This window comes from Pseudomonas sp. URIL14HWK12:I5 (assembly GCF_900176445.1).
Classification (GTDB): Bacteria; Pseudomonadota; Gammaproteobacteria; order Pseudomonadales; family Pseudomonadaceae; genus Aquipseudomonas; species Aquipseudomonas monteilii.
This window is the reverse complement of record NZ_FWXQ01000012.1, coordinates 113,218-170,192: the sequence shown is the minus strand read 5'-3', so window position 1 is coordinate 170,192 and position 56,975 is coordinate 113,218. Positions and strand designations below refer to the sequence as shown.

General features: G+C 63.0%; 50 protein-coding genes (2 of these 50 only partly in view). 25 read left to right on the top strand and 25 right to left on the bottom strand.

Features of this window, described 5'->3' with window-relative positions:
• Positions 1 to 138 carry the 3' portion of an OprD family porin gene (locus B9A31_RS24630; RefSeq protein WP_084297482.1) on the top strand. 1,200 nt of this gene lie to the left of the window's left edge, so only the last 138 of its 1,338 coding nucleotides appear in the window; the start codon falls outside the window, past its left edge; its stop codon occupies positions 136 to 138.
• Between the two features lie 46 nt (positions 139 to 184).
• Here the strand turns inward: B9A31_RS24630 and B9A31_RS24625 are convergent, their stop codons facing one another.
• Together B9A31_RS24625 and B9A31_RS24620 are read right to left on the bottom strand one after the other, a co-directional pair.
• Positions 185 to 508: a hypothetical protein gene (locus tag B9A31_RS24625; protein ID WP_016714665.1), complete on the bottom strand. Its 324-nt coding sequence runs from the start codon at positions 506 to 508 to the stop codon at positions 185 to 187.
• 121 nt (positions 509 to 629) lie between these two features.
• Positions 630 to 1,127, bottom strand: a complete 498-nt coding sequence (locus B9A31_RS24620; protein WP_019098425.1) for a GNAT family N-acetyltransferase — start codon at positions 1,125 to 1,127, stop codon at positions 630 to 632.
• A 135-nt stretch (positions 1,128 to 1,262) separates the two neighbouring features.
• Here B9A31_RS24620 and B9A31_RS24615 point away from each other — a divergent pair, with 135 nt between their 5' ends.
• The 5 genes from B9A31_RS24615 to B9A31_RS24595 all read left to right on the top strand — a co-directional run bounded on the left by B9A31_RS24615 (position 1,263) and on the right by B9A31_RS24595 (position 7,737).
• A complete protein-coding gene (locus B9A31_RS24615; RefSeq protein WP_016714667.1) occupies positions 1,263 to 1,742 on the top strand; it encodes a hypothetical protein in 480 nt (159 codons plus the stop codon).
• A 75-nt stretch (positions 1,743 to 1,817) separates the two neighbouring features.
• Positions 1,818 to 3,389: a sensor domain-containing diguanylate cyclase gene (locus tag B9A31_RS24610; protein ID WP_027609709.1), complete on the top strand. Its 1,572-nt coding sequence runs from the start codon at positions 1,818 to 1,820 to the stop codon at positions 3,387 to 3,389.
• 170 nt (positions 3,390 to 3,559) lie between these two features.
• Complete coding sequence (locus B9A31_RS24605; RefSeq protein ID WP_019098423.1) at positions 3,560 to 3,955, top strand: DUF2946 domain-containing protein; 396 nt, start codon at positions 3,560 to 3,562, stop codon at positions 3,953 to 3,955.
• A gap of 82 nt (positions 3,956 to 4,037) precedes the next feature.
• Complete coding sequence (locus B9A31_RS24600) at positions 4,038 to 6,188, top strand: TonB-dependent receptor (RefSeq protein WP_027615718.1); 2,151 nt, start codon at positions 4,038 to 4,040, stop codon at positions 6,186 to 6,188.
• Between the two features lie 211 nt (positions 6,189 to 6,399).
• Positions 6,400 to 7,737, top strand: coding sequence for an MFS transporter (locus B9A31_RS24595; RefSeq protein WP_084297481.1), 1,338 nt, complete (start codon positions 6,400 to 6,402; stop codon positions 7,735 to 7,737).
• A gap of 32 nt (positions 7,738 to 7,769) precedes the next feature.
• Here the strand turns inward: B9A31_RS24595 and B9A31_RS24590 are convergent, their stop codons facing one another.
• The 3 genes from B9A31_RS24590 to B9A31_RS24580 are packed head-to-tail and all read right to left on the bottom strand — an operon-like array spanning position 7,770 to position 13,393.
• Positions 7,770 to 10,916: an efflux RND transporter permease subunit gene (locus B9A31_RS24590; protein WP_084297480.1), complete on the bottom strand. Its 3,147-nt coding sequence runs from the start codon at positions 10,914 to 10,916 to the stop codon at positions 7,770 to 7,772.
• Between the two features lie 16 nt (positions 10,917 to 10,932).
• Positions 10,933 to 12,147 (bottom strand): efflux RND transporter periplasmic adaptor subunit, encoded by a 1,215-nt coding sequence (locus B9A31_RS24585; protein ID WP_016714673.1) that lies wholly within the window; start codon positions 12,145 to 12,147, stop codon positions 10,933 to 10,935.
• On the bottom strand, positions 12,140 to 13,393 hold the full coding sequence (locus B9A31_RS24580) for a TolC family protein (RefSeq protein ID WP_084297479.1): 1,254 nt from the start codon (positions 13,391 to 13,393) through the stop codon (positions 12,140 to 12,142). Before B9A31_RS24580 ends, B9A31_RS24585 begins: the two co-directional genes overlap by 8 nt.
• Positions 13,394 to 13,598: 205 nt before the next feature.
• Here B9A31_RS24580 and aroQ point away from each other — a divergent pair, with 205 nt between their 5' ends.
• Both aroQ and B9A31_RS24570 read left to right on the top strand, forming a co-directional pair.
• Positions 13,599 to 14,048 (top strand): type II 3-dehydroquinate dehydratase, encoded by a 450-nt coding sequence (gene aroQ / locus B9A31_RS24575; protein ID WP_016714675.1) that lies wholly within the window; start codon positions 13,599 to 13,601, stop codon positions 14,046 to 14,048.
• A complete protein-coding gene (locus tag B9A31_RS24570; protein WP_019098418.1) occupies positions 14,045 to 14,893 on the top strand; it encodes a shikimate dehydrogenase in 849 nt (282 codons plus the stop codon). Before aroQ ends, B9A31_RS24570 begins: the two co-directional genes overlap by 4 nt.
• A gap of 56 nt (positions 14,894 to 14,949) precedes the next feature.
• Here B9A31_RS24570 and B9A31_RS24565 read toward each other — a convergent pair whose 3' ends face one another.
• Positions 14,950 to 15,465, bottom strand: coding sequence for a thioredoxin family protein (locus B9A31_RS24565; RefSeq protein ID WP_025754372.1), 516 nt, complete (start codon positions 15,463 to 15,465; stop codon positions 14,950 to 14,952).
• A gap of 10 nt (positions 15,466 to 15,475) precedes the next feature.
• Positions 15,476 to 15,751 carry a DUF2790 domain-containing protein gene (locus tag B9A31_RS24560; protein ID WP_019098416.1) on the bottom strand — a complete coding sequence of 92 codons (276 nt, stop codon included), beginning with the start codon at positions 15,749 to 15,751 and terminating at the stop codon, positions 15,476 to 15,478.
• A 221-nt stretch (positions 15,752 to 15,972) separates the two neighbouring features.
• Here B9A31_RS24560 and B9A31_RS24555 point away from each other — a divergent pair, with 221 nt between their 5' ends.
• The 4 genes from B9A31_RS24555 to B9A31_RS24540 all read left to right on the top strand — a co-directional run bounded on the left by B9A31_RS24555 (position 15,973) and on the right by B9A31_RS24540 (position 19,264).
• Positions 15,973 to 16,713: a response regulator gene (locus tag B9A31_RS24555; protein ID WP_003250463.1), complete on the top strand. Its 741-nt coding sequence runs from the start codon at positions 15,973 to 15,975 to the stop codon at positions 16,711 to 16,713.
• Positions 16,710 to 17,996, top strand: a complete 1,287-nt coding sequence (locus B9A31_RS24550) for a sensor histidine kinase (RefSeq protein ID WP_019098415.1) — start codon at positions 16,710 to 16,712, stop codon at positions 17,994 to 17,996. The genes B9A31_RS24555 and B9A31_RS24550 overlap by 4 nt, the downstream gene beginning before the upstream one ends.
• Positions 17,997 to 18,129: 133 nt before the next feature.
• Positions 18,130 to 18,747, top strand: a complete 618-nt coding sequence (locus tag B9A31_RS24545) for a ferric reductase-like transmembrane domain-containing protein (protein WP_019098414.1) — start codon at positions 18,130 to 18,132, stop codon at positions 18,745 to 18,747.
• A gap of 28 nt (positions 18,748 to 18,775) precedes the next feature.
• Complete coding sequence (locus tag B9A31_RS24540; RefSeq protein ID WP_019098413.1) at positions 18,776 to 19,264, top strand: HvfX family Cu-binding RiPP maturation protein; 489 nt, start codon at positions 18,776 to 18,778, stop codon at positions 19,262 to 19,264.
• Between the two features lie 87 nt (positions 19,265 to 19,351).
• Here the strand turns inward: B9A31_RS24540 and B9A31_RS24535 are convergent, their stop codons facing one another.
• From B9A31_RS24535 to B9A31_RS24505, 7 genes are all read right to left on the bottom strand, one after another.
• On the bottom strand, positions 19,352 to 20,050 hold the full coding sequence (locus tag B9A31_RS24535; RefSeq protein WP_019098412.1) for an HvfC family RiPP maturation protein: 699 nt from the start codon (positions 20,048 to 20,050) through the stop codon (positions 19,352 to 19,354).
• Entirely contained in the window at positions 20,043 to 20,876 is an 834-nt protein-coding gene (locus tag B9A31_RS24530) for an HvfB family MNIO-type RiPP peptide maturase (RefSeq protein WP_025754374.1), read from the bottom strand. Before B9A31_RS24530 ends, B9A31_RS24535 begins: the two co-directional genes overlap by 8 nt.
• A 74-nt stretch (positions 20,877 to 20,950) precedes the next feature.
• Entirely contained in the window at positions 20,951 to 21,442 is a 492-nt protein-coding gene (locus tag B9A31_RS24525) for an HvfA family oxazolone/thioamide-modified RiPP metallophore (protein ID WP_019098410.1), read from the bottom strand.
• A gap of 174 nt (positions 21,443 to 21,616) precedes the next feature.
• The gene (locus B9A31_RS24520) at positions 21,617 to 22,168 is read right to left on the bottom strand and encodes a DUF4174 domain-containing protein (RefSeq protein ID WP_019098409.1); all 552 of its coding nucleotides are present in this window, start codon (positions 22,166 to 22,168) and stop codon (positions 21,617 to 21,619) included.
• A 227-nt stretch (positions 22,169 to 22,395) separates the two neighbouring features.
• Complete coding sequence (locus B9A31_RS24515; protein ID WP_025754375.1) at positions 22,396 to 26,892, bottom strand: NEL-type E3 ubiquitin ligase domain-containing protein; 4,497 nt, start codon at positions 26,890 to 26,892, stop codon at positions 22,396 to 22,398.
• 79 nt (positions 26,893 to 26,971) lie between these two features.
• Positions 26,972 to 29,332 (bottom strand): DNA polymerase II, encoded by a 2,361-nt coding sequence (locus tag B9A31_RS24510; RefSeq protein ID WP_084297478.1) that lies wholly within the window; start codon positions 29,330 to 29,332, stop codon positions 26,972 to 26,974.
• 34 nt (positions 29,333 to 29,366) lie between these two features.
• A complete protein-coding gene (locus tag B9A31_RS24505) occupies positions 29,367 to 30,557 on the bottom strand; it encodes an MFS transporter (RefSeq protein ID WP_025754377.1) in 1,191 nt (396 codons plus the stop codon).
• Positions 30,558 to 30,674: 117 nt separating this feature from the next.
• On the opposite strand from B9A31_RS24505, the gene B9A31_RS24500 reads away from it, so the two are divergent.
• Entirely contained in the window at positions 30,675 to 31,571 is an 897-nt protein-coding gene (locus B9A31_RS24500) for a LysR family transcriptional regulator (RefSeq protein WP_084297489.1), read from the top strand.
• On the opposite strand, the gene B9A31_RS24495 is transcribed toward B9A31_RS24500, so the two are convergent.
• On the bottom strand, positions 31,552 to 32,472 hold the full coding sequence (locus B9A31_RS24495; RefSeq protein WP_025754379.1) for a LysR substrate-binding domain-containing protein: 921 nt from the start codon (positions 32,470 to 32,472) through the stop codon (positions 31,552 to 31,554). The genes B9A31_RS24500 and B9A31_RS24495 overlap by 20 nt on opposite strands.
• Positions 32,473 to 32,631: 159 nt before the next feature.
• On the opposite strand from B9A31_RS24495, the gene B9A31_RS24490 reads away from it, so the two are divergent.
• From B9A31_RS24490 to B9A31_RS24460, 7 genes are all read left to right on the top strand, one after another.
• A complete protein-coding gene (locus B9A31_RS24490; protein WP_025754380.1) occupies positions 32,632 to 33,420 on the top strand; it encodes a YqcI/YcgG family protein in 789 nt (262 codons plus the stop codon).
• Between the two features lie 2 nt (positions 33,421 to 33,422).
• Positions 33,423 to 34,049, top strand: coding sequence for a LysE family translocator (locus B9A31_RS24485; protein WP_019099674.1), 627 nt, complete (start codon positions 33,423 to 33,425; stop codon positions 34,047 to 34,049).
• Positions 34,050 to 34,088: 39 nt separating this feature from the next.
• Entirely contained in the window at positions 34,089 to 35,171 is a 1,083-nt protein-coding gene (locus tag B9A31_RS24480; RefSeq protein ID WP_019099675.1) for a hypothetical protein, read from the top strand.
• 137 nt (positions 35,172 to 35,308) lie between these two features.
• Positions 35,309 to 36,004, top strand: a complete 696-nt coding sequence (locus B9A31_RS24475) for an SEL1-like repeat protein (RefSeq protein ID WP_019099676.1) — start codon at positions 35,309 to 35,311, stop codon at positions 36,002 to 36,004.
• Between the two features lie 100 nt (positions 36,005 to 36,104).
• A complete protein-coding gene (locus B9A31_RS24470; RefSeq protein WP_025754381.1) occupies positions 36,105 to 36,797 on the top strand; it encodes an AzlC family ABC transporter permease in 693 nt (230 codons plus the stop codon).
• The gene (locus B9A31_RS24465; protein WP_016714697.1) at positions 36,794 to 37,108 is read left to right on the top strand and encodes an AzlD domain-containing protein; all 315 of its coding nucleotides are present in this window, start codon (positions 36,794 to 36,796) and stop codon (positions 37,106 to 37,108) included. The genes B9A31_RS24470 and B9A31_RS24465 overlap by 4 nt, the downstream gene beginning before the upstream one ends.
• Positions 37,105 to 37,950, top strand: coding sequence for an AraC family transcriptional regulator (locus B9A31_RS24460; protein ID WP_084297477.1), 846 nt, complete (start codon positions 37,105 to 37,107; stop codon positions 37,948 to 37,950). Before B9A31_RS24465 ends, B9A31_RS24460 begins: the two co-directional genes overlap by 4 nt.
• A 54-nt stretch (positions 37,951 to 38,004) precedes the next feature.
• Here B9A31_RS24460 and B9A31_RS24455 read toward each other — a convergent pair whose 3' ends face one another.
• Positions 38,005 to 39,222, bottom strand: a complete 1,218-nt coding sequence (locus B9A31_RS24455; protein WP_084297476.1) for an MFS transporter — start codon at positions 39,220 to 39,222, stop codon at positions 38,005 to 38,007.
• 402 nt (positions 39,223 to 39,624) lie between these two features.
• Between B9A31_RS24455 and B9A31_RS24450 the strand changes: the two genes are divergently transcribed.
• Positions 39,625 to 39,852, top strand: a complete 228-nt coding sequence (locus B9A31_RS24450; protein ID WP_003250422.1) for a hypothetical protein — start codon at positions 39,625 to 39,627, stop codon at positions 39,850 to 39,852.
• 49 nt (positions 39,853 to 39,901) lie between these two features.
• Here the strand turns inward: B9A31_RS24450 and B9A31_RS24445 are convergent, their stop codons facing one another.
• The 5 genes from B9A31_RS24445 to B9A31_RS24425 form a co-directional block, all read right to left on the bottom strand.
• Positions 39,902 to 40,384 carry a copper chaperone PCu(A)C gene (locus tag B9A31_RS24445; protein WP_084297475.1) on the bottom strand — a complete coding sequence of 161 codons (483 nt, stop codon included), beginning with the start codon at positions 40,382 to 40,384 and terminating at the stop codon, positions 39,902 to 39,904.
• Positions 40,385 to 40,993, bottom strand: coding sequence for an SCO family protein (locus B9A31_RS24440; protein ID WP_016714700.1), 609 nt, complete (start codon positions 40,991 to 40,993; stop codon positions 40,385 to 40,387).
• Between the two features lie 195 nt (positions 40,994 to 41,188).
• Complete coding sequence (nfuA, locus tag B9A31_RS24435) at positions 41,189 to 41,773, bottom strand: Fe-S biogenesis protein NfuA (RefSeq protein ID WP_016714701.1); 585 nt, start codon at positions 41,771 to 41,773, stop codon at positions 41,189 to 41,191.
• A gap of 58 nt (positions 41,774 to 41,831) precedes the next feature.
• Entirely contained in the window at positions 41,832 to 42,866 is a 1,035-nt protein-coding gene (locus B9A31_RS24430; RefSeq protein ID WP_019099680.1) for an acyltransferase family protein, read from the bottom strand.
• A gap of 108 nt (positions 42,867 to 42,974) precedes the next feature.
• Positions 42,975 to 45,275 (bottom strand): fatty acid cis/trans isomerase, encoded by a 2,301-nt coding sequence (locus B9A31_RS24425; RefSeq protein ID WP_084297474.1) that lies wholly within the window; start codon positions 45,273 to 45,275, stop codon positions 42,975 to 42,977.
• 175 nt (positions 45,276 to 45,450) lie between these two features.
• Here B9A31_RS24425 and metH point away from each other — a divergent pair, with 175 nt between their 5' ends.
• The gene (metH, locus tag B9A31_RS24420; protein ID WP_027609719.1) at positions 45,451 to 49,158 is read left to right on the top strand and encodes a methionine synthase; all 3,708 of its coding nucleotides are present in this window, start codon (positions 45,451 to 45,453) and stop codon (positions 49,156 to 49,158) included.
• A gap of 108 nt (positions 49,159 to 49,266) precedes the next feature.
• Positions 49,267 to 49,485, top strand: coding sequence for a DUF2970 domain-containing protein (locus B9A31_RS24415; protein ID WP_027609720.1), 219 nt, complete (start codon positions 49,267 to 49,269; stop codon positions 49,483 to 49,485).
• A 309-nt stretch (positions 49,486 to 49,794) separates the two neighbouring features.
• Here the strand turns inward: B9A31_RS24415 and B9A31_RS24410 are convergent, their stop codons facing one another.
• From B9A31_RS24410 to B9A31_RS24400, 3 genes are all read right to left on the bottom strand, one after another.
• Positions 49,795 to 49,995, bottom strand: a complete 201-nt coding sequence (locus B9A31_RS24410; protein WP_019099684.1) for a hypothetical protein — start codon at positions 49,993 to 49,995, stop codon at positions 49,795 to 49,797.
• Positions 49,996 to 50,005: 10 nt separating this feature from the next.
• On the bottom strand, positions 50,006 to 50,950 hold the full coding sequence (locus tag B9A31_RS24405; RefSeq protein ID WP_143512096.1) for a hypothetical protein: 945 nt from the start codon (positions 50,948 to 50,950) through the stop codon (positions 50,006 to 50,008).
• A gap of 105 nt (positions 50,951 to 51,055) precedes the next feature.
• Entirely contained in the window at positions 51,056 to 52,129 is a 1,074-nt protein-coding gene (locus B9A31_RS24400) for an ABC transporter substrate-binding protein (protein WP_019099686.1), read from the bottom strand.
• 213 nt (positions 52,130 to 52,342) lie between these two features.
• On the opposite strand from B9A31_RS24400, the gene B9A31_RS24395 reads away from it, so the two are divergent.
• Together B9A31_RS24395 and B9A31_RS24390 are read left to right on the top strand one after the other, a co-directional pair.
• Positions 52,343 to 53,995, top strand: coding sequence for a nitrite/sulfite reductase (locus B9A31_RS24395; RefSeq protein WP_016714707.1), 1,653 nt, complete (start codon positions 52,343 to 52,345; stop codon positions 53,993 to 53,995).
• On the top strand, positions 53,979 to 54,473 hold the full coding sequence (locus tag B9A31_RS24390; RefSeq protein WP_016714708.1) for a DUF934 domain-containing protein: 495 nt from the start codon (positions 53,979 to 53,981) through the stop codon (positions 54,471 to 54,473). Before B9A31_RS24395 ends, B9A31_RS24390 begins: the two co-directional genes overlap by 17 nt.
• 42 nt (positions 54,474 to 54,515) lie before the next feature.
• Here B9A31_RS24390 and B9A31_RS24385 read toward each other — a convergent pair whose 3' ends face one another.
• Positions 54,516 to 56,975, bottom strand: the 3' portion of a protein-coding gene (locus tag B9A31_RS24385; RefSeq protein WP_256576294.1) for a dermonecrotic toxin domain-containing protein. 3,084 nt of this gene lie beyond the right edge of the window; only the last 2,460 of its 5,544 coding nucleotides appear in the window; the start codon falls outside the window, past its right edge — the gene reads right to left on this strand; it ends in the stop codon at positions 54,516 to 54,518.

Genomic DNA, 56,975 nt, shown 5'->3' with positions numbered 1-56,975 from the left:
GTGGTGCAGAGTGGCAAGGCCAAGGGCACCACGTTCTCGCTGCGACATAACGTGCACCGGGGGAACACGGCGCAGGCCGAGCTGGATGGTGACCAGATACGCCTCGCGGTGGAGTGGCCGTTGTCGGGTGGGTTCTGATGGCTGCATTGCCTGAATCGGGGCTGCCGGGCAGCCCCAGGTTCTGTCAGGCAACCGTGCCGGCAGCAGGCAGCAAGCCCCACTCCGCCCGTTCTTGCACACTCATCGTCGCCAATACCTCGGCAAACGTCTGCTCAAGCTCCGAACTGACATTGCCAAATACCCGGTAATTGGTCAGCAGGTAGCGCTTCACCGTCCTCGGCCAGCGCCGTTCCTTGTGCGCCGCATTGATGATGCCTTTGGCATCATGCCGCGTCGCGCCACGCCACAAGTCCATCAACCTGTTCTCGAAATCGCCGAAGGTCCACAAGTCGCTGCGGTCCTCGAACTCGTCCAGCAGTTTAAGTTTGTACAGGGCCATGTGTGGCATCGTGAGTCTCCCTCAGTGCAGTGAAAAAGCCTTGCATGAGGGAAGGTAAGCAAGCCGGGCAGCCCTGAAAATGAACGCGTCGATCACGCCGAAAAGGCCGTTGTAGGCGCTTTCCCACAAATCAGCGCAGCCGCAGCTGCATGTGCGTGGTCTGCCAGACCGGGTCTTGCTCCACGTCCACCACCGCAAACCCATGCCGCTCCCAGAACGCAATCGCCCCCGGGAGAAACGGATGCGTATGCAGGTACAGGCAGTCGATACCTGCCTGCACCGCCTGCTCGCGCAATGCACTGAACAACGCGCCCGCCAGACCCTGCCTGCGATAGGCCGGCAGCACGAACAGGCGCACCACCTCCACTACTCGCTCAGCGTGATAGTCAAGCTGGGCAAAACGATGGTCATAGGGCACATAGCCGATCACGGCGACCAGCCGACCGTCATCGCGGGCTTCAAGAAAGCAGCCCGCGCCGTCCAGGTAGGTTTCGGCAAAGTGCGCAAGGTCGTGCGGCAAGGGTGCCGCGACAAGCATCGGGAACAGCTCGCGGCGAGCGCTTTCGACAAACGCCACGACTTCGGCAATGGCGACGCGCGCGACAGGTTGCAGGGTCCGGTTTGGCATGGGGCTGCTGGCAATGGTTGGAGGGCTGGGTTCTACACCAGCGTGCCGATCAAGGCAAATAACGGGGCTCGTCGCGGCTATGCGGACATCGGTATAATCGGCAGTCTTCACTGCCAGACCAGACCAGGCCATGCCATGCCTCGCTTCCAGAAGTTGCTGTTGCCCCTGCTGCTGACTGCCGCCCTTACCGCCTGCGACCAGAAGCCAACCCGTGAAGAACAGATCCTCGCCCAGCTACCGCTGCAGGATGCCTACACGCACAATATCGAGCGCATGGCCACGCTGCTCGGTCGCACTCACCCGCAGCTGTCGCAAGCCACTATCCAGGGTGTACTGCGCAAGTACCTCACCGTCGAGGACCAGCACCAGGACCTGTTCCGCCTCTACAGCGAGAAGAATTTCAGCGATGCCGAGTTCGCCACCATCGTCGAAGCCACCCAGGACCCGGCCAAGGCCCGCGCGCTGGAAGACACCGAAGCCGGCAGGCGTCTGAGCGAAAAGCTCACTGCCCTGATGCGCGAAACCGCCCGCGATGTGAAGGTGCAGGCGCTGGTGGAGCGACGCATGCAACAGGTGGAAGACGAGCTGAATGCGCTGGACAGGGCAGGTTCCTGAATGCAACACCCGTCCACCCGCTAGCGCGTAAGGCTGTTTCCATTTCTTAGCTATTTTCAAAGCCCGAGGTCAGGATTGCCACACGCCAAGCACGGATTGCGCCTGGATCTACGAACACTCATTCTGGTGCTCTGCGCCCTTACAGCCCTGGTCATGCTGTGCGCCAGCTATTTCGCCAGCTACCGGGTGCAGCGCCAGCTGCTGATCGACCACGCCCTGGAAGCCAACCGGGTGTATGCGACGAAACTGGCAACCATCACCGAGACCTTCATCGGCAACGCCTTGCAGCAGCTTTCATTCAGCGCCGGCGTGCAGGGCCACCAGTTGAGCGACGCGGCAGCACTGCAGGTGGAGACCGACCGTGTACTGGGCCAGAGCATGGCCTTCAACTCCACGTTCGTGATCGATGCCAACGGCGTGCTGCTGGCGATTTCTCCAGCCTCGCTACGCCACTTTGTCGGCACCCGCATGCAATCGCCGGGTGCTCAGGAAGCACTGCACGAACGCCGCCCTCTGGTTTCCACGCCCTACCTGTCGGCGGCCAACAACCTAGTGGTGGTGTTGTCGCACCCCATTTTCGACGACAACGGCCGTTACCTCGGGTACGTGGGGGGCAGCCTGTACCTGCGAGAACGCAACATCCTCAACAGCCTGCTGGGCGAACACTTCTACAAGGACGGCTCGTACCTGTATGTGGTCGACCGCAACCGCCGACTGCTGTATCACCCCAACAGCCAACGAGTAGGCACCGTGGTGGAAGGCAACGCGCTGGTCGACCAACTGGCGACACTGGACAGCGGTACTCGGCAACTGACCAACAGCCAGGGCGTGGAAATGCTGGCCGGGTACGCCACCGTGCCCAGCGCCGGCTGGGGCGTGGTGGCGCAGCAGCCGTTGGCACAGACCGTAACGCCGCTGAGCCACCTGATTCTCAACGTGATCGGCACCTCCGCGCCCTTCGCGCTGGTGGGCAGCGTGCTGCTGTGGTGGCTGGCCCTGACCATTGCCCGGCCACTCTGGCAACTGGCCGCCGGCGCCCGTTCGATGGACCGCGCCGGTACAGCCGAACGCTTGCACCGGGTGCCCGCCTGGTACTTCGAGGCGGCCGAGCTCAAGCGCGCACTGTTATTCGGGCTGAACCTGCTGCACGAGCGCATCGGCAGGCTTGACCGTGATGCCCAGACCGACCCGCTGACCGGCCTGGGCAACCGCCGCAGCCTGGAACTCAGCCTGTCGTTGCTGGAAGCCGAAGGACGGGCATTTGCGGCCATCGTGCTGGACATCGACCATTTCAAGCGGGTCAATGACAGCCATGGGCACGAGGTCGGCGACCAGGCGCTGCGCCAGCTGGCCGAGCTGATGCGCCGTTGTTGCCGTGAAGGGGACCTGCTCTGCCGCACCGGCGGCGAAGAGTTCCTGATGATGCTGCCGGGGGCCAGCCTGGAGGTGGCCGCGGTGGTGGCTGAACGGTTGCGGGTTACAGTACAGGATACGCCGCTGGAACCTGTGGGGGCGGTGACAATTTCACTGGGGGTAGCGCGCTGGGATGGCGAGGCAGGCAGTGAGCCTGTGGAAACACTGAGCGAGGCTGACCGCGCGCTTTACCGGGCCAAGCAGGAGGGGCGCAATCGGGTAGTCATCGCCTGACCTGTGGGGCGGTAACCTGGCGCCACGGCATAAACTGGCGCTGGCGTTTGTCGATTTGCTGGATGTGCTGGAGCGGGCAGCCTGACAGTTTTTGGGGGCGCAAAGCAGCCCCGTGAATCTTGCAGCAAAAGAGCTACCCGACCGTTCATCCGGATGGTAGATTCGCCGCCATGAAAACCACCCGGCACACTCGCACGCTGACTGCCTGGACGCTCTACGCCAGCGTCCTGTTCAGCCTGTTGCTGTGCGGCCTGCACCATGGCCAGATGGGCGGGCTGCGCCTGGCCGGGCTGGAGGGCGGCTTCTGCTCGGTGAACAGCGAACACGGCGTGGCCATCGACCTGGACGGCGCCGGCGGTGACCAGCACATGGCCCAGCTGGACTGCCCGGTGTGCTCTTCGTTCGGCCTGGCCGTACCGCTCAGCAGCGGCGGCTGGTCGTTCACCCCGGCGCAAGCCGTGGCCACCTCGCCCATCGTCGTACGCAGCTGGGCACAACCGCCACCGCGCTATCAACGCCCCGCCCTCAACCCCCGCGCCTCCCCCACCGCCTTCCCCGTCGTGTAATGCCTTTCGCCTGACGTCAGCCGGGCACGCCTGCGTGCGCGCTCGCCGTCAGCCATGACCTTTGCGTGGAAGACACACCAACATGCTTCGTAACACCTCCCTGGTGCTCCTGATGGGCACCTGCAGCTTCGCCTGCGCCGAAATCGCTCCCGTTGAACTGGGCGCCACCACCATCGACGGCGAACGCGATGCCGCCAGCGGTGTGCAACTGGACGAACCGATCCGCACCGGCTCGCGCCTGGGCCTCACGGCGCGGGAAACACCCGCCTCGGTCAGCGTCTCGGACCGCCGCCTGATCGAAGAACGCGGCGCCAAGGACAGCCAGGACGTGATCAACGCCATGACCGGCGTGAACGCCTCGGCCAACCCAGGCTTTGGCGGCTTCGTTGCCTACCGTGGCTTTACCCAGAACCAGGTCACCCAGTTGTACAACGGCATCAACCTGGGCTACAGCAGCGCCACCCGGCCAGTGGATGCCTGGGTGCTCGACCGCGTCGAGCTGATTGGCGGGCCGTCTTCGTTCCTGCATGGTGCCGGTGCCGTGGGCGGTTCGATCAACTACATCACCAAACTCGCCAGCCGCGACCAGCAGACCATTGACGGGCGTATCCGCTATGGCAGTTTCGACGACAGCGAGGTGGCGTTCGGAATCAACCAGGCGCTGGCCAGCAACCCCGCTGACGCCCGCCATTTCATGCGCCTGGACTTCAGCCGCGTGCAGGGCAACGGTTACGTCGACCGCAACGAACGGCACACCGACAGCCTGGCCTTTTCGCTGCTCAGCGACCTGGCCCCCAACCTCACCCACACCCTGGCGCTGGAGTATCAGGAAGACCGCGAAGACAGCCCCTACTGGGGCTCGCCGATCCTGCCCGGGCGCAGCACGATGAAGATCGACAACAGCCGCCGCTTCGAAAACTACAACGTTGCTGACGGTCGCTATGAGCAGCGCGTACGCTGGCTGCGCTCGATACTCGACTACCAGGTCAGCGACAGCACCAGCGTGCAAAACACGCTGTACCATTACAACGCCCAACGCGACTACCGCAACCTTGAACGCTACGCCTACACCCCGACTGGCCAGGTGCAACGCAGCAGCCCTTACCTGCAGCGCCACGACCAGAACCTGCTGGGCGACCGCATCGAGCTGCGCCACGACAACCAGCTGTTCGGCCTGGCCAGCCAGTGGTCATTGGGGCTGGAATACTCACGCATGCGCCAGACCCTCTACCCCTCCTCGGGCAGCTGGAGCGACGTGGTCGATGCCGAGCACTTCAACCCTGGCAGTTTCGATGACATCCCCGGGGTGAATGCCGGCCTGACCAAACAACGTCGCCACGAGGTGATCAACCGTGCGGTGTTTGCCGAAAACCGCCTGCAACTCACCGAGCGCCTGGCCCTGCTGACCGCCTTGCGCTACGACTACCTGGACATGGAAGTCACCAACTACGGCGCCGTGACGCCCACCTCGCCGGCCTATTTCGAACGGCGCTGGGAGCCGCTGTCCGGGCGTATCGGCCTGACCTATGCACTGACACCTTCGGCCAGCCTGTATGCGCAATACAGCACCTCGGCCGACCTGCCCGCCGGCTCGCTGGCAGCCGCGACCTACTCCAATGTGGGGTTGTTCGACCTGTCCAAGGGTGAGCAATGGGAAGTGGGCAGCAAGTTCGACTTCCTCGACGGGCGCGGTGCGGCCACCCTGGCGCTGTATCAGATCGTGCGCAAGGACTTTGCCGTGCGCGACTCGAACGACGCCAACCTCACGGTCCAGGCGGGGCAGCAGACTTCACGCGGCGTGGAGCTGTCCGGGCGCCTGCAGGTAACGCCAAAACTGCTGGCCGAAGCCAACTATGCCTACGTCGATGCGCAGTACGACGAATTCAACGAGGCCGTCAACGGGGTATCGGTCTCGCGTAAGGGCAATGCACCGACCAACGTACCGGCCAATGTCGCCAACCTGTGGCTGACCTACAGCCTGTCGTCGGTGTGGTCGGTGGGCGCGGACGGGCGCTACGTGGGTTCGGTGTATGCCGACAACGCCAACAGCCTCAAGGCCCCCGCCTACACGCTGTTCGGCGCGTTCGCCCGCTACCGGCTGGACGAGCACACCACGCTGACCGGGCGGGTGCGCAACCTGACCGACGAGGTGTATGCCAAGCAGGCCTACAACAGCCAGTACTACATGGGGCCGCCGCGCACCTTCGAGCTGGCGCTGGACATGCGTTTCTGAGCCAATGGCCTGTCTTGCATGAACATCCCGGCCTGAATTGGCTCTTGTGTGCGGCCTTGCGAACAACTCGCGGTTGATTCAGGTATCCCGAGGTCGCCCTCGACAAAGCACGCTCCAGCGCCCGGCGATCTACTGGCAAGCATAACAATGATGGCGCGGCCCGACCGCGCCACGTTCATCATGCCTGCCAATGGAACCGGAGAGCACTCGCATGTCCGCACCTCATGAGGTATCCCCCGCCACCCTGCGCAGGGTGATCGCCGCCTCGGCCATCGGCAATTTCGTCGAGTGGTTCGACTTCGCCGTCTATGGCTTTCTCGCCACCTTGATCGCCAGCCAGTTCTTTGCCAGCGAAGACGCCAGCGTGGCCTTGCTCAAGACCTTTGCAGTATTTGCCGTGGCCTTTGCCCTGCGCCCGCTGGGCGGGATCGTGTTCGGCGCGCTGGGCGACCGCCTTGGGCGCAAGCGCATCCTGTCGCTGACCATTCTGCTGATGGCAGGCTCGACCACCCTGATCGGCCTGCTGCCGACCTACGCCAGCATCGGCTTGGCCGCACCTGCGTTGCTGACCTTGGCGCGCTGCCTGCAGGGTTTTTCGGCCGGCGGCGAATATGCCGGGGCCTGCGCCTACCTGATGGAGCACGCGCCCAATGACAAGCGCGCCTTCTATGGCAGCTTCGTGCCGGTCTCGACCTTTTCTGCCTTTGCCTGTGCAGCGGTCATTGCTTATGGCCTGGAGGCCAGCCTGTCGAGCGAAGCGATGAATGCCTGGGGCTGGCGCATTCCGTTCCTGATCGCTGCACCGCTGGGGCTGGTCGGCCTGTACCTGCGCTGGCGCATGGAAGAAACCCCGGCATTCCGTGAAGCCATCGCGCAGGGCAAAGAGCACGAGCATTCGCCGCTCAAGGAAACTCTGCGCAATCATGGCCGGGCCATTCGCAACCTGGGGGCGTTCATTTCGTTGACCGCACTGTCGTTCTACATGTTCACCACCTACTTTGCCACCTACCTGCAACTGGTGGGCAACCTGACCCGCGCGCAATCGCTGCTGGTGACCACCGTGGCGTTGCTGTTCGCCGCCATCGGCTGCCCACTGGCCGGGGCGCTCTCGGACCGGGTGGGGCGGCGCAAGACCATCGCTTTTACCTGCCTGTGGGTGATGCTGTGCGTGTTCCCGGCGTACTGGCTGGCCAGCTCGGGCTCGATGTCCGGCGCGCTGATCGGCGTGATTTTGCTGGCGGTGGGGGCGTTGTGCAGTGGTGTAGTTACCGCAGCGTTGCTGTCGGAAAGCTTCCCTACCCGCACCCGCTATACCGCTTCGGCGATTACCTACAATGTGGCCTATACGCTGTTTGGCGGCACCGCGCCGTTGGTGGCGACCTGGCTGATCGGGCAGACCGGCAGCAGCCTGGCACCGGCGTTTTACCTGGTGGTGATTGCGCTGGTGGCATTGGTGGGGGGGTTGGCGTTGCCGGAAACTTCGCGGATTTCGTTGCATGATGAAGTTGGGGTAGACGGCGTGCGGCCGGGGGTTCGTAGTACCGTCTGAGATTTTTGGGGCTGCTTTGCAGCCCCAGGGTCTCAGCCCTCCTGCACCTCTTCGCGCCGATACGCCCACTGATACAACGCCGGCAACACCAGCAACGTCAGCGCCGTAGACGACAGAATCCCGCCAATCACCACCGTCGCCAGCGGCCGCTGAACCTCCGCCCCGGTACCCGTTGCCAAGGCCATCGGAATGAACCCCAGCGACGCCACCAGCGCGGTCATCAAGACTGGCCGCAAGCGCGTCAGCGCGCCCTCTTCCACGGCCGCTCGCAGGGTGCGCCCTTCTTCGCGCAACCCACGGATGAAGGCAATCATCACCAACCCGTTGAGCACCGCCACGCCTGACAGCGCAATGAACCCCACGCCCGCCGAGATGGACAGCGGAATGTCCCGCAACCACAGCGCCAGCACTCCACCGGTCAAGGCAAACGGGATGCCGGTGAACACCAGCAGGCCATCCCGGAGGTTGTTGAACATCATCAGCAACAATGCCATGACCAGCAGCAATGCCACCGGCACCACCACCTGCAAGCGCTCGGCCGCCGACTGCAGCTGCTCGAACTGGCCACCCCAGCGCGTCCAGTAGCCCGGCGGGATCTGAACCTGGCCAATGAGCGTCTGTTCAGCCTCTTCGACAAACGAGCCCAGGTCACGCCCACGCACGTTGGCACTGACCACCACCACGCGCTTGCCATCCTCGCGGCTGACCTGGTTCGGCCCCAGCTGCAGGTTCAGCGTGGCCACCTGCGACAGCGGAATAAAGCCGATCTGCGCAGCGCCGGCTGTGGCACTGGCCGGCACCGGAATCAGCAGGCTGCCCAACCCGTCCACATCGGTACGCAAGGTTTCGGGCAGGCGCACCACCATGTCGAAGCGGCGGTCACCTTCATACAGCGTGCCTGCCGTGCGCCCCCCTACGGTGATGGCGATGGCGTCCTGCACGTCACCCACGTTCAGGCCATGGCGGGCAGCCTTGTCACGGTCGATGTCGATGGTCAGCACGGGCAGCCCGGTGGTCTGCTCAACCTTCACCTCAGACGCACCCGGCACGCGCTGCAGGCTGCTGGCGATTTGCGCGGCGGTGCGGTTGAGCACGTCCATGTCGTCCCCGAACAGCTTTACCGCCACATCGCTGCGCACCCCGGAAATCAGCTCGTTGAAGCGCAACTGGATCGGCTGCGACAGCTCGTAGTTGCTGCCCGGTACGCTGGCCGCCGCACGTTGTACTTCGGCAATCAGCTCGTTACGCGGCTTGCCCGGGTCTGCCCATTGCTCGCGTGGGCGCAACATCACGTAGGCGTCGGAAATGTTCGGCGGCATCGGATCGGAGGCGATCTCGGCGGTGCCGGTGCGGGCGAATACCCGCTCCACTTCCGGCACCTGGGCGATGATCGCCTGCTCCAGGCGCTGTTGCATGTCCACCGACTGCGACAGGCTGGTGCCCGGCACGCGCAGGGCCTGCAAGGCAAAGTCGCCCTCGCTGAGGCTGGGGATGAACTCGCTGCCCATGCGGCTGGCCATTACGCCGGAAAGCAGCACCAAAGTGCCAGCCGCCGCGAATGCCAGCTTGCGCCGACCCAGCACCCAGGCCAGCACCGGGGCATAGCGCTGGCGCGCCGTGCGCATCAGCAGGCCTTCCTCCTCCTTGACCTTGCCGGTGACGAACAGGGCAATGGCCGCCGGCACGAAGGTAACCGAGAGGATCATCGCTCCCAGCAGGGCCATGACCACGGTAAACGCCATGGGGTGGAACATCTTGCCCTCGACCCCGGTCAGGGCAAAGATCGGCAAGTAAACCACCATGATGATCAGTTGCCCGTAAATCAGCGGCCGGCGCGCTTCGCGGGCGGCGGCAAACACCTCATGGAAGCGCTCGCTGCGGGTCAGCATGCGGCCATGGCGTTGCTGGGCGTGGGCCAGGCGGCGGATGGCGTTTTCCACGATCACCACGGCGCCATCGACGATGATGCCGAAATCCAGCGCGCCCAGGCTCATCAGGTTGGCGCTGACCTTGTTGCTGAACATGCCGGTGAAGGTGAACAGCATCGACAGCGGGATGACCATGGCGGTGATCAGCGCAGCGCGGATATTGCCCAGGAACAGGAACAGCACGGCGATGACCAGAATGGCGCCTTCAACCAGGTTTTTCTTCACCGTGGCGATGGCTTTTTCGACCAGGTTGGTGCGGTCGTACACTGTTACCGCCACCACGCCCTTGGGCAGGTTGCGGTTGATCTCGACCAGTTTGGCGGCCACCGCCTGAGACACCGTGCGGCTGTTTTCGCCGATCAACATGAACACCGTGCCCAACACCACTTCACGGCCGTTCTCGGTGGCGGCGCCCGAACGCAGCTCTTCACCCAGGCCAACCTCGGCCACATGGCTGACGCGGATCGGCGTGCCGTCCACGCTGGATATGACGATGTTGGCGATGTCTTCGGCCGAGGCCACCTGGCCCGGCGCCCGGATCAGCAGCTGCTCGCCATTGCGCTCGATGTAACCGGCACCCACGTTGGCGTTGTTGCGTTCCAGCGCGCCGATCAGGTCGTTGAGGGTGAGCTTGTAGGCCGCCAGCCGCTTGGGTTCCGGTGCAATCAGGTACTGCTTGGCATGGCCGCCGATGCTGTTCACTTCGGCCACCCCCGGCACATTGCGCAGCTGCGGCTTGATGATCCAGTCCTGGATCACCCGCAGGTCGGTGGGTGTGTAGGGCGTGCCATCCTCCTTCAGGGCGCCCTGTTCGGCTTCCACGGTCCACAGGAAAATCTCGCCCAGGCCGGTGGAAATCGGCCCCATGCCCGCCTCGATACCCTCGGGCAACTGCTCGCGGGCCACTTGCAGGCGCTCGTTGACCAGCTGGCGGGCGAAGAACAGGTCGGTACCGTCATCGAAAATCACCGTGACCTGCGACAGGCCCGAGCGCGACAGCGAGCGGGTCTGTTTCAGCCCTGGCAGGCCAGCCATGGCCGTCTCGATGGCAAAGGTAATGCGCTGCTCGGTTTCCAGCGGGGAGTAGCCGGGGGCGGCGGTGTTGATCTGCACCTGGACGTTGGTGATGTCCGGTACAGCGTCGATCGGCAGTTTCTGGTAGCTGTGGATACCCACCGCGGCCATCAGGACCACGGCCAGCATCACCACCAGGCGCTGCTCGATGGCGAATTGGATCAGGCGTTCGAACATGCAGGCGTCCCCGTGATCAGTGGCTGTGCTCGGCCGAGCCTTTGCCCAGTTCCGACTTGAGGACAAAGCTGCCGGCGGCGGCCACCTGGGTACCGGCGGCAAGACCGTCAGTGATTTCTACCTGGCCAGCGTCGCGGCGGCCGGTTTTCACCGGGCGAGCCTCGAAACCTTCTTCAGTGCGGGCAAACACGACGGTTTGCTCTTCCCAGGTTTGCAGGGCGTTTTCCGGCACCGCGACAGCGGCATTGAAGCGCTCGACGCTGACAGCCACATTGACGAACAGCCCGGGGCGCCAGGCGCCGTTGGGGTTGGCCAGGGTGGCACGCACGGTGGCGGCACGGTTCTGCTCGCCAAGCAGGCTGCCAACGTAGTTGACCTTGCCCTCGACCTGGGCACCCAGGTCCGGTGCGCTGACCGTGACATCACGGCCGGTCATCACCTTGTCCAGGTCACGGGGGGCCACGGCGAAGGTAGCCCACACCCGGCTCAGGTCAGACAACGTGAACGCATTGCTGGTCTCGTCGACCACTTCGCCCACGGTCAGGTGCTTTTCCACCACCACCGCATCGAACGGGGCGCGCAGCTCATAGCGGTTGCCAGCGCCAGCCGGGCCCACGGCGGCGACCTTCTGCCGGGCATTGGCCAAGGCGATCTCGGCCTCCTGCAACGCCTGGCGTGCCTGCAGGTAATCCTGTTCGGCACTGATACGTTCCTGCCACAGCTGCTGTTCGCGCTGGAAGGTCAGGCGCGCCAGTTCCAGCCGGCGCTGGGCGGCCTGCTGCTCGCTGCGCAGGTCTGAAATCTGCTGGCTGGCAATCACCGCCAATACCTGGCCGCGCTTGACCGCCTGGCCCAGCTCGGCTTGCACCGCCTCGACCACGCCGGGTACACGCGGCACCACGTGAGCCGTACGGTCTTCGTCGAAGCGGATTTCCCCCGGAAAACCGATAGCGGTACCCAGTGCCCGAGGGCCGGCGGTAGCCAACTGCACACCGGCGGCCTCGATCTGGGCGATGGACAGGTGCAACTGGCCCTCTTCTTCGCCGTGGCCCTCCTCTTCGTGGCCTTCGGCGGCTTTCTCGGTGCCATGGCCGTGGCCGTCTTCGCCGTGGTCATCGTGCCGGGCTTCTGTTTTCGACGCCGGGCCGAGGTTGCCGGTCCAGGCCAGGCCACCCAGGCCGAGCGCGGCCATGGCGGCAACCAGAAGGGCTATCTTGCGTGGGTTAGTCATTGTTGCTCCTGCTGTTCAAGGGGGTGCTAAGGCCATCGAGGTCGCCATAGATCCGCTCGACCTGCGCCCGTGCATCGGTCGCCGAGGCCAGCGCTTCGAGGTACAGCCCGCGTGCCTCGATCAGCGTGCGCTGGGCGTCAAGCACATCGAGGAAGGCGAACTTGCCCATCTCGAAGCCACGGGTGGCGGTGTCCACGGCCTGCTGCGCAGCCGGCAGAATGGTGCGGTCGTAGGCGTCCACCTCCTGCATCGCCGTGTGCCACTGGCTGACAGCGCTGCGGGTGTCACTGCGCAGGCGCAGCTCCACGGCGTTACGCATGTCACGCGCCTGGTCGGCACGGCGCGCGGCTGACATCACGTTGCCCTGGTTGCGGTCGAACAATGGCAAGGGCATCGACAGACCGACCACGTTGACGCGTTCGCGGTCCTCGCGGCTGTACTGGCTGCCTAGGCTGACGGTGAGGTTGGGAATGCGCTGGGCCTTTTCCGATCCCAAGGAGGCTTCACCACGCTCGACCTGGGCGGCGGCCAGGCGCCATTCGACCGTTTGCTCGACCCGGTCGAGCAAGGTGTCTGCCCTGGGCGCAACGCCAGGTGAAAGGTTGGCGGCCTGCAAGTGGTCGAAACCTGCCAGCGGGCTGCCGATCAGGCGTGCCAAGGCTTGGTAGGCCACGCCGCGCTGGGTTTGCGCACGCCGCACTTCGGCCTGGGCCTGGGCCAGTTGCACCTGGGCACGGGTGACCTCTACGGGTGATGACTGGCCAGCGGTGACCCGCCCCTGTACCACCCGCAGCCCGCGCTCGGTCAATGCCTGTGACTGCTGCGCCAGTTCCAGCGCGGTCTGCGCCCGCAAGGCTGCATGGAAGGCCTGCACCACATCAGCCCGCAGGCCATTGCGCTGGCGCTCCAGGTCGAGTTGGGCAATGGCCTGGCCGGCACCGGCCACTGCGATACGTGCGCCGCGTTTGCCGCCCAGTTCCAGCGGCTGGCTGAGGGTGACGGTGGTGGTGCTGGTGTCGCGGCGAGTGTCCTCGACCTCCCAGGACAACTCAGGGTTGGGGATCAACCCTGCCTGGCGCCGCTCGCCGTCGGCAATGCCGACTTCGCGGCCGGCGGCGGCCAGTTCCGGGTTCTGGGCAAAGGCGGCGGCAAGCGCCTGGGGCAGGCTCAGGCTCTGGCTGGCCTGGGCGCTGGTGGCGCTGGTCAGCAACAGGCAGAGCAAGGCGATCTTGCGGGGGTTGGGCACGAACAAGTCCTCGTCGACGCGTGTAGGCGAGGGACTGTAAAAAGCCGTGCTTATCGGGGCGGTGTCGGGAGCATTACAATTTTGTAAGGTTTGGCTGCGTTCGATAATCGCCCACTTTCCCGGTGCGGCGGCCTCGTCCAATTGACGGAACTAACCAGTCAGTACAAAACTACGCGCATCCAACAACAACAAAGCGATGCCCGTCATGAAGCCCCTTATTCTTGTGCTCAACGGCCCTAACCTGAACATGCTGGGCACCCGCGAGCCTGCCCAATATGGCCACGAAACCCTTGCGGACCTGGCGCAAAGCTGTGCCGATACTGCCCATGCCCACGGCCTGGAACTCGAATTCCGGCAAACCAACCACGAAGGCGAACTGATCGACTGGATTCACGCCGCCCGCAACCGCTGCGCCGGTATCGTGATCAACCCCGGAGCCTGGACCCACACCTCGGTGGCCATCCGCGACGCCCTGGTGGCCAGCGAACTGCCGGTCATCGAAGTGCACTTGTCCAACGTGCACAAGCGCGAGCCGTTCCGTCACCTGTCGTTCGTATCGTCCATCGCCGTCGGTGTCATCTGCGGCCTGGGCAGCCATGGCTACCGCATGGCCCTCAGCCACTTCGCCGAACTGTTCCAGGAGCGCACGGCATGAGCCAGCACGCCATCCTCGCCGGCCTGATCGGCCGTGGCATCCAGCTGTCGCGTACCCCTGCCCTGCACGAACACGAAGGGGATGCCCAGGCTTTACGCTATTTGTACCGGCTGATCGACGCCGACCAGCTGCAGCTGGACGACAGTGCCCTGCCCGGCCTGCTCGACGCCGCGCAGCACACCGGCTTCACCGGGCTCAACATCACCTACCCGTTCAAACAGGCGATTCTGCCACTGCTCGACGAGCTGTCGGACGAAGCCCGTGGTATCGGCGCGGTGAATACCGTGGTGCTCAAGGACGGCAAACGGGTCGGCCATAACACCGACTGCCTGGGCTTTGCCGAAGGTTTGCGCCGTGGCCTGCCCGACGTGGCACGCCGCCAAGTGGTGCAGATGGGTGCCGGCGGCGCCGGTTCGGCGGTAGCCCATGCCCTGCTGGGTGAAGGGGTCGAGCGGCTGGTGCTGTTCGAAGTGGACGCGGCCCGTGCGCAGGCATTGGTGGACAACCTGAATGCCCATTTCGGCGAAGGGCGCGCCGTGGTTGGCAGCGACCTGGCCACGGCTTTGGCCGAGGCAGACGGACTGGTCAATACCACGCCAGTGGGCATGGCCAAACTGCCGGGTACGCCACTGCCGGTCGAGCTGCTGCATGCACGCTTGTGGGTGGCGGAGATCATCTACTTCCCGCTGGAGACCGAACTGCTGCGCGCGGCCCGGGCGCTGGGTTGCCGCACGCTGGATGGCAGCAACATGGCGGTGTTCCAGGCGGTGAAGGCGTTCGAGCTGTTCAGCGGGCGCCAGGCGGATGCGGCACGGATGCAGGCGCACTTTGCCAGTTTTTCCTGACTGACCAGTGTTGGCTGCTTCGCGGGCAAGCCCGCGAAGAGGCCGGCACAGGCCAGTCACCCTTTCTCATCCAGCAAAGCCTGTATCACCTGTTCCTGCCCCCCATAATCCCCTTCGCCAAAGTGCACATGCCGCACCTGCCCCTTGCGGTCGACAAAGTAATGCGCCGGCCAGAACTGGTTGCCCCAGGCATTCCACACCTTGTAATCGTTGTCCACCGCCACCGGGTAACCGATCCCCAGCCCGGCCACCTTGTCCCGCAAGGTGCCCACATCATGCTCGTAGTCGTACTCCGGCGTATGCACCCCCACCACCACCAGCCCCTGGTCGGCATACCGCCGCGCCCAGTCGTTCACATGCGGCAGGCTGCGCTGGCAGTTGATGCAGTCCCAGGTCCAGAAGTCCACCAGCACCACCTTGCCCTTGAGCGCCGGGCCATCCAGCGGTGTCGAGTTGATCCACTGGCTGGCCCCCGCCAGCGACGGCATCGCGCCGTAGCTGTCGCGGGCCATCAGGTGCCCCGCCAGGCCAAGCCCCGTCAGTGCCAGGGCAATCCCCCCCACCTTCAGCATCAGGCGGCGATCAATTCTCATGGCAACCGCCGGTGGCGTAGGTGCGGTACTGCACGCTTTGCTGCTGGCCCTGGGAGTCGAGGTAGTCCATGCGGGTGTTCACCAGGCCGCAGGCGTTGCTCTGGTCATCCTGCACCGACAGCACTTTCTTCACATCCAGGTGGTCACCGTAGCGGTACTGCATGACACCGGCATCGCCCATGGGCGCGGTGCCGGCCTGGGCGGCGATAGCGCCGAAGCTGAGCACGGCGAACAGGCTGGCGCTGGCGAAGGTTTTGACGTTCATGGCATCTCTCCTGAGTAACACTTTGGGTATGGGAAGTTGTGCTTCCCGGTCGAGAGCCATTTCACGCCTGCCAGGTATCCCGTATGTGTCGCCCGAGGCTGTGATGTGCTTCCTGCTGTATCTCTACCAGTGCCAGATACACTGCAATACAAAACCCGGCAGGCAAGCGCGAACGCGCTCGGTACACTGCGCCCATCCCCCTTTACACAGGAACGCTGAGCATGGAACACGTCGATCACATTCTGATCGTCGACGACGACCGCGAGATCCGCGAACTGGTCGGCAACTATCTGAAGAAGAACGGCCTGCGCACCAGCATCGTTGCCGACGGCCGGCAGATGCGCGCTTTTCTGGAAGCCAACAGCGTCGACCTGATCGTGCTCGACATCATGATGCCCGGCGACGACGGGCTGCTGCTGTGCCGCGAGTTGCGCGCCGGCAAGCACCGCAACACCCCGGTATTGATGCTCACCGCACGCAACGACGAAACCGACCGCATCATCGGCCTGGAAATGGGCGCCGACGACTACCTGACCAAACCGTTCTCCGCCCGCGAACTGCTCGCCCGCATCAACGCCGTGCTGCGCCGCACACGCATGCTGCCGCCCAACCTCACCATCAGCGAAAGCAGCCGCCTGCTGGGTTTCGGCCAGTGGCGCCTGGACACCACCGCGCGCCACTTGCTCGACAGCGAAGGCACCCTGGTGGCCCTTAGCGGCGCCGAGTACCGCCTGCTGCGGGTGTTTCTCGACCACCCACAGCGGGTACTCAGCCGCGAACAGCTGCTCAACCTGACCCAAGGCCGCGAGGCCGACATCTTCGACCGCTCCATCGACCTGCTGGTCAGCCGCCTGCGCCAGCGCCTGGGCGACGACGCCCGCGAGCCCAGCTGCATCAAGACCGTGCGCAGCGAGGGCTATGTGTTCTCGTTGCCCGTGCAACTGCTCGAGTCGCCGTCATGAAGTGGCCACGCACCCTGGCATCGCGCCTGGCGCTGATCTTCTTCACCGGCCTGGTGCTGGCGTACAGCCTGTCGTTTGGCTTGCAGGCCTACGAGCGCTACATCAGCAGCCGCTCGATGATGCTCAGCACCCTGGAACAGGATGTGGCGACGTCGGTCGCCATCCTCGACCGCCTGCCCGCAGCCGAACGTGCCGCCTGGCTGCCACGTCTGGAGCGGCGTACCTACCGCTACCGCCTGGACCACGGCCTGACAGGCGAGGCGATGCCCAGCAGCGACCCGCCCATGGCCGCCGAGTCGATCGTGAAGGCCATTGGCAGCGACTACCGCCTGACCTTCCAGGAAATACCCGGGCCGAATGCACACTTCCAGGCGCACCTGAGCCTGGCCGACGGTGCGCCCCTGACCATCGACGTGACCCCATCGCCGGTCCCGGTGGCCCGCTGGTTGCCGGTGGTATTGCTGATTCAGCTGGCCGTGCTGCTGCTTTGCACCTGGCTGGCAGTGCGCCTGGCCATCGGCCCCCTCACCCGGCTGTCCCACGCCGTGGACAACCTCGACCCGGACAAGCCTGGTGTGCAACTGGATGAAAGCGGCCCGCGCGAGGTGAAGTACGCCGCCGTGGCCTTCAACGCCTTGCAGGCACGCATCGCCGCGCACCTCAAGGAGCGCATGCAATTGCTGGCAGCCATTTCTCACGACCTGCAAACGCCGATCACACGTATGAAACTACGCGTTGAAGTGATGGACGATGGGGTCGAGAAAGACAAGCTGTGGAGCGATCTGGGTGAAATGGAGCACCTGGTGCGCGAAGGCGTGGCCTATGCCCGCAGCATGGACACCAGCACCGAAGCACCCTGCCGGGTCAACCTCGATGCCTTTCTTGATAGCCTGGTGTTCGACTACCAAGACAGCGGCGCCCAGGTCGAGCGCCACGGCAGCACTGGAAGCCTGCTGGAAACCCGCCCGCATGCACTGCGCCGGGTGTTGGTGAACCTGGTGGACAACGCCCTCAAGTTTGCCGGCGCCGCCGAACTGGAAGTGTGCCGCGAGGGCGGCACGACCGTAATCCGTGTGCTCGACAACGGGCCGGGGATTCCCGGCGGCGAACTGGACGAAGTGCTCAAGCCGTTCTACCGGGTAGAGGGTTCACGCAATCGCAGCACGGGTGGTACCGGGCTGGGGTTGGCCATTGCCCACCAGTTGATCCAGGCCATGGGGGGCCGGTTGACCTTGAGCAACCGCGAAAGCGGCGGGCTGTGCGCCCAGATAGAACTGACCTGACAGGCCTTCGTGAGAGCGGGGTAGCCTGATACATCCATACAAACCGATACACAACCCCATCGCCCCCGACACACTGCAGATACCCTACCCCCACACACTCCCGGTGACACAATCACACACCGGGAGCCCCTTGATGAAAGCCCTCACCCTGCCCTCCGGCTGGAAGCTGTTCGCCGCACTCGCCGGCCTGACTCTGGCGATGACCACCGTAGTCCTGGCCAGCCAGCCTGACCCTGATGGCCTGCGCAGCGCCATCCGCGCTACCGCACGCAGTTCCTTCGCGCTGTTTCTGCTGGCCTTCCTGGCTTCCTCACTCGTCACCTTGCTACCCGGCGCTGTCAGCCGCCGCGTGCTGCAGGAACGGCGCTACCTGGGACTGGCCTTCGCTTTCTCCCACACCGTGCACGGCCTGTTGATTTACCGCTACGCCCAACAATTCCCCGAACTGTTCTGGGCCGGCCGCACGCTCACCTCCAGCTTGCCCGGCAGCGTCGGGTACCTGTTCCTGCTGCTGCTCACCGCCACCTCGTTCAAGGCCCCCATGCGGCTATTGGGCGGCCGCGCCTGGCAAGCCCTGCACAGCACCGGCATGTGGGTACTGGCAGCCGTGTTCTGCCTGTCGTTCTACAAACGCATCCCCATGGGCGGCTGGTACCCGCTGGCGTTCGCCCTGATGTTCAGTGCCATCGCCGTCAAGCTCACCGCCAGGCTGGCGCGCCAACAGCGCCGCAGCGCCCGCGCCCTTTCCTGACTAAACCTGCCTTGGAGTACACACTGACATGACCACTTCGATCCGCACACTGACCACCTTCGACCGCGTCGGCACCTGGACCGCCGACCTGCCGCTGCGGCTGTTCCTGGCCTGGGAATTTTTTGAATCCGGCCTTGAGAAGTTCAATGGCAGCAACTGGTTCGCCGACCTGCAAGGCAGCTTTCCGTTTCCCTTCAACCAGCTGCCCGCCGAGCTGAACTGGCAGTTGTCGATGTGGGCGGAACTGGTGCTGCCGATACTGCTGATACTGGGTTTGGGAACCCGGCTGGCCTCACTGGGCCTGATGGTGGTGACCGTGGTGGCGATAGCCGCGGTGCACTGGCCGGCACACTGGTCGAGCCTGGCTGAACTGGGGCAAGGATATGCGATCACCGACCAGGGCTTTGGCAACTTCAAGTTGCCGCTGATCTACCTGGTGGCGTTGTTGCCACTGCTGCTTAAAGGGGCTGGGCGATTGAGCATTGATCATTGGCTGAGGATGCGGTTCAGCAGGTAATGCCAATGGGGCTGCTTTGCAGCCCTTCGCGGCACAAGGCCGCTCCTACAGGGATATGCAATCCCCTGTAGGAGCGGCCTTGTGCCCTCAAACTGTACCAACAATGACACCCTGTTCACGCAACCCCTCCAACAATGCCAGCCCCTGCTGCACATCCCCTCCCAACACCTCCATCCGTGCCCGCCCGGTACCCTGCTCCAGCGCCAGCAACTGATACGCCATCGGCGCCAGGCGCGCAAAGCGCACCGTCAACGCAGCATCGCGATACACCAGCAGCAACGTCGGGGCCTCGGGCGCAACCGTTGGCTGATAATCCACCCCGATGCGCTCCACCGGCCACTCATAAGCCAGCACCCGCGCCACGCAGGACAACAGCGGCGCCCCCTCCAGCAAATCGCCCGCCGGGTCATGGGACGGGTCCTCGGCATCGCTCAAATACAACTGCGCCTCGACCCACTCATAATGCGCCAGTTCCAACTGCCAGGGCGCATCCAGCTCGACGCCTTGCAGATAATCGACAAACGCTTCGGCAATCTCGGTAAACAAGGGCGTCTGACTACGGTAATTGGCATAGAAGTCACGCACTCGCGCATGCCAACGCTGTTCGCCCAAGGCCTGACGCATCACCGGAAAACTGCCTGCCAGCAAGCCCTCGATAGCGCCATAGAACAACTCGCGGTAAACCTTCAGGCGCCGACCCTCTATGCCCGGTGGCGGTGCATTGCGCTGCGGGTCACGCAAGTGACGGGCCAAGGTGTATTGCTGCTCGCGCAACGTCTCATTCATCACGCGGCCCTCCCGAAGCCAGTTGCACGCTGCGGATACGCGCCGTCTCGGCCAACAGTTCGGCCAGCGGGGGATAGTTGAAATCACGTTCGAGCACGGTCGGCTGCACGCCAAAGCGCGCACAAGCGAGGGTGTACAGCGCCCACACATCTTCCTTCACCGGCGCCCCATGGGTGTCGACCTTGAGGTCCGGTGCTTCATCGTAATGGCCGGCTATGTGCATGCCGGTCACCCGGGCCTGGGGCAAGCCTTCAAGAAAGGCCCGGGCTTCGTAGCCGTGGTTGCAGGCATTGACGAAAACGTTGTTGACGTCCAGCAGCAAATCGCAATCGGCTTCATCGAGTACCGCACGGATAAAATCGAGCTCGCTCATCGCCTGATAAGGCGCGGCGTAGTAGCTGATGTTTTCCACGGCAATACGCCGGCCCAATTGCTCCTGCGCCTGGCGAATGCGCGCGGCCACATGGTGCACGGCTTCGTCGGTGAACGGTATGGGCATCAGGTCGTACAGGTGCCCGTCGTCACTGCAATAGCTCAAGTGCTCACTGTACAGGCGCACCTGGTGGCGATCGAGAAAATGGCGGGTCTGGTCGAGAAAATGAAGGTCGAGTGGCTCACTGCCGCCCAGCGACAACGACAACCCGTGGCAAGTCATGGGAAAACGCTCGGCCAACTGGGCCAGGCCCTTGCCGTAGGCACCGCCAACCGCTATCCAGTTTTCCGGCGCGCATTCAAGGAAGTCTACTGCACCAGCGTCCATCGCCAGCAGTTCCGGCAGCAGGCCACGGCGCAAGCCAAGCCCGGTATTCAACGTCGCAGCACGCATAAAAAAGTCTCCAACAGGCACAACGCCCCGCCTGACCAGCAGGAGGGGCGTTGCGTCAGTTCAAAGGGTAAGGGTCAGGATTTGCCAGCCAGGTGGCTGAACAGCCCCTCGGGCATGGCCTTGCCATTGGCCTGATAGATCGCCTTCAGGTGGTCCGCCGCTTCTTGCTCGGAGATGAAACCGTCATGGTTGGTGTCGATCTTGTCGAAGTCGCCGGCACGGTCCTTGGCCACCGCCAGAAACTCATCCCGCGAGACCTTGCCATCGTGGTTGCTGTCGGTTTTGGCGAACGAGGCATCGCCGCACTTCCCTTCGCCGCATTTGCCTTCGGCCCCGGCCTTGGCGCTGGCACCACACTTGCCCTCACCGCATTTGCCTTCGCCCTGGGTGGCTTTGCCGCTGCCGCCGCACTTGCCTTCGCCACATTTGCCCTCGCCGGCCACCTTGGCCGAAGCCAGTTGGTAACCTTGTGCCAGCGGTTCCACGGCAAACGCACTGCTGGTCAATGCCATACTGCCGATCAGGGCGGCGCCGAGCAGGCCGAGGGTGTTTTTTGCATGAGTCATGATGTAGCTCCACTGTGGTTGGAAAGTGGAGCCATTAGGCCGTTGCGGTTTGTCGTGAGTGTATCGGGCAAGGCGCGCTTTTGTATGGGAATGGGTCTGCAGCGCGGTCAGATACAGTGGGATACACAACACCCGGTAACGGGCCCCAAGCTACCTTGGGGCCATGACGCGTGTTCAGTCTTCCAGCGGCTTGGGCGGGGCCGCCGGTTTGGCTGGCTTGGCCGGTTTGCTGTCCTTGGCCTTGGCCTCCGGCGCTGCGGCCACCGGTTCGGGTGCGGTCACCGCCTTTTCGCTGGCGGGCAATTCATCGACCGCCTTGAAAATCGCCTGCGGGTCGATAGGTTCACCGCTTTCGTCATCCTTGAGCATGTGCCGCTCGCCGTCCTTGCCCACCAGGATCACCTTGGTGCCCTTGCTCGCGCCCAGCTTGAGCTCACGGATCAGGGCCATGGTGGTCTGCTGTTCGAGGTTCTTGTCTTCGCGCTTGCCCATCATGTTGGCGACGCTGTAAAGCACCAGGTTGCGCTCCTTGAAGGCGGCCTGGGTAGCCGGGTCTTCCAGGGCCTTGTTCAGCCCGCGCAGGGTCGGGTCGGCAGTGCTCGGAGCAATCACCACCAATGGCCTGGCCTTGCCCAGTTCCTTGGCTAAAGGCGCATCACTGTCTGCGGCAAACAGGGGGCCGGCAACAGCTAGCAAGGTAGCGAGGGTCAGTGACCGGACGAGCATGCGTATCTCCTTATTGTCTCGATATACCAATGACTACAGATCACGGAGAAAAATCCGACAAGGAGCCTAAACCACTTCACTCAGTAACGGGCCGTGGAAAAGTAACTGTCGATTTCCAAGCTTTCTGAAGCCAAGGCGACAGCGCGGGCAAAGCCACTGTCACCTTGACTGAGCATAGCCCAAAGCCGCTTCGCACAGGGGCAGGCAACCCCTGCATTAAGCCGCCATCAGCGCACATGAATGCCTGGGTCTTCTGGCCCCACTTCCATGGCACGAATCGTCAAGTCCAGCATCAGCCCCCTGCGTGCAGCACGTTGGGCGTCACGAATGGCATCTGCCTGCTCGAGCATCTCACCCTCAGGGAGCGCTTCATCGTCAAGGACCGTTTCAAGCTGCCGCCTGAACGGCCGGTCAACTTCGGCGAACCGGTCAGGATGAGTACGCTCCAGGTGCGCCTGCCAAAATTCACGGTCAACCATCGAGCGGGCGAGCTCATCCCTGGTTTCGGCATCTCGCACTGCCGCTTGCGCCGCCGCCAGGTCCGCCTGGAGAACCCCTGAAATAGCATGGAAGCTCATATCACCCACCTGCAGGGGCAAGTCGAGCGGCTCCCTCAGCCCGACCCTGAAGGCCAACCCGACTTCACTTCCCTCTTGCTCCCTGCCATGTTCGAGTGCCCATCGGGTAGCGAACCTGTCGACCGCATCCTGGCGCCATAAACGTCTTCCCAGGCGAAGCAGAGCGCGTTCGTCTTTTCCTTGAGCGGCATGTTGAACCTGCCACACCAGCAAGTTCAGTTCTATATTGCTCAAGCACCAGGTTGCACCATCCTGGCACCCCCATTCATCATTGGCCACGGACAACAGGTTCTCCCGCAATTCCGGCGTGATGGCCATCGCTTGCAACACCGCCATCACCCGATTACCCATCGCCCGCGCATTGACGCGAAAATCCTCGGACAGCAACAGTTGCCTGAGAACGCGGAAAAACCGCTCGGAGCCCGGCCCTGCATCCAGGGAATCCCAGGCTGCGAGCATCAAGCCACGATGCTCAGGGGCCACCGCATCCCCCCATACTTCCCGCGCGTGCTCCAGCCGCAGCAGCGCTTGCTCCTCGTCGACGACAGGATGCTCGCTCCTCAACGAAGCCTGCAAACGTTGTGTCTGTGCTTCGCCCAAGGGGTTGCCGCTCAGGCGGATCCTTCGCCGGCGCCATACGGGTAACTGGTAGTAATGCTCCGGAACCTGCCGGATCCGGTTTTCCCTCAAGTCAACAGCCACCAACTGATCGCGGTCGAAAATGCCCGGGGGAAGCTGCGTAATTTGTGTGTCGCGCAGGCTCAGCCAGCGCAGTTCGGTCAAACCGGCCAACGTGAACCCCCGCCGCAGTGGATTGTGGGACAGGTCGAGGGATTCCAGGCCAGTGCAACAGGCCAGTGTGGCGGTTTGCTGCAGGTTCAGGCCAATGCGGTTGTTGGTAAGGCTCAGGTGCCGTAGCTGCGTGAACTGCAGCAACGGTTGCGGCAGCCGCGTCAGCAGGTTGCCACCCAAGTCAAGGGTTCTGAGGTTAGGGAAGGCCAACAAGAAACTGTCGGGTACTTCCACGAGGTCAAGGTGCAGCAGCGACAGGCTGCTCACACCTCTGAAGCTGACCTGCGCCGGCAGGCTGGGCAAACCGCCCGACCTGAAATTGCAAAACATGACATGGAGGTTTTCTTGTGCGTCGATGCGCAGATTGCCGACCCCTACCGACCGTCTCCAGCAATTGAACAGCGTCTGGCGCAAGGCGTCCCGGTCCTCCCGAACATCGCCCTGTTCCTGTGCCACCCAGGTATCCAGCGTGTTGCGAAGCACCCTGAACTCAGTGCTCAGGTCCCTCAGTAGCCCTCTGAGCTGACGCCCTGAACGTCTCACGTCATCGGCCAAGGTGTCAATCTGCTCGTCACTCAACCAAGGGAAGATATCTCGCAATTCCGCCCTCAAGGCATTGCCTCTTGACGCGAAACCGCTCACGCCTGCACCACCCAGCGGGTAACCCAAACGCCCGTCGGCCAAGCGCATCGGCGCTCGAACAGCCCGCGGGCGTACCACGCCTAGCAGACGACTGATCTGGTCACGACGTCGCACCGCCTCGCGCGCAAGCATCACCCGAAGGTTGTGCGAGAACGGATCACCGACCCCCATCATTTCACGCTGCGCCTCGGTATAAGCTGGCGCGATGACTTCGAACAACTCGCCTGCCTCACCGATGGCCCCACCCTGATCATCAAACAGCTGGAACCCGCCGTTCAGGTGCACCAGGTCAAATGCCTGCCCGCCTTGACCGCACTGCGCCAGCATCGGCCCGCCCAGATAGCCCTCATACAAGCGCCAGCGCACACCTTGTTCGCCCCCAGGCAGCTCCTGCAACAGGCCCAAGGCCACCCGTGCCAGGTCCGCATGCTGCGGCGTGTCCAGGTACAAGGCTTCCAGAACCCGGGTCTGGCGGATACCCGACAGGCTGGCCCTGGCCGCTTCGGCCAGATCGAGTGCGACCCTGCCGCTGGTCAACAAGCGCCTGCGATCAACGCCGCTGGCGGCCGTTACCAACGCTTGCGCGGTGCGAGCATCCAGCCCGGGGAAGACCCGGCGCAGCGCTGCGCTCCCGGGGCTGTCGGTGGGTTGCAACGCATCGTACAGGTACTGCAGCAATGTTCGGCGTTGCGTCCACGCCAGCTCAGCCAGTGCCTGATCCGGCAGGCCATTCGCACCTGGCAACCGCCGTGCGTGATCAAGCACGGTCGTATCTTCTACCGGCTCGCCGCTGCGCAAGCGGCCAATCATGCCGCGAATGCGCTGGTCGAGCCTGACCCGCTGCACGCTGTCGAGCATGCCCGGGCTGGGCGCCTGGGCATGCACATGCAAGCCTCGCACGTCATCGCCATCGAGCCCATGGAACAGCAGGACCTGATCGATCTCTTCGTCACCCAGCCTGTTGAAGGGCTCGCCCAGGCGACGGAACATGCGATGTCTATCCCTCCACAGGGCCGGTTGTTCATTCCATAACCGCCAGGCGCCAGCGCCATTGTGACGCAGCATGGGTCCATGGCCGGCAACGGGGCACAGTTGCCATTGACCGTCGCCAGCCGATTCGGTCACGCGATAATGATGAGCGTCCATCTCGATCCAGGCCTGCCCGTCCAGACGCCGGATGCCCAAGGCATCCCGGCTTGCGGCAGCATCGGGGGCCTGGCATTGAAACGGGGTCAGATCTTGTTGCCAGAGTTTGACGGTGCCATCCTCCAGCCGAGCCGGAAACATGGCATCGACCTGCGTGGAGCGCGCCCAAAGCCGTCGGGCCACACCAACCCCCGCCGCTGTGGCCGCAAGCACGGCAAGGTCGGTGGCAACATGGGTCAAATGGTCGAGTGCCTCTCGGCGATCTCCCTCATGCCAGGCTTCAAAACCATGATAAACCTCGCCCAACAGCTCCCAGGCCGTCACAGCGAGAAGCGGCAGGCCAAGGCCCGGCACAAAGAAACTGGCCAGATTGAGCAGCGCCCACCCCTCGGCGGCCAGGCGCTGGTCATGCTGGCGCTGCACCTCACGGTCCAGCCTGGCCACAGGCACCGCGATCATCGCCGCATCCTCCTTGATCTGGCGAATACGTGCCTGTGCCAGACCGTTGAACAACGGTTGCGAATAACCCTGCAAATGCGGTTCGAGATCGCGAAACGCCCAGTCCGCCAGGTCATCGAACAGCGCCGAAACCTGGGCAAAGAAAGCCTGGCTGTCACGTCGTAGCACGAAGCGGCTGAAAAAACGCTGGTAGGCTTTGTCTCGCAGGCGACGACCCAACTCGCGGTTCAGCTTGTCGATGCTCTCGAATGCGCGCCAAGGCGACACAGGGTCACCTGGCACGTAGAGCAACACACGGCGCGAGGTGTTGAAAAGGACACCCTGGTCAATCACCTCGAGCACGATCACCTGCTCAATCCGGCAACCCAGCAACTTCAGTTGCCTGGCCTCCACAAGGTCACCCGCCAGGCGCAGCAGCTTGCCATCCTCGCACATAGCCACCACCAACTTGAGCTCGCTGTCATCCAGCGTCCCTTCCTGCCTGGCTTTGTAGGCGTCTACCAACATGGCGTGGCGGCTGGCATCTACAAGGCAGGACTCCACGCGCCTTGCATCACCTGCGGGCTTTAGAATGGAATCCAGATGACGTTGATAACCCTCACCCAAATCCAGCTCACGGCAAAGCGCGGCAAGCTCGATGCACGTGGGCGGTGCAAGCCTGCCCTGGCGCGGAACCAGCAGCCGATTACCGCGCGGCTGGCCACCGGCCTGGGCCTGCTCGGCAGTGAAGTTGCGCAGTGCCACCTCAAGCAGCGGCTTTTCTTCATAGACCACCTCGGTGAGGTGCGCGCCTACCGGCTGGCTGTTGATCACAGGCTCGCGACGGCCTTCCAGAAACTTGAACGAGCGAGCATTGCCGCCAAGCCCGTAACGTTCGTCAAGGGCCTTGTCCAGGCCCGTCGCAACAAAGCTGTCGATACCTTCGATACCCCGCAGCAGCGCATTGACTTGCTCACGGCTGCGAAGGCTGTTCGCCAATGCCTTGCGGACCTCAGGCAGTTGCCCTGGGGGTATCTGACGCAACCAGAGCGGCAGGCGCTTGCTGATGATGCTGTCCTGGAACGCATCGATGGCTGCCTGTGCGCTTGATGGCGGAGTAGTGTCCATTGCTCGAGGCCTCTTCATGAAAAGAGGCCAGACTAGGGAGCAGGCTCGGCACCGGGTACTAGATAGCTAACGCCTGCGCTCAGAACAGCTGTAACTGGCGGCCAGTCAGCGTGGCGAAATCATCGCCAACGAACGGCAAAATGGCATCGGCTACCGGCTGCAACTGCCGGCTGAGGTAGTGCTCGTAATCGATCGGCGATTGAAGGTTTTCCATCGGCTCGGGACCGGCGGTAGTGATGACGTAACTGATCCAGCCGCCGCGCTGGTACTGGCGAGGGCGACCGAGCCGGCTGTTGTATTCATCGGCCTGGCGCGCAGCACGTACATGGGGTGGCACGTTGCGCTGGTAATCGGCCAACGGACGACGCAGGCGCTTGCGGTACACCAGCAGGTTGTCGAGCTCGCCCGCCAAGGTCTGCTGCACATAATTGCGCACATAGTCGCGATACGGCTGGCCGCGAAAGATCCGCCCGTACAGTTCCTGTTGAAACTGCTGCGCCAGTGGTGACCAGTCGGTGCGCACCGACTCCAGGCCCTTGTAAACCACATCCTCGCTGCCGTCGGCGCGCTGCACCATCCCGGCATAACGCTTCTTGCTACCCTCGTCGGTCCCACGGATGGTCGGCATCAGAAAACGCCGGTAATGCACTTCGAACTGCAATTCCAGTGCGCTTTCCAGGTTCATCTGCTGGCGCAGGTGCTCGCGCCACCACTGATTGACGTGGGCGACCAGTTCTCGGCCGATCTGCGCCGCACCCGCTTCACCATGGGCACCCTTGAGCCAGACGAAGGTGGAGTCGGTATCACCATAGATGACCTCATAGCCCTTGGCCTCGATCAACGCCCGGGTCTGGCGCATGATCTGGTGACCGCGCAGGGTGATCGACGAGGCCAGGCGCGGGTCGAAGAAACGGCAACCGCTAGAGCCCAGCACGCCGTAAAAGGCATTCATGATGATCTTCAGCGCCTGCGACAGCGGTGCGTTGCCTTCACGCTTGGCCGCCTCCCGCCCTTGCCAGACGCGCTCGACGATGGCCGGCAAGCAATGCTGGCTGCGCGAGAAACGCCCACCCCGGAAGCCTTCTACCGAGTGCTCATCATCGGGCAAGCGCAGGCCCTCGACCAGCCCTACCGGGTCGATCAGGAAGGTCCGGATGATCGACGGGTAGAGGCTCTTGTAGTCCAGCACCAGCACCGAGTCGTAAAGGCCTGGGCGCGAATCCATCACGAAACCGCCGGGGCTGGCTTCCTCAGGGCGGCTTCCCAGGCTGGGGGCGACGAAGCCCAGGCGGTGCATCTGCGGGATATACAGGTGGCAGAAGGCGGCCACCGAACCCCCACTGCGGTCTACCGCCAACCCAGTGACAGAAGCGCGCTCCAGCAGGAACTCGAGCAGGCGGGTATGGGCGAAGATGCGCGTGACCAGCTCGCAATCCTTGAGGTTGTAGCGTGCCAGTGCGGGTTTGTCTTCGGCGAAACGGCGGTTGATTTCGTCCATGCGCTGGTAGGGGGTGTCGATGGCCTTGCCTTCACCGAGCAAGGTCTGCGCGACATTCTCCAGGCTGAACGACGTAAAGCTCCAGGTTGCCGAGCGCAGCGCCTCGATGCCGTCGATCAACAGCCGCCCCGGCGCGTCGGCGAAGACATGGCCGCCACTGGCGTGGCTGCGCAAGGTCATGGGGGCGCCGTTGCGGCCCAGGGCCAGCGGCACCTGCATCAGCTTGGCGTGCTCGTGCAAAAGGCGTAGGTCGAACTGGATCAGGTTCCAGCCGATGATTGCATCCGGGTCGTGCTCCGCCATCCACTGGTTGAGGCACACGAGCAACCCGGCACGGTCATCGCAATAGTGCAGGTCGAAGTCGAGGCCCTCAGGGTCGCCGTTGGCCGGGCCAAGCATGTAGACCTGACGCTGGCCGCAGCCTTCCAGGGCAATGCTGTACAGCTCGCCACGTTCACTGGTTTCGATATCCAGCGACACCAGGCGCAGCGGTGGGCGATAGCCCGGCAGGGGCTTGAGCTGGGCATCGCAAATCACGCCCTGGTCATCGGGTTGCCCGGTGAACTGCACCGGCGCGGTGACGAAGCGCTCCATCAGGTAGCGTTCGGGTGGGCGGATATCCGCTTCGAACACCTCGATGCCTGCCGTGCGCAGCCGTTGCTCCAGCTGCATCAGTTGCCGGTGCTGCCGGCAATAAAGGCCCATGACCGGGCGCTGGTCGAAATCCTTTAACTGCAAGGGCCGCAGTTCGGCGCCCGGCTCGTTCGCCAGCAACACCTGCGCGTGCGCCGCTTGCGCTTGCGGGATGAACGCCACCGAAACCTGGGGTGCCAGACGTAGCAGCCGTGGCCCCTGATCGGTGGCCAGCCAAAGTTCCACGCAGGTGCCTTCTGGCGTGTCATGCCAATGCCGGGTCAGGACAAAGCCCTGCTGCAACTCCACTGCCTCACCCTCTGCCGAAAAGGATGATTCTACGCTAGCGTGCCCCCGCCACGAAGCCGCTTCTGCGCGCGGCCCAGGCCAACAACCAGGCCACCGCGATCAGCGCGAGCACCACACCACCAAACCCCTCCACCCCTGCCCCGGCCAGTAACAACCCGCCAATGATGCCGCCCAGGGCAATGGCGCTGTTCCACACCGTCACCAGCATCGATTGCGCCACGTCGCCCCCTTCGCCCGCCGCGTCTGCACAGGCCGTCTGCAGCAAGGTCGGCGCGCCGCCGTAGGTCACCCCCCACAAGGCGATACTCAGGTACATCAGCCAGGACGACGCTTGCCCCAAGGCCAGCGTAGCCAGGGCAAAGCCCGCCAGGCTCAAGAGCACCAGCGTGCGCAGATGCCGGTCGACCAGCAGGCCCACCAAACCAATCCCGGCCAGGGCCGACAGGCCGAACACCATCAGCACAGGGCCAATGTCCGCTGCCATGCCGGCCGCCGCCAGCAGTGGCACGATATAGGTGTAGAGAATGTTGTGGCCAAGGATCCAGCTGAGGATCACCAGCAGCACAAGCAACACCCCCGGCGTGCGCAGCACCTGCATGGCGGCCGGGCGCTTGCCAGCGGCCTGTCCGGGGTAGTCCGGCACTGAACGCACCACCCACACCACCAGCAGCAATGCCACTAGGGTGACCACCATGAACGTAGCACGCCAGCCCAACCCCGCACCCAGCCAGGTCGCGATCGGCAAGCCGAGCGACAGGGCAATCGGCTGGCCGAGCATGGCCAGTGCCATGGCCCGCCCCTGCTGCGCCACCGGCACCATGCGCCGGGCGTGGCCGGCTATCAGCCCCCAGGCCAGGCCGGCGGCCGCGCCGGTGAAAAAGCGCAGTACCAGGGTCAGGCTGTTGGAGTCCGACAGGGCCGTCAGCCCGTTGAACAACACAAAACCGACGATGGCCAGCAACAGCGCCCGGCGCCGATACCAGCCCTGAGTCAGGGTTACCAGCGGGATGGCGGTGAGTAATGAGCCCAAGGCATACGCCGTGACCCATTGCCCGGCCATGGCTTGGCTGATGTGCATGCCGTCGGCGATCTGGTCGAGCAAACCGGCCGGCAGGGTTTCACTGAGGATGGCGATGAAGCCGGTCATGGCCAGCGCCAACAGCCCGCTGAGCGGCAAGCGTTCGCTGCTGGCGGACAGCAACGGTGCGGAGGATGTCTGGGACATTGCAGAAGCCTTGAGTAGGAAACGAGGCGAACAGTCTGCAAGGCAAGGCCATTACGGAAAAAGACGGTTACAATGCCGTTCACCCCGGACATCCACGTCCGCAATCAGGAACGCAGCATGGATAGCCTCAGCGGTTTCGTGGTCTTCAATCGGGTGGCCGAAACCCGCAGCTTCGTCGCCGCGAGCCAGTCTTTGGGGATCAGTGCCTCGGCTGTGGGCAAGCGCGTAGCGCGCCTGGAAAGCCGCCTGGGCGTACGCCTGTTCCACCGCAGCACCCGCAGCATCACCCTCACCGCCGAGGGCACGCTGTTCCTCGAGCGTAGCCGGCGCATCCTCGCCGAAATAGAGGCCACCGAGCAGGAACTGTCGCAAGCCAGCGAAACCCCACGCGGGCGCCTGCGGGTGAGCATGCCGCAGGTCACCGGGCTGGTAATGCCGGCGCTGGCCGAGTTCATGGCGCTGTACCCGCAAGTGGAGCTGGACCTGGACTTTTCCGACCGCATGGTGGATATCATCGGCGAAGGTTTCGATGTGGTGATGCGCGGTGGGCAGCCGGTGGATTCACGGCTCAATGCCAAGTTCCTGGGGTATTTCCAGCACCGGCTGGTGGCTTCGCCCGGCTACCTGCGCGAACGCGGCACGCCCGTGCACCCGCGCGACCTGGCGGCGCACACCTGCCTGCATTACCGCTTCCCCAGCAACGGCAAGCTGGAAACCTGGCCGCTGCGCCAGGAGCACCCCGAACACGCCTATGACATCCCCATCTCGATGGTGTGCAACCACGTCGAGACACGCGTCTGCTTCGCTTTGAACCACCGCGGCATCACTTGCCTGCCGGACTTCACCGTGGGCCGTGAACTGGGCAATGGCTCACTGGTGAGCGTGCTCGACGACTTCATGGAGCGGCGCGGCAGCTTCTACCTGCTGTGGCCGTCCGGGCGGCAGATGCCGCCGAAATTGCGGGTGTTCATCGACTTCATGCTCGAACGGGTGTTCAACCGTACAGGTAGTTGATGTCCTTGTAGGCCAGCGGTGGCACCTGGCCGAGCAGGAAGTCACGCAGTTTGTGCATTTGCCGCGCCTTGGGGCTGGCCTTGAGCCAGGTCATGTAGTAGCCGTCGCCGGTGGCCACGGCGTGCTTGAACGGTGTGACCAGGCGCCCGGCCGCCAGGTCGGCGCTGGCCAGCACCAGGTCGACCACCGAAATACCCAGGCCTTGCTGGGCGGCCGAAATGCCCTGGTCGAGGGTATCGAACACTTGCCCCTGATCGATGCTGATATCCAGCGCGTCCATGCGCGCCAGCCAGCGCCGCCAGTCACGGCGGTCCGGGGACGGGTGCAGGAATTCGCATTGGGTCAGGTCGGCCAGGGCCGGCTGCGCTTGCGCCATGTAATCCGGGTGGCACACCGGGATCAACCATTCATCGAACAGCTTGAAGCTCTCGATATCGGCGGGGAAACGCCCGTTGGCCAGGAGAATGGCACAGTCGTAGGGCTCGGAATAGAAGTCCACGCTGTCGATGTCCATCCACACGCTGGACAACTGCACGCTGCAGTTGTCCTCGTGCTTCTTGAAGGCATCCAGTGCCCGCAGCAGCCAGCGCACCGTGAGCGTGGACGGGGCCTTCAGGCGCAAGCCATAGCGGTCCTGGCGCAGCAATGCGCAGGCATTTTCGATGATCTTGAAGCCCACTTTCAGCTCTTGCGCCAGCAGGCGACCGTGCTCGGTCAGGCTGAGCTTGGGGCCACGGCGTTCGAACAGGTCGCAGCCGAACATGGCCTCCAGGGTCTTGATGTGATGGCTGACCGCGCCTTGGGTCAAGGCGAGCTCTTCCGCAGCGCGGGTAAAGGAGCCATAGCGAGAGGCCACCTCGAAGGCACGCAGGGCGTGCAAGGCCTGAATCCGTTCCGACATGGCGACGTCCCGAGCATGAGTAAGACTAATAGTAGGTCATAGTTCCACGCGTTTTACAACGTCAAGAGCGTCTCGGAAAATGCAGGTAAATAATAAACATAACCAAGATCCTGCCTGCATGTGGCTTGAACGCTCACTAAATTTACGCCTGGGGAAATCATGTTTACAGGATATGGAAATTGCTATCGCCTGGATGCGCTAGAGCTAGCCGATGAACATGTCTGGAACACGCAGCACTGGACTTACAAGACCATAGAGCATTTTCGCAGTATTCTCGCCAACCCCAACTTCCCCTGCCTGTTCGGCCGCAAGGCGGTCAACGGCGAAACCTGCCATATTCTTTTCGCGCGCGCCGAGCAGCTCGCCGATGACATCGCCCAAGGCCTGGCCGACTACGTACGCACCGTCACACCGATCAAACCCAAACAGCGCATCGGCAGCCCCCTGGTGGTGTTTCTCGAAACGGCAGCGGGCAGCACCCTGGCCGAACAGCAGGCGCTGGCCTGGAAAGTGTTGCGTGGCGTACATGCGCGCGACCCACACCCGTGGCCGCAAGGCATTCCCACCGACCCCGACGACACCGCCTGGTCGTTCTGCTATGCCGGTATGCCCCTGTTCATCAACATGAATTTCCCCGGCCACCAGCAAATGAAAAGCCGCAACCTGGGGCTGCACATCACCTTCGTCATTAACCCCCGGGAAAACTTCGACGAAGTGGCCAACGCCAATACCGAGAGCGGCAAGAAAATCCGCGAGCGCATTCGCGAGCGCGTGCACCACTACAACGACGGTGTCGTACCTGACACCCTCGGCTTCTTCGGCGATGCCGACAACTACGAGTGGAAGCAGTACCAACTTCAGGAGGCGGGGTCGCTCAACCCGTCGCGCTGCCCGTTCCACGTCCATGCCGCACACCCGGCGGCAACCGACATACTGATCGAGAACTGACCGTGAATACCGCACTTACCGCCACCTATGCCCTCACTGTCCTGCTGCTGATCGCTACCCCCGGCCCGGTGGTGGCACTGATCGTCAACACTGCGGCCGCCTCCGGTTCGCGCAAGGCCATATTTACCGCCGTCGGCACCAACTGGGCGTCACTGGTGCTGATCGGTGCAGCGGCCTGGATCATTCTCACCAGCGCCGCCATCGACAAGGCCTGGCTCAGCACCATGAGCCTGCTGGGCTGCCTTTTCATCGGCTACATCGCGGTGGGCACGTTGAGGGAAGCCCTGAATGCGCCTGCGCCGGAAACGGCGAGCGAAGCCCCCAAGGCCGGGCGTGGCGGGCTGCTGCAAGGGTTCATGGTGGGTATTTCCAACCCGAAAGACATCATTTTCTTCATCGCCTTCTTCCCGCAGTTCATCCAGATCACCGAATCGTTCGGCAAAAGCATGGTGGTCCTGTCGCTGCTGTGGGTGGCCATCGATTTTGCCGTGCTCAGCCTGTACATCTTCGCCATCGGCAAGATCGCCTCGCAGCGGAGCAACCGCATGATAAGCCTGGCTTCCGGGGTGGCCCTGCTGCTGATCGCCGCCGGTGGCCTGCTGTACAACCTCAAGGAACTGGCGGCCTGAACGTGAAGCGCAACACTCGGCGCAACCGAAGGAGCGACCATGACCGCGACTGACATGCGCGCATCTCCTTCGCCGTTGCAGCAGGACTACCAACGCTTTCTGCTGCTGGGCAGCCGGCGTGCCCCGCTCACCGTGCATGTGCACGAAAGTGGCTACCGGTCTGGCACCATCAATACCGATGCGCTCGGCCTGCGCTACAGCCATTGCGCCGGCAAGCGCTTTTCCGCAGCCGAGCGCGGTGGTGCTTCGCGTATCAACCTGCTGGTCGGCGGCTCCACCGCCCTGGGTATCGGCGCCAGCTCCGACGAGCACACGGTGGCCTCACACCTGTCGATGCTCACCGGCGAAGTCTGGCTGAGCCTGGCCGGCTGCGGCCTCAACGCCAGCCAGGAGCTGCTGATGTTCCTGACCCACCAGCACCGCCTTGGCCAGCTCGGCCACGTGGTGGTGCTCAGCGGCCTCAACAGCCTGGCCCACGAAGCCCTCAGTGAAGTCCTCGCCACCCTCAACGGCCCGCAGCACGCCAAGGCCTACCAGGACTTTCTCAACAGTTTCAGCGAAGGCATGCAGCCCGCCGCACCACCCCGTCGGCAGTCGTTGTGGCGGCGTATCCGCCAGGCGTTGGCCACCCCTGCGGTCGCCGCCCCGGTCAGCTGGCCGCTGTCGCCCCCGGAAAAGCGCCTGGCCCGTGCTGCCGATAATATTGGCCGTACCTTGCGCCAGTGGGACCGGCTGCTGGCAGACAGCCACGCCACCCTCACCTTCATTCTGCAGCCGTTGCTGCCCTGGTGCCGGGATACCCTGCCTGCCGGCGAACAGGCCATGCTGACCGCCCTGCAGCAAAAACCGGCGAACTTCGACCGGCTGCTGGAGGGTGCATTCGACAGCCAGTTGCATTCGGCGTTTTTCCGCCGCATCAAGAGCCAGGCCGACCCTGTGCCTTGCTACGACATGAACTGCATGCTCAACAGCTCACCTGTGTTCGGTGCCGACCTGTTCATCGACCGCCTGCACCTGAACGATCTGGGCAACAATGCCCTGGCCAAGGTGATCACCGCCAAACTCGGTCTGGCCCAGGAAAAACACGCCCTGCGCAAGGTCACGCCGATCAAGCTCCTCTGACAGTTGCCGGGTGGTCTTCCGGCCGCTCGCCTGGGTGGCTAGAATACATCGTCGTTCCGATTTGCCCGAGGCGCACGCTTGACCGCCATGAACATCGAAGCCGTCCATCCTTGCCAGGCCGCCCATGGGGCTGGCCTATGAACCGCATGCGACGCCTGCCCCCGCTGTTGATCGCCCTGATGCCACTGGCTGCGCACGCGCTGGAGGTGCGCATCGACCCTCATGCCGACCTGCTCTACCGCCAGGCCCTGCCGTTGCTGGAGCAGGCCGACAACCAGGGCGACGATGCCAATACACTGCGCACAGCCGTTGGCGGCGACCCCGAGCTCAGCCGTCAGGGTCAGGCCCTGGCCCATACCTTGCCGACAGCGGTTGCCCTGCTGAAAAAATCGGTCGAGCTGGGCCACCCGGTCGCGCAGTACCGCCTGGCGCTGTACTACATGACGTATCTGCCCGTCGCGCAAATTCCGGATGCTGCCTGCCCGTTACTCGTGGCCAGCCTCCAGCAGGGTTTCGCCGCACCCGCGCCGGCCATCGCCACCTGGTGCCGGCCCTATAACGTCAGCAACGAGTATCGCGCAGCGCTGGAAGCCATTCCCAGCATGGCCACCGTGTACGCCCCCTACTACCCGCAACCGGCCACCCGCCTGATCTGCAACCGCAGCCGGCCACAAGGCCTGGACATGCTGTGGGGGCGCCAGCGTGACTACCAGGCCGAAGTGTACCGCCTGCTCGGCGACCTCGACCCGCAGCACCGCCTGACCCTGCTGCAGAAGGCCGTGGACATCAATGGCTGCGTGACGGCGCAGCAGCATCTGACCCGCCATCCGTAGTCCCCACCCACAAGGACTCACGTCGACCAGCAAGATCGTTCAAGCCATGCCCCTCCCCCTTCTGGCATGCTGGCCTACCACGTAAAGCATTGCAGCCATCATGCCCCACACCGCCCGCCAAGCCTTTCTCCACGGCGCCATCGCCATTCTCCCCCTGTCCCTGGCCGTCGCCCCCTGGGGGCTGCTGGCCGGTTCCATGGCCATCGAAGCCAACCTCACTGCCTGGGAAGGGCAAGGGCTGTCGGCCATCGTCTTCGCCGGCGCCGCGCAACTGGTGGCCATCGGCATGCTCAAAGGCGGCGCCAACCTGGCGTCGATTCTGCTCACCACCCTGCTGCTGACCTCGCAGCATCTGCTGTACGGCCTGTCGATGCGCCCGGTACTGTCCAGCCAGCCGCTGCGCTGGCGGCTGGGCCTGGGCTTTCTGCTGACCGACGAATTCTTCGCCCTGACCAGCCAGTACGACCAGCAGCAGTTCAACCGCTGGTACGCTCTGGGGGTGGGCCTGACCTTCTACGTGGCCTGGAACCTGTTTACCCTAGCCGGCATCCTGCTGGGCCAGAACATTCCACACCTGGACCAATTGGGCCTGGACTTCTCCATCGTCGCCACCTTCGTCGCCCTGATCGCACCGCTGGTGCGCAACCTGCCCACGGTGGTATGCGTAGCTGTGTCGTTGTTCTGCTCGGTATTGTTCAGCCACTGGCACTGGGAAACCGCCCTGGTGGCCGCAGGCCTGCTGGGCATGAGCGCTGGTTTCATCTGCCAGAAATTTGCAGGAGCCCGAGCATGACCTGGATCCTGATTTTTGCCATGGGCGCCATCGTGTTCCTCAACCGCTATGCGTTCCTGGAACCACGCCTGCCCTTGCGTCTGAGCTCCAACGCCAGGCAGTTCCTTGGCTTTGCCGTGCCGGGCATGCTCACCGCCATCTGCGGCCCGATCATCTTCATGCCCGATCACCAGCTCAACCTGAGCCTGCTCAACCCCTACCTGCTGGGCTCTCTGGTGGCCATCGCCCTGGTGCTGTTGACCCGCAGCGTATTGCTGAGCATGCTGGTGAGCATGTTGATCTTCTTCTTCCTGCGCAGCTGGCTGGCATGAGCACGCCCCTGCGCGAGCAGACACACCTCTGGCAGGCGCCGGCCCTGGGCGACGTCGAGATGCTGCACGCGCGCTACTTCCAGCAGCGCTTCGCCCCGCATGTGCACGAAGGCTACGTCTTCACCGTGATCGAATCCGGCGCCCAGCGCTTCTGGCACCGCGGCAGCGAGCACCTGGCGCCGGTCGGCAGCATGGTGCTGATCAACCCTGACGAGCTGCATACCGGTGCCACAGCCCATGAAGCGGGCTGGCGTTATCGCGGCTTCTACCCCGAGCACGAGCGGGTAACCGGCGTGCTCGACGAGCTGGAACTGGGCCGTCACGGCATGCCCCGTTTCAAGGACAGCGTCATCCAGGACCCTGCCCTGGCCATCGCCTTCAGCCAGCTGCATCAGCTGTCCGAAAACGGCGCCAGCGCCCTGCAGCAACAGACCGCCTGGCGCCAGGCGGTGCTGGCCCTGGTGCAACGCCACGGGCAATGCGCCGAACCCTCGGCCCCCGGCCACGAACCACTGGCCGTGGCCCGCGCCCGCGAACTGCTGGAAAGCCAACTGGCGGACCCGCCCTCGCTCGAAGCGCTGGCGGCGGCCGTCAACCTGTCGCCATTCCACTTCGCCCGGGTATTCCGCCAGGCCACCGGCCTGCCGCCACATGCCTGGCTGAAACAGCGGCGCCTGGCCCGCGCCCGGGAAATGCTGAAGAGCGGCCTGGTTGCTTCGGAGGTGGCGTTTGACCTGGGGTTTGCTGACCAGAGCCATTTGAGCCGGCAGTTCAAGCAGGCGTATGGGGTGACGCCGGGGGCGTATCGGCAGGCTTGTGCTCAATCTTCAATACCCGCCTGAGGCATCGCAATACCAGCTCAAGCCTACCTCCAGGTACCAATACCAAGCAGCGCGTTATGCACTATCGTCGCTATCAAGGGCGCGTCCTTTCAGGTTCCAGCGTACCGGTGCGATGAACAGCATGAGCGTCATCCAGATGAAGGTTGCTGGCCCCGCAAGCACGAAGACCAGGCTGGCAACCAGCCCTGAAACGGCATCCCCAATGACGGCCGTGAAGTAATAAAGGGAAAAGTTCCTGCCAACTTCATGCTCGTTCGATAAGCACTGGATGTTTGTCACGATTGCGATATCGACAAATGCTCCAATGAAGCCAACCAGGAAGAGGATCAGCAGAAACAACCAGGTATTGAACTGCAGCGCCACTGCGGCAGCAAAAAACAGTGCGCCGTAAATTATCCAATAGCGCAGCACCAACCGTGCAGTGGTACGCGGATTGAAGCGAGTGTAGAGCACGCCACCCAGCACGGTGCCTGCCGCCAGCAGTGAGAATACGTAACCCACCGCTGCCTCAGAGGTAAAGTGCTCCAACACCGAAGCCGGGAGAATGAAGCGAATCACCGACGTGGCGAACATCGCACAGAGCGTGGTACAGCCAATAACGGCAAACAACGGGACATTGCTGCCCTTGAGCTGGTTCACGCTGCGCACCGCATCACGGACTATGGCACGCCCATCGAATGCCTGCCGCACGCCTTGCCTTGCTGGCCCCAAGGTAGCAATGGAAATGGCAGACAACACCAGGCATATTGCAAAGAACAAGAAGGTTTCGTCGCGAGATAGCAGTAACACACAGGCCGAAAACACCAACGGCCCAATAATAGAGGCCGTATCTTCGATCACCTGGATACCGCTGTTGACTGAAGCCAGTTCGCCATTTTCCACGATATCCGGAAAGTATGCGCGAAACGTGGGCACATATAGACATTCAAGCGCGGTCATGACCATCGCGAAGGCCACCAGCACGGGCAGTACCGGCGTAAACCAACTGAACAAGGCAAAGAAGGCAAGCGACAGAATGCATTTGGCCAACTCGACCGCAAACAGTGTTCTTTTCTTATCGGCGTTATCTGCCAGCCAACCACCCAAGGGAGAAAACACCATGCTCGGCAAGTAGCGGAAGAAATAAGCGATGCCAATCAACAACAAATCCGCCTCGGCCATAAGTACGATGGTCACGGCAAATGCCGCTTCGAAGGCAAATTCACCGCACTTGGAAAAGCAATAGCCCAATGTAAGTGAGCGCGTTCCGGAGTTAAGACTCAACGCCTGCATAATCGTTGCTTTCCTCAGCCAGCGGTACAGAGGCGACTGAATCTAGAGCTCATCCGCGGCTGGATTCAACATGAAAGTTGTAACAATACCCGCACTGTCAGCGCAGCCAACATTGAGACTCCGAATGTTCCTACGTTCAGTAACTATTGGCGAAGTCAGACCAGTCGCCGCCAAACTGTGTGACAGAACGGCTCAGCACATCTCGTCCGCTTGCAAAGGGTCATGCCACCGGCGACGTAGCGGCATCCACTTTAAACACGATGTTTATTCCTATAGATAAGTAACTCAGTGTTACTCAAACGACGGAGTACTCCTTTTTGCATCCTCAACACCCCTGCAAAGCCATCAGGAGCCCCGCCAACCCTCTGCTACACTGACAAGGCTGAATTGGAGGATCCTGCCATGTCCGAAAGAGAGCTCACCACCCTTCTGTCGCTGATGAACCAGCGCCAGGCCTGCCTGAGCAGTGCCTGCAAGGAGATTGCCGACTGGATCGACCGGCAGGGCGATGTGCCCGCCGCTGGCAAGATCCGCGCAAGCCTCAAGGCGCTGGAGGCCGACGAAGCCCAGGTCCGCAAGACGCTGACCTCGCTGACCCTCGACAGGCCGCTGCCGCGCTTTCGTAGCTGAAGGGTACGGCTGAAAAGAAAAGGGCCGCTAAACGCGGCCCTTCGATCGGTCAGTGCTTCATGTGCATGTGGTCATGCCCACCGCCGGCCTCGGCGTTGAGCGCACGCACCTCAGCCTGCACGTCCACGGTTTCCTTGCCTCCCTTGGCATCTTCGATGGTCAGGGTCAGCGGCACTTTATCGCCTTCCTTCACCTGATCGTTCAGGCCCATCAGCATCACGTGCAGGCCATTCGGGTCCAGGGTCACGGCCTTGCCGGCCGGCAACTCGACGGCCTTGACCTCACGCATGCCCATCACGTCGCCGTTCATGGTCATCTCGTGCACCTGCACGGTCTTGGCCACGGGCGACGCCACGCTTACCAGCTTGCTGTCGCTGCTGGCGGTCAGGGTCATGAAGGCACCGGTGGACTGCTGGTGCGGCACGCTGGCACGGACCCAGGCATCGCTCACAGTGGTCTGGGCCAGGGCCGGCAGGGCCAGGCCCATCAGTGCCAGGGCAGCCAGGCCGCGTTTGATCGGTTGCATCGACATTCAGCAGATCTCCATCAGGGTGACCAGGTCTTCGGCACATTCCTTGGCATTCAGGGAATGGCCCAGGCTCAGGCGCAGGGTGCCACGCGTATCGTAGACGTAGCTGGTGGACGAGTGAGAAATGGTATAGGTGTCACCGGCCGGGACCTTTTCGTAGAACACCTTGAATTCCTTGGCCACTGCGGCAATTTCCTCGGGGGTGCCGGTGAGCGCGGTGAACGTCGGGTCGAAGGCCTTGACGTAGGCATCAAGCACCTCGGGGGTGTCGCGCTCCGGGTCCAGCGTGATGAACACCACCTGGAACAGGTCACGGTCACGGCCCCTCAGCAGCTTGCGGATTTGCGCCGCACGCGCCAGGGTGGTCGGGCAAACGGCCGGGCACTGGGTGAAGCCGAAGAAGACCATCGGCATGCTGCCGTAGAAGCTCGACAGGGTGCGCACGTTACCTTGTGGGTCTTTGAGGCTGAACTTGCGCCCGAGGATTTCGTTGCTCATGTTCTTGCCGTACTTGAACTCGAGCCCCCGGGCCGGGCTGCAGCCTGCCAGCAGGCCGAGCCCGAGAACGCCCATCCCGGCGACAACTGCGCGCCGGGTATACAGATCATTCATGAAACCATCCTTTACAGGGAAGGTGCCGGCCCTCGGGACGGGCCGGCTGAAAAACCGGGGCATTCTGGCATGACACCCCAAGGGGTTCTACCCGACCAAGGCGGGGAAGGCCTGCAACCCTTTGAATACGGGCTGCGGCCTGTTGTCGCAGGGGTTGAAACCGTAACACTTTGTTGCTAGAGAGCCGACCTTGGCTTAGTAGTAGGCGTTCTCTTTCTGGCTGTGGTCGGTCACGTCACGCACGCCCTTCAATTCCGGAACACGCTCGAGCAGGGTGCGCTCGATACCTTCCTTCAGGGTGACATCGGCCTGGCCGCAGCCTTGGCAACCGCCACCGAATTGCAGCACGGCGATGCCGTCGTCGACCACGTCCACCAGGCTGACCTGGCCGCCGTGGCTAGCCAGACCCGGGTTGATCTCGGTCTGCAGGTAGTAGTTGATGCGCTCGTTGATCGGGCTGTCTTCGTTGACCATCGGCACCTTGGCGTTAGGCGCCTTGATGGTCAGCTGGCCACCCATGCGGTCGGTGGCGTAGTCAACCAGTGCGTCTTCCAGGAACGGCACGCTGACCGCATCCAGGTAAGCGGTGAAGCTCTTCAGACCCACGGCGGTGTCGTCAGGCTTCTCTTCGCCCGGCTTGCAGTAGGCAATGCACGTCTCTGCGTACTGGGTGCCCGGCTGGGTGATGAAAATGCGAATGCCGATGCCAGGCGTATTCTGCTTGGAGAGCAGATCGGCCAGGTAGTCATGGGCGGCGTCGGTAATGGTTATAGCGCTCATGTAGGTTCCTCACAGACTTGCCGCCAAGTGTACGCCAACCCGCTCATTGAACAAAGTCCTAGTATTTGACTCGGGAAAGCGCATATTCAGGGGCCGCCCCCCGTGGCGCCGCCAGCCAGGCCTGCATGCGCCGGTACAGCCCGCGCTCCAGCCACTGGTAACTGAACCACGACATTAGTCCAATGGACGGCACGCACAGGGCAAACACCAGATACGGGTTCAACTGCAGGCGCTGGCTGGCGAACCAGCCGGCGTACAGCACCAGCACATGGACCAGGTACACCGAATACGAGCAGTCCCCCAAGGCCTTGAGCAGCCGGTTGCCTTGAAAAAGCGGTTCCAGCGCGATGAAGGCCATCACGATCATGGCGCTCGGCAGGCCCCAATGCAGCAGGCGCTGGGACGCATCCAGGTGATAGATGGCCAGACCCGCCACAACCAGCACGCCCAGCGGCAACCACCGCCCTTGGCGGATCAGCCCACGCCGATACAGCACGCCCAGGCCGATGCCGAGCAAGAACTCGTAGATGATGTCGTTGTTGTAGAAGCGGCTTAGCACACCCAGCCGGCCCAGCACCTCGCTGGCCAGCAACAAGGCCGCGGTAACCAGCAACAGGTGATGACGCCGGCGCACCAGGAAGGCCAGGCCGAACAGCAGGTAGAAGAACATCTCGAAGTTCAGCGTCCAGCCCACGTTCAAGGTCGGGTACAGGCCATAGCCTCCGGGGTTTTCTGCCGGGATGAACAGCATCGACAAGAACAGATGGTGCCAGGTGAACACCTGATGTGGCATCCATTGGCTAAAAGCCAGCAGCAACAGGGCCATCAACACTGTGTAGAACCAGTAGGCCGGCACAATACGCAGCACCCGATTGAGCAGGAACTGGCGCGGTTCGATGGTTTTATCGCGGGTCGACAGGTAGATGACCAGCCCGCTGATGACGAAGAAGATGTCGACGCCTACGGCGCCACGGTCGGTAAGCAGTTGGCCAATGGGGCCGGTGGCGTGGAAGTCGAAGAAGATCTGCATGAAGTGGTGGCAGACCACCACCCAGGCGGCGAACGCCCGCAGTGCCTGAAGCGAATACAGCATGAAGTACCCTGCGCTTGCCGGTGCGTTGAGGCCTTGGGAGCCTATGACAGCTCCCAGACCACCCAACCTGTCCGACCGCAGGGTACCCGGAAAGGTCAGCTCACCCGATCAGAGGTTTTCATAGCGGTTCATGTCCAGCACCCCCGCCTCCACCGGCTGGGTCTCCTTGATGAAGCTGTTCAAGTCATGGAAGTAGCGCCAGAACTCAGGGTGACTACGGCGCACGCCCCAGCGCATGACGATGCGCTCGAACTTCGCCGGGTCATCTTTGGCATACTCCATGTCCTCGACGAACTCCGCCACATCCTTGGTCGGGATGTTGAAGATGAAGTTCGGGTAGCTGCTGAGCACACCCGGTGCCAACGTCAAGGTATCCAGCCCCGGCTGATAGCGGTACGCCTCACCCAGCAGGAACGCCACGTTGCTGTGCGCACGGTTGCGCAGCAGGCTGTACACCTGGCGCTCGCCGCCCTGCCCTTCGATACGCAGCATGGTTGCCTCGGGCAACTGGTTGATCACCTTCAGCCCCGCAGCCGGGCGCGACACCAGGCGGCTGAGCGACTGCTCGGCATTGCGGAACTCTTCGCTCATCTGCGGCCGTGAGCAGAACGCGCCCTGGCAGCGGTTGATCGGGTCGGGCGTGGCATTCAGGCTGCCGGTGCGCTGCAACAGCTTCAGGCCAAAGTCGCGCTTGGGGTTGCGCGGGTCAAGCTGGATACCACTCGGGGTGTCGGTGTCGATGTCCTCATAGTCCATCCACATCTTCACCTTGCCGCTGTTCTGGTACCAGTCACCCAGGATCGCCTTGCGCTGGTCGGCCGGCATCAGGCGCAAGAAGTTGATCTCGGCACCGTTGCGAATCAGGTCGAAATACAGGCGCGTCTGCAATTGGTGCGAAACATTGCCGAACACGTCAAAGTTGACCGCCAACTGGTAATAGGTGCGCTCGAACAACGGGTAGTCGAACAACCACACGGTCAACGGCACGTCACCGATCAGGCCCTTGCTTACCGACGCGCTGTCGAAATGGCGGAAGATGCTCAGCAACGCGTTGTCGTTACCGGCCCACAAGGTCGACCAGCCCGGTGCCGGCATGTCGGCATAGGCGTCACGGCGCAGCTTTTCGTACTCGTTGCGCTTGTCGCGGTAGGCGTGCCACAGGCTCAGCACACTGCCCACGTCATCGATCTGGCCCGGCATGGCCAGCAACGGCGTGGCCTCGCCACGGTATTTGGCGTCGGTGATGTAACGGTCGAAGGCCGGCTCCTGGAACAGCGCCCAGAAGTTATCGCGGATCACGTCAGTGGCGATCTGCCCACGGCACACAGGGCCCCGGATGAAAGTGCGCACGAAGTATTCGGCGTTATCCAGCATGAACTGGTAACGCGCCACTGCCGGGATCGCCTCGAAGGTTTCGAACGGGTTGGCCCGGTGACGCGGGCCGTAGCCCGGCAGTGCGGTGGCGTGCCAGTCGCCGGCATAGAACAGCTGCTTGACCCGTTTAAGTTTCTGCGGCCCCATCGGGTAGGTGATGTGCGTCTTGTGCACGATCACACCCTGCACCGGGATCAACCGATAGTAGAAGTCGGTGCCGGGCGGGTCGTTGGGGCGGCGCGTGGCAATGATATCGACCGGCTTGCCGCTCGGCGTGCGCGAACGCACCCACTGGAAGAAGTGCCCCTGCTCCCCCCCAACGAAGTAGATATGCGCCAGGAACAGGTGTTCGTACAGCCAGCGGCCTACCAGCGCCTCGGTGGAGCCCGGACGGTTGAGCAGCTCTTCCCACTCGGTGATCTGCCGGGCTTCGGCTGCGCTTGGCTTGATCGGCTGGTATTCCACCGGCGCACCCGCTGCCAGCCAGCGGCGCAGGGTGTCGTATTCCTTGTCGGTCAGCCCGGTCACCGCCAACGGCATACCCTCTTTGGGGTGGGCGCCGGCATAGGCGTCGAATTCATGGGGCAGCGGGCACATGTTGTTGCGGTTCAGGCCCAGGACAATGTCCTCGGGCAACTTGGCGTTGGGCGTGAGTGGGGTCTTGTGCCCCAGTTCCAGCATCCGCGCCATCAGTGCGGCCTGGCTGCCCTGGTTGTCGAGCACCGAATAGAAGCCCTTCTTGCGCCATTCCTCTTCGCTGTGAGCGTCGTAGAACAGCCGCGTGGTAGGCACCGCCTTGCTACGCTCGCCCTGGTACACCGGGACCTTGCTGGCCCCGCGCACCGCGCCTTCCGGGCTTTCCAGCTTGAGTTGGCAGGCAGCGTCGTTGCAGGCGTGGCAGGCCACGCACTTCTCGGTGAAGATCGGTTGAATGTCCCGGGTGTAGGAAATAGCCGGGCTCGACTGGGGGGCTTGCCCGAACACCGCGCCGCTGATGAGCAGGGCGAAGGCGCCGGCAAGGATACGATGCACCATGTGCGAAAAGTCCTGGTTCTTGAAAGCCATCACGATTGTGCCTGGTCGTCCTTGGGTGCTGGTAATCGCGCCAACAACATGAGCAGTTTTCATGCAAATGGGCGATGTGCGTAAAAACCGCGCAGCTTTGTTATGATTCCGCACCTTCTGATTTTTGCCCGACCAGGTAGTTCCTATGTCCGACCGCAGCGCTCGTCTCCAAGCACTCCAGAACGCACTCAAAGAGCGCATCCTGATCCTCGACGGCGGCATGGGTACTATGATCCAAAGCTACCGTCTCGAGGAACACGACTATCGTGGCACGCGTTTCGCCGATTGGCCAAGCGATGTCAAAGGCAACAACGACCTGTTGCTGCTCAGCCGCCCGGACGTGATCGCCGCCATCGAGAAAGCCTACCTGGATGCCGGCGCCGATATTCTCGAAACCAACACCTTCAACGCCACGCAGATTTCCCAGGCCGACTACGGCATGGAGTCGCTGGTCTACGAACTGAACGTCGAAGGCGCGCGCATCGCCCGCCAGGTAGCGGATGCCAAGACCCTGGAAACCCCCGACAAACCACGCTTTGTCGCCGGCGTGCTCGGCCCTACCAGCCGCACCTGCTCGATTTCCCCGGACGTCAACGACCCTGGCTACCGCAACGTCACCTTCGATGAGCTGGTCGAAAACTACATCGAGGCCACCCGCGGCCTGATCGAGGGCGGCGCCGACCTGATCCTGATCGAAACCATCTTCGACACCCTCAACGCCAAGGCGGCGATCTTTGCCGTGCAGCAAGTGTTCGAGGACGACAACGTCGAACTGCCGATCATGATCTCCGGCACCATCACCGACGCCTCCGGCCGTACCCTGTCCGGCCAGACCACCGAAGCGTTCTGGAACTCGGTGCGCCACGCCAAGCCGATTTCCGTGGGCCTGAACTGCGCCCTCGGCGCCAAGGACCTGCGCCCGTACCTGGAAGAGCTGGCGACCAAAGCCGACACCCATGTTTCGGCCCACCCCAACGCCGGCCTGCCGAACGCCTTCGGTGAATACGACGAGACCCCGGCGGAAATGGCTGCGGTGGTCGAGGAATTCGCCGCCAGCGGCTTCCTGAACATCATCGGCGGCTGCTGTGGTACCACCCCAGGCCACATCCAGGCCATTGCCGAAGCCGTGGCCAAGTACAAGCCGCGTGAGATCCCGGAAATCGCCAAGGCCTGCCGCCTGTCGGGCCTGGAGCCGTTCACCATCGACCGCCAGTCGCTGTTCGTCAACGTCGGCGAGCGCACCAACATCACCGGCTCCGCCAAGTTCGCCCGGCTGATCCGTGAAGAGAACTATACCGAAGCCCTGGAAGTCGCCCTGCAGCAGGTCGAGGCCGGCGCCCAGGTGATCGACATCAACATGGACGAAGGGATGCTCGACTCCCAGGCCGCCATGGTCCGCTTCCTCAACCTGATCGCCGGTGAGCCGGACATTTCCCGCGTGCCGATCATGATCGACTCGTCCAAGTGGGACGTGATCGAGGCGGGCCTCAAGTGCATCCAGGGCAAGGGCATCGTCAACTCCATTTCCATGAAGGAAGGCGTCGAGCAGTTCAAGCATCACGCCCGCCTGTGCAAGCGCTACGGCGCTGCCGTGGTGGTGATGGCCTTCGACGAGGTCGGCCAGGCCGACACCGCCGCGCGCAAGAAGGAAATCTGCCAGCGCAGCTATGACATTCTGGTCAATGAAGTGGGCTTCCCACCGGAAGACATCATCTTCGACCCGAACATCTTTGCCGTCGCCACCGGTATCGAAGAGCACAACAACTACGCCGTCGATTTCATCGAGGCCTGTGCCTACATCCGCGATCACCTGCCCCATGCGCTGAGTTCGGGCGGTGTGTCCAACGTGTCGTTCTCGTTCCGTGGTAACAACCCGGTGCGTGAAGCGATCCACTCGGTGTTCCTGTACCACGCGATCCAGAACGGCCTGACCATGGGTATCGTCAACGCCGGCCAGCTGGAAATCTACGACGAGATCCCGGCGGCACTGCGCGAAAAAGTCGAGGACGTGGTACTCAACCGCACCCCGCACGGCACCGACGCACTGCTGGCGATCGCTGACGACTACCGGGGCGGCGGCGCCACCAAGGAAGTGGAAAACGAAGAGTGGCGCTCGCTGCCGGTGGAAAAACGCCTGGAGCACGCGCTGGTCAAGGGCATCACCGCGTTCATCGTTGAAGACACCGAAGAATGCCGTCAGCAGTGCGCACGCCCGATCGAAGTGATCGAAGGCCCGCTGATGAACGGCATGAACGTGGTCGGCGACCTGTTCGGCGCGGGCAAGATGTTCCTGCCCCAGGTGGTCAAGTCGGCCCGCGTGATGAAGCAGGCCGTGGCGCACCTGATCCCGTTCATCGAGGCCGAAAAAGGCGACAAGCCGGAAGCCAAGGGCAAGATCCTGATGGCCACGGTCAAAGGCGATGTGCATGACATCGGCAAGAATATCGTCGGCGTGGTACTGGGCTGTAACGGCTACGACATCGTCGACCTCGGCGTGATGGTGCCGGCCGAAAAAATTCTGCAAACCGCCCGCGAACAGAAGTGCGACATCATCGGCCTGTCCGGCCTGATTACCCCGTCGCTGGACGAGATGGTCCACGTTGCCCGCGAAATGCAGCGCCAGGGCTTCGAGCTGCCACTGATGATCGGTGGTGCCACCACCTCCAAGGCGCACACTGCGGTCAAGATCGAGCCCAAGTACAGCAACGATGCCGTGGTCTATGTCACCGACGCCTCCCGCGCGGTGGGCGTGGCGACCCAACTGCTGTCCAAGGAACTCAAGCCGGGCTTCGTCGAGAAAACCCGCCAGGAATACGTGGAAGTCCGCGAGCGCACCGCCAACCGCAGCGCCCGCACCGAGCGCCTGAGCTACAGCCAGGCCATCGCCGCCAAGCCGCAGTACGACTGGGCCGGCTACCAGCCAGCGGTGCCCTCCTTCACCGGCGTCAAGGTGCTGGAAGACATCGACCTGCGCACCCTGGCCGAATACATCGACTGGACCCCGTTCTTCATCTCCTGGGACCTGGCCGGCAAGTTCCCGCGGATCCTCACCGACGAAGTGGTCGGCGAGGCGGCCACGGCGCTGTACAAAGATGCCCGCGAGATGCTCGACAAGCTGATCGACGAGAAGCTGATCAGCGCCCGCGCGGTGTTCGGGTTCTGGCCAGCCAACCAGGTGGCCGATGACGACATCGAGGTGTACGGCGAGGACGGCCAGCCGTTGGCCACCCTGCACCACCTGCGCCAGCAAACCATCAAACCGGATGGCAAGCCCAACTGGTCGCTGGCCGACTTCGTCGCGCCAAAAACCAGCGGCGTCACAGACTATGTGGGCGGGTTCATCACCACCGCCGGCATCGGTGCCGAGGAAGTGGCCAAGGCTTACCAGGACAAAGGCGACGACTACAGCTCGATCATGGTCAAGGCCCTGGCCGACCGCCTGGCCGAAGCCTGCGCCGAGTGGCTGCACGAGCAGGTGCGTAAAGAGCACTGGGGCTATGCCCGCGACGAGCACCTGGACAACGAGGCGCTGATCAAGGAGCAGTACAGCGGTATTCGCCCGGCCCCGGGCTACCCGGCCTGCCCCGACCACACCGAGAAGGAAACCCTGTTCCGCCTGCTCGATGGCACCGCCATCGGCGAAACCGGGCCGAGCGGCGTGTTCCTGACCGAGCACTTCGCGATGTTCCCGGCGGCGGCGGTCAGCGGCTGGTACTTTGCCCACCCGCAGGCGCAATACTTTGCCGTGGGCAAGGTGGACAAGGACCAGATCGAAAGTTACAGCGCGCGTAAAGGCCAGGAGGTGAGCGTGAGCGAGCGCTGGCTGGCGCCTAACCTTGGGTACGACAGCTAAAACTGCGCTGGCTTCTTCGCGGGCAAGCCCGCGAAGAGGCCGACACAGACAACCTCATAGCCATTGCCTACACTGTCCCTGATTGCCTCTGATTTCTCAGGAGCCACCATGGACGATTCCAGCCAGGGCAAACCGCCTACCTTCTGGCAGATGCTGCACAGCATTCTCGCCGCCGCCTTCGGCGTGCAAAGCGGCAAGAACCGCGCTCGCGACTTCACCCACGGCAAAGCCAGCCATTTCATCGCATTGGGGACGCTGTTCACCCTGGTGTTCATTGCCGTCTTGATCGGCCTGGTGCAACTGGCCCTGCACCTTAGCGCCCGCTAGAAATGAAAACGCCTGCGGGATTCCCTCCCGCAGGCGCTCTGACGGCTTCATGGTCTTGAGAACAAGTCTACTGGTGGCTGACCCAGTACACGGCAGTGACCACCACCAACACGATCAGGCAGAGGATCGCCCAGGCATCGACGCTGCTGTCAGCTTTGCGGACCTTGGTTGAGTTTCCCATTGCATTGCCTCTTGTAGTGGTTATGGGAATGCACTTCACCACCAGCAGTTAAGACGAGCAATGCCCTTTCCTCAAGCAGGGTCTTTTGCCTGGCGACGGGTGACGCGCCCACCGCCAAGCCAGGCCGTTCAAGCATTGGCAAGGCCCGCATCCCTGGCCACTGCATCATTCATCACCAGCAGAAAACCACTGGCCCTGTTCTCCAGAACGAATACCCGCAACCCCAGTTCGAGGAAAGCGCGCTCCTTGTAAGGGGAATAAGCGTTGGTAATGATGACCCGTCCCCGATTGCGGACAAAGGGCATGACATGGTCCTCGACGTGTTTCATGAATTGCACTTCATGTAGCCCAGAGGTCGCCTCGGAACGCACGGGCAAATACCTGCATCGCCGTTAACCCTTGCGCAGCATCTGCTACGAAAAGCCGCCCCTCGGGCGATGTACCCGCATAAATGTACGTGCCGCTGGCGGTGCTCAATGCGAACACGGGCAGCTCATGCCCTTCCACCCTCAGCATGAAGTTGCCCTTGTGCAGGGCCTGGCCCACTGGGGGCAAGCCATAACTCAAAACCCTCGGCAGGGCGAGGCTGCCACTCGCTTGCAGTTGCAGGTGCTGCGCCGCCGTGATGTCCCCCACCTTCAAGGCATTGAGCAGTGAAATCTCGAAGTTGGCATTCGACTCACGCCTGATCGTCGAGGCTACCTGCTCCTGTGCCAGCCAGGCATCGCACCGGATGGCAATCGATTCACCGATGTCCAGTTCACGCCCCATGCTGACGATCTCATCGACCGTTACCTGGCTGCCATCCTGTTTGCCGAACACAGCGCCATTGAGCGTGAGCCAACTGTTGTCGACAAAATCGTTCGCATCCCTGGTCAGGCGGGGTTGCGCAAGTTGGACAGGGGTACCACGGGAGAGCCAGGCCCAGAGCGGTTCGCTGACCGCAGGTTTTTCCGGTCGGGCGGTGTGAATGCGCACAGCATCCACCTGCACTTCATGCCCACAGCACGCCGTGAGGTGGGCACTGACCTGCGCCTTGACACCCTGAACGATCTTCATGAGTGCATCGGCACCCACCCGGGGCGTGCCATATAAAGCGTCCAGCCTGGCGCGCTGCGCTTTGTTCAACGTCCCGTAGAACGTCTTTGTTACAGCCAGTGCCTTGGCCACCAGATCAGCCGCATTACGTTCCTCCGCGGTCAGCAGAATGGGTTCATGACCAGAGGGGTATAAGGTGATGCCTGGCTCTACCTCAGCCGTGGCTGCATTGCTGGCGACAGACAAATCGGACAAGACAGGCTCCTTGGATTGGAAGCTGCCATCAGATCAAAGCGCCAGTGGCCGGCGGTGGTACTTAACTATGCCCGCGCCCGCAAAACTTCACTTCGCTCAATAGTCCATGGGCGACGTCAGAAACGGGTATTGGTAGTCGGTCGGGCGCCCTTGAGCACTGTAACGCTGAAAATCGACGCCGTAGTCAGCCCGCTCCAGCAGTTTCAGCCAACGTTGCGCTTTGGCCCGGTCGATCGGCTGCAGCACCGGCACGCTGTGCTCGCGCAGGCCATCGCGGTTCAGCTTCAGCCCCAGTGCGTCATCGTGCAGCATCACCATAGCCCAACCACCCAGGGTAAAGTGCCCGCCCATCAACACACTCAGGCGCCCGTCGATCCGCGCGCGCAAGGCCTCGGGCGAACTGTTGACCGCGCTGAACAGCACATCGCGCCCCGGCTTGCGGCCGGCGGCTTCGAACGCCTGCATGGCGCCAAAGGCCATTTCGTCATTGGCCGACCACACCAGACGCGTGGCCGGGTAGCGCTCCAGCAACTGCTGTGCCTGCTCGTAGGCGCGCTGGCGGCTCCAGCCGCCATACACCACCTGGCGCAGGCGCACCTGAGGGAAATCAGCCAGCGCACGGCGCATGCCCTCCTCGCGCAGCTGCGAGGCCGGGGTGGTCTTGACCCCGGCAAAAGCCACGAGGTCTACCGCCCCGACGTCGTGCGGCAGTTGTGCGACCATCTGGTGCAACATCTGGAAGCCCGCCTGCTCGTCGTTGCTCATCAAGGTGCCCAGCGGCTCGGCATACTTGTCGGGCTGGGCCTGAATGCTGCGAACCTGGCTGGCCGTGAGGCCGTTGTTGACCAACAGCAGCTTCACCCCCGTGCCACGCGACAGGCGCAGCACTTCGGGCGCGACGTACTGCTCGTTGACCAGCACCAGGTAATCCGGCCGCTGCGCCCCACTCAGGATCGCCCGGGCCTGGGTCAGCGCCAAGTCGGCGCGGCGCTCACTGTATTCCACCCTGAGGTTCATGCCCAGCTCATCCGCGGCGGCCTGCATGAAGCGGGTGTAGCTGGTCCAGAACGTCTCGGTGGACAGCCCTGGGTTGATGAAAACCACCGATGGCTGCGCACTCGCCGCCAGCGGCAGGGCTAGACACAAGCTTTGGCACAGGGCCTTGAGCATAGGGTCACATCTCTGCGAAGCAAACACCGGATTATAAACGCCCTGCCTCGCCCAAGGCACAAATGGCAGTCAGTCTCACATAGTCCATTTGGTTCTTTTCATATGCTAAAACATCACTTTAGCGCATAACCGCAACCTGATATCGTTCCCCGGCTCCGTACCGGAGTGCGCGGCCGTGCGCGCGAATAGCTGCATGCCTGAGACAGGACTTATATGTACGTATACGACGAGTACGATCAGCGGATCATCGAGGACCGCGTCAAGCAGTTCCGTGATCAGACCCGCCGCTACCTGGCCGGTGAGCTGAGCGAAGAAGAATTCCGCCCTCTGCGCCTGCAGAACGGCCTTTACATCCAACGTTTCGCGCCGATGCTGCGTGTCGCCGTGCCGTACGGCCAGCTGAACGCCACCCAGGTCCGCACCCTGGCCAAGATCGCTCGCGACTACGACAAGGGCTATGCCCACATTTCCACCCGCCAGAACGTGCAGTTCAACTGGCCGGCGCTGGAAGACATCCCGGACATCCTCGCCGAGCTGGCCACCGTGCAAATGCACGCGATCCAGACCAGCGGCAACTGCCTGCGCAACACCACCACCGACCAGTTCGCCGGTGTGGCCGCAGACGAAATCATCGACCCGCGCCCGTGGTGCGAGATCGTCCGTCAGTGGACCACCTTCCACCCGGAATTCGCTTACCTGCCGCGCAAGTTCAAAATCGCCATCAACGGCTCGCAAGAAGACCGCGCCGCCATCGAAGTGCACGACATCGGCCTGGAGCCGGTGCGCAACGCTGCCGGCGAGCTGGGCTTCCGTGTGCTGGTCGGCGGTGGCCTGGGCCGTACCCCGGTGGTCGGCTCGTTCATCAACGAATTCCTGCCGTGGCAAGACCTGATCAGCTACCTGGACGCCATCCTGCGCGTGTACAACCGTTACGGTCGCCGTGACAACAAGTACAAGGCGCGGATCAAGATCCTGGTCAAGGCCCTGACCCCGGAAGTGTTCGCCGAGAAGGTCGAGGCCGAAATGGTCCACCTGCGTGGCGGCAGCACCACCCTGACCGAAGCTGAAGTGCAGCGCGTGTCGCGCCATTTCGTCGACCCGGATTACCTGGCCCTCGAGAATTTCGACTACGCCAACCAGGACGCCGAATACCCAGGTTTCGCCCGCTGGCGCTCGCGCAACACCCGCGCCCACAAGCGCCCTGGCTACGTGGCCGTGACCCTGTCGCTCAAGCCGACCGGCGTTGCCCCGGGTGACCTGACCGACAAGCAGTTGGACGCCGTGGCCGACCTGGCCGAGCGCTACAGCTTCGGCTTCTTGCGCACCTCGCACGAGCAGAACATCATCCTCGCCGACGTCGAGCAGCGCCAGCTGCACGCGCTCTGGCTGGAACTGCGCGAAGGCGGCTTCGCCACGCCGAACATCGGCCTGCTGACCGACATCATCTGCTGCCCGGGCGGTGACTACTGCTCGCTGGCCAACGCCAAGTCGATCCCGATTGCCGAATCCATCCAGCGCCGTTTCGACGACCTGGACTACCTGTTCGACATCGGTGAAATCGACCTCAACATTTCTGGCTGCATGAACGCCTGCGGCCACCACCACGTGGGCCACATCGGCATCCTCGGCGTGGACAAGAAGGGTGAGGAGTTCTACCAGGTGTCGCTGGGCGGCAACGCCGCGCGTGGCGCGAGCCTGGGCAAGATCCTCGGCCCGTCCTTCGCCCAGGATGACATGGCCGATGTGATCGAGAAGCTGATCGCCGTGTATGTCGAGCAACGCACCGAGGAAGAGCGTTTCATCGACACCTACCAGCGTATCGGCATCGACCCCTTCAAGGAACGCGTCTATGCAGCGAATCATTAAGAACAACCAGATCGTCGACGAAACCTGGCACCTGTTGCCCAAGGAAACGTCCTTTGACGAGCTGACCAACTGCGACGACTACATCGTCCCGCTGCAGATGTGGCGCGACCATGCCCATGTGCTCAAAGCCCGCGACGGCGGCCTGGGTGTGTGGCTGGACAGCGACCAGGAGGCAGAAGAAATCGGCGAAGACGTGCAGCACTTCCAGGTCATCGCGCTGAACTTCCCGGCCTTCACCGACGGGCGCAGCTACTCAAATGCGCGCCTGCTGCGTGACCGCTACAAGTTCAAGGGCGAACTGCGCGCCATCGGTGACGTGCTGCGTGACCAGCTGTTCTTCATGGCCCGCTGCGGTTTCGATGCATTCGCCATCCGTGCCGACAAGAACCCGGAAGACGCGCTGCAAAGCCTGAAGGACTTCTCGGTGACCTACCAGGCCGCCACCGACGAGCCGCTGCCGCTGTTCCGCCGCCGCTGATGCACCGCAAGCCATGGCCCACCCAGGCCATGGCTTGGCTCATTACCCTCTGCGTGAGGGTGGTTTTCTGATTGCGGTCACCTCCCCCTCTTCTTCTTCCCTGGCCCATTGCAATTGCAAGCGCGCCAAGGCATCGCGTACACGAGCCATGACCTGCTCGCTCAAGTGATTGTCTTCGAGATTGACGGTATGGGGGTTGGCCTCCACCCAACGCAGGGCATCCTCGTCCAAGGCAGTGATGCGATTGCCTCGCAAGTCCACGCTCAAGTCTGGGTGACCTTGCATTAACTGAAGCGGGAACGCCCTCAGGCCGGTAGCACGCAACGACAAATAACGCAGGTGGACGTTGTAGCGCAGCAGTGGCGCACTGACGAGTGGATTGCCCTCAAGGTTGAGCACCTCCAGCCTGGAAAACCACTCCAGTCGCGACTCGCTGACGGCATCAAGAACAATGGTGTTATCGTGCAAGTACAACTGAGTGAGCCTTGCCAGACCATTCAGGTTTTCCGGCACTACGCTCAACCGGTTGCCACCGAGATTGAGAATGTTCAGCCGCGCCAGGTTGCCTATAGTGCGTGGCAAGCCTGTCAACAAGTTACCGCTCAACTGCAAGTTCTCGAGCGCTGGCAGCGCACCCAGCTGTTCCGGCAGCTCACTCAACTGGTTGAAGGCCAGGTCCAGGCTCGTCAGATTCGTCAAACGCTCAATGCCAGCGGGCAACGCCTCCAGCCTGCAGCCGCTGAGGTCCAACTCGACCAACTGCCCCAGGTTTTCCAGGCCTGTCACCGTATCAAGCAGGTTACCCCCCAGGTTCAAGCTGCGCAGTTGAGGCAAATGCTCAAGCCCTTCCAGGCGTGAAATTCTGCTACCCGACAGGTTCAACACCTCCAGATTGGGAAAGCGCCGCAAAAAATCACCTGCAATGGCCGTGACCTGCTGGTTGCGTAGCGACAACGTACGCAGCCTGTCAAAACGAATGCCCACCGGCAGCTCCGGCAACGTGCTGACCGACAACCCGTCGATGGTGGGATTGAAGCCTGGGCCTTCAGCGCGAAAGCCCGAATACCAAGCCTGGCGCAGTGTTTGCGCCACGGCAGAGCGAGCATGATATTCCGCATCGGTCGGCAGACCTCGCCAAGTATCCAGGCTTTGCTCCAACTGCCTCGACAACCGGGTAAACGCTCGAAGGCCAGGCCCATGAGGGGGCTCAAAGCGGAACCACGCCCAGGCATTGCCACGCGCCAGTTTCAGCGTCAGCGCCCTCTCCGATGCCTGACGTTGGGCGACGATCCGATTCACAGCATCCATGGGGGCATGCGCCTCACCGGGTTCAGGCTCCAACGCACCTAACTGCGGAGCGTACTCGTGGCGTATTTCGGCAAATTCATCGGCGTACGCGACACGCACATAGTCCTGCCAGAAGGATTGCCGCGACAGGAACTGGCTCAGCGCTTCAGCCGTTTCGGCCTCGTGCACCGCTGCTTCGGCTTCCGATAGCAGCTCAGGTGTGACGCTGGTTACATGCTGGAGGTTCAGGTAGGTGGGTTGCCCATAAATACCCAAAGCATCTGCCAGGCCCACTCTGAAGGCGAGGTAAACGTCATTTATACGGGCTTCGCCGGGCGGCAGACGCAGACGCTCGATATGCTGCGCAGCAAAACGATTGACTTGCTCCAGCCGGAACAGCTCCCGCGACAGGTCTCGCAACGCGCGCTCCACCCGTCTCCCTCTCACGCCTTCGGTACGCAGCTCGACCTGCAGCCTCACCAACAGTAAATCGAGGTCGGCACGCCCGCGCGGCATTGCCGCCTGACGGAACACAGCACTGCGGACAACCGAATTGTGCCACATGGTTTCAAGCAACTCGCCCACACGCCGGCGGGCCTCTGCCGGTTGGCGCGTGAACTGCTCAGCCGCCCGCACCGCTTCCAGATAGGCAAAAAAGTCTTCACTGCCCCGTTCGGCACGCAACGCTTGCCATGCCTCCCTGCGCCGGGCCGCTTCCTGCCCGCTCAAGCCGGCCAGCCAAGGGTCCGACTCATGAGGAGCAGGTTGTGCGGGCAATGGCCGTGAAGGGGGGAGCCACACTCGCTCGTCCACGCGTTCCAGTATGACAGGAGGCAGCGGGTTGCCCTGCAGACGCACCCTGTGGGGATGTGCGTTCAAGAGGGCTAGCTGAGCTTCATCGATGACACCGATACGGTTGCCCCGCAAGTCGATCTCCTCCAGCGCGCCCTGTTGCAGCAGCTGCAAGGGGACAGCTCGCAGCCGATTGCCACGCAAATGCAAGCGTCGAAGCGCAGTCGAAAAGTTCACCCTTGGCTCAACCTCAAGCGCGTTGAAATCAAGGTCCAGCGTGGTCAGATGGTTCAAACCAGCCAGCTGCCGATTGCCCGGCTCGGTTATCACGATCCGGTTATGCGCCAGTCGTAACGTCTCCAGCCAAGGCGTGTGTTCCAGTGTTGGCAGTTCGGTCAACCGGTTCCCCGTCAGGTCAAGCCT

What these genes read in the sequence shown, in the direction of transcription:
- B9A31_RS24600 (WP_027615718.1), top strand. Translation starts at nt 4,038, where the DNA reads ATGCTTCGTAACACCTCCCTGGTGCTCCTGATGGGCACCTGCAGCTTC.
- B9A31_RS24530 (WP_025754374.1), bottom strand. Translation starts at nt 20,876, where the DNA reads ATGCGTGCTGCGACGTTGAATACCGGGCTTGGCTTGCGCCGTGGCCTG.
- B9A31_RS24440 (WP_016714700.1), bottom strand. Translation starts at nt 40,993, where the DNA reads ATGAATGATCTGTATACCCGGCGCGCAGTTGTCGCCGGGATGGGCGTT.
- B9A31_RS24615 (WP_016714667.1), top strand. Translation starts at nt 1,263, where the DNA reads ATGCCTCGCTTCCAGAAGTTGCTGTTGCCCCTGCTGCTGACTGCCGCC.
- B9A31_RS24400 (WP_019099686.1), bottom strand. Translation starts at nt 52,129, where the DNA reads ATGCTCAAGGCCCTGTGCCAAAGCTTGTGTCTAGCCCTGCCGCTGGCG.
- B9A31_RS24480 (WP_019099675.1), top strand. Translation starts at nt 34,089, where the DNA reads ATGACCGCGACTGACATGCGCGCATCTCCTTCGCCGTTGCAGCAGGAC.
- B9A31_RS24550 (WP_019098415.1), top strand. Translation starts at nt 16,710, where the DNA reads ATGAAGTGGCCACGCACCCTGGCATCGCGCCTGGCGCTGATCTTCTTC.
- B9A31_RS24460 (WP_084297477.1), top strand. Translation starts at nt 37,105, where the DNA reads ATGAGCACGCCCCTGCGCGAGCAGACACACCTCTGGCAGGCGCCGGCC.
- B9A31_RS24395 (WP_016714707.1), top strand. Translation starts at nt 52,343, where the DNA reads ATGTACGTATACGACGAGTACGATCAGCGGATCATCGAGGACCGCGTC.
- B9A31_RS24525 (WP_019098410.1), bottom strand. Translation starts at nt 21,442, where the DNA reads ATGACTCATGCAAAAAACACCCTCGGCCTGCTCGGCGCCGCCCTGATC.
- aroQ (WP_016714675.1), top strand. Translation starts at nt 13,599, where the DNA reads ATGAAGCCCCTTATTCTTGTGCTCAACGGCCCTAACCTGAACATGCTG.
- B9A31_RS24445 (WP_084297475.1), bottom strand. Translation starts at nt 40,384, where the DNA reads ATGTCGATGCAACCGATCAAACGCGGCCTGGCTGCCCTGGCACTGATG.
- B9A31_RS24455 (WP_084297476.1), bottom strand. Translation starts at nt 39,222, where the DNA reads ATGCAGGCGTTGAGTCTTAACTCCGGAACGCGCTCACTTACATTGGGC.
- B9A31_RS24620 (WP_019098425.1), bottom strand. Translation starts at nt 1,127, where the DNA reads ATGCCAAACCGGACCCTGCAACCTGTCGCGCGCGTCGCCATTGCCGAA.
- B9A31_RS24470 (WP_025754381.1), top strand. Translation starts at nt 36,105, where the DNA reads ATGCCCCACACCGCCCGCCAAGCCTTTCTCCACGGCGCCATCGCCATT.
- B9A31_RS24475 (WP_019099676.1), top strand. Translation starts at nt 35,309, where the DNA reads ATGAACCGCATGCGACGCCTGCCCCCGCTGTTGATCGCCCTGATGCCA.
- B9A31_RS24560 (WP_019098416.1), bottom strand. Translation starts at nt 15,751, where the DNA reads ATGAACGTCAAAACCTTCGCCAGCGCCAGCCTGTTCGCCGTGCTCAGC.
- B9A31_RS24595 (WP_084297481.1), top strand. Translation starts at nt 6,400, where the DNA reads ATGTCCGCACCTCATGAGGTATCCCCCGCCACCCTGCGCAGGGTGATC.
- B9A31_RS24540 (WP_019098413.1), top strand. Translation starts at nt 18,776, where the DNA reads ATGACCACTTCGATCCGCACACTGACCACCTTCGACCGCGTCGGCACC.
- B9A31_RS24415 (WP_027609720.1), top strand. Translation starts at nt 49,267, where the DNA reads ATGGACGATTCCAGCCAGGGCAAACCGCCTACCTTCTGGCAGATGCTG.
- B9A31_RS24565 (WP_025754372.1), bottom strand. Translation starts at nt 15,465, where the DNA reads ATGCTGAAGGTGGGGGGGATTGCCCTGGCACTGACGGGGCTTGGCCTG.
- B9A31_RS24570 (WP_019098418.1), top strand. Translation starts at nt 14,045, where the DNA reads ATGAGCCAGCACGCCATCCTCGCCGGCCTGATCGGCCGTGGCATCCAG.
- B9A31_RS24410 (WP_019099684.1), bottom strand. Translation starts at nt 49,995, where the DNA reads ATGAAACACGTCGAGGACCATGTCATGCCCTTTGTCCGCAATCGGGGA.
- B9A31_RS24555 (WP_003250463.1), top strand. Translation starts at nt 15,973, where the DNA reads ATGGAACACGTCGATCACATTCTGATCGTCGACGACGACCGCGAGATC.
- B9A31_RS24465 (WP_016714697.1), top strand. Translation starts at nt 36,794, where the DNA reads ATGACCTGGATCCTGATTTTTGCCATGGGCGCCATCGTGTTCCTCAAC.
- B9A31_RS24430 (WP_019099680.1), bottom strand. Translation starts at nt 42,866, where the DNA reads ATGCTGTATTCGCTTCAGGCACTGCGGGCGTTCGCCGCCTGGGTGGTG.
- B9A31_RS24505 (WP_025754377.1), bottom strand. Translation starts at nt 30,557, where the DNA reads ATGTCCCAGACATCCTCCGCACCGTTGCTGTCCGCCAGCAGCGAACGC.
- B9A31_RS24625 (WP_016714665.1), bottom strand. Translation starts at nt 508, where the DNA reads ATGCCACACATGGCCCTGTACAAACTTAAACTGCTGGACGAGTTCGAG.
- nfuA (WP_016714701.1), bottom strand. Translation starts at nt 41,773, where the DNA reads ATGAGCGCTATAACCATTACCGACGCCGCCCATGACTACCTGGCCGAT.
- B9A31_RS24450 (WP_003250422.1), top strand. Translation starts at nt 39,625, where the DNA reads ATGTCCGAAAGAGAGCTCACCACCCTTCTGTCGCTGATGAACCAGCGC.
- B9A31_RS24605 (WP_019098423.1), top strand. Translation starts at nt 3,560, where the DNA reads ATGAAAACCACCCGGCACACTCGCACGCTGACTGCCTGGACGCTCTAC.
- B9A31_RS24535 (WP_019098412.1), bottom strand. Translation starts at nt 20,050, where the DNA reads ATGAATGAGACGTTGCGCGAGCAGCAATACACCTTGGCCCGTCACTTG.
- B9A31_RS24585 (WP_016714673.1), bottom strand. Translation starts at nt 12,147, where the DNA reads ATGACTAACCCACGCAAGATAGCCCTTCTGGTTGCCGCCATGGCCGCG.
- B9A31_RS24490 (WP_025754380.1), top strand. Translation starts at nt 32,632, where the DNA reads ATGTTTACAGGATATGGAAATTGCTATCGCCTGGATGCGCTAGAGCTA.
- B9A31_RS24590 (WP_084297480.1), bottom strand. Translation starts at nt 10,916, where the DNA reads ATGTTCGAACGCCTGATCCAATTCGCCATCGAGCAGCGCCTGGTGGTG.
- B9A31_RS24515 (WP_025754375.1), bottom strand. Translation starts at nt 26,892, where the DNA reads ATGGACACTACTCCGCCATCAAGCGCACAGGCAGCCATCGATGCGTTC.
- B9A31_RS24545 (WP_019098414.1), top strand. Translation starts at nt 18,130, where the DNA reads ATGAAAGCCCTCACCCTGCCCTCCGGCTGGAAGCTGTTCGCCGCACTC.
- B9A31_RS24390 (WP_016714708.1), top strand. Translation starts at nt 53,979, where the DNA reads ATGCAGCGAATCATTAAGAACAACCAGATCGTCGACGAAACCTGGCAC.
- metH (WP_027609719.1), top strand. Translation starts at nt 45,451, where the DNA reads ATGTCCGACCGCAGCGCTCGTCTCCAAGCACTCCAGAACGCACTCAAA.
- B9A31_RS24495 (WP_025754379.1), bottom strand. Translation starts at nt 32,472, where the DNA reads ATGTCGGAACGGATTCAGGCCTTGCACGCCCTGCGTGCCTTCGAGGTG.
- B9A31_RS24500 (WP_084297489.1), top strand. Translation starts at nt 30,675, where the DNA reads ATGGATAGCCTCAGCGGTTTCGTGGTCTTCAATCGGGTGGCCGAAACC.
- B9A31_RS24425 (WP_084297474.1), bottom strand. Translation starts at nt 45,275, where the DNA reads ATGGTGCATCGTATCCTTGCCGGCGCCTTCGCCCTGCTCATCAGCGGC.
- B9A31_RS24520 (WP_019098409.1), bottom strand. Translation starts at nt 22,168, where the DNA reads ATGCTCGTCCGGTCACTGACCCTCGCTACCTTGCTAGCTGTTGCCGGC.